Origin of the sequence: Acinetobacter sp. YH12252 (genome assembly GCF_013417365.1) — a bacterium.
Lineage (GTDB): Bacteria > Pseudomonadota > Gammaproteobacteria > Pseudomonadales > Moraxellaceae > Acinetobacter > Acinetobacter towneri.
On the sequence record NZ_VPEA01000004.1, the window covers coordinates 115,343 to 173,013 of the forward strand.

Annotated in this window: 50 protein-coding genes and 4 tRNA genes (2 of these 54 running past the window's edge); 27 read left to right on the top strand and 27 right to left on the bottom strand. The window is 42.9% G+C overall.

Annotation, left to right across the window (positions count from 1 at the left end):
* Nucleotides 1–175 carry the 3' end of a hypothetical protein gene (locus tag FTV28_RS05655; protein WP_104852942.1) on the top strand. Its footprint begins 575 nt before the window's first position, so only the last 175 of its 750 coding nucleotides appear in the window; the start codon falls outside the window, past its left edge; it ends in the stop codon at nucleotides 173–175.
* A gap of 108 nt (nucleotides 176–283) precedes the next feature.
* Entirely contained in the window at nucleotides 284–556 is a 273-nt protein-coding gene (locus FTV28_RS05660) for a hypothetical protein (RefSeq protein ID WP_179989681.1), read from the top strand.
* Between the two features lie 145 nt (nucleotides 557–701).
* On the opposite strand, the gene fadA is transcribed toward FTV28_RS05660, so the two are convergent.
* Both fadA and fadB read right to left on the bottom strand, forming a co-directional pair.
* A complete protein-coding gene (gene fadA, locus FTV28_RS05665) occupies nucleotides 702–1,874 on the bottom strand; it encodes an acetyl-CoA C-acyltransferase FadA (protein ID WP_004975824.1) in 1,173 nt (390 codons plus the stop codon).
* Nucleotides 1,875–1,886: 12 nt separating this feature from the next.
* Nucleotides 1,887–4,040 carry a fatty acid oxidation complex subunit alpha FadB gene (fadB, locus tag FTV28_RS05670; protein WP_179989683.1) on the bottom strand — a complete coding sequence of 718 codons (2,154 nt, stop codon included), beginning with the start codon at nucleotides 4,038–4,040 and terminating at the stop codon, nucleotides 1,887–1,889.
* Between the two features lie 486 nt (nucleotides 4,041–4,526).
* On the opposite strand from fadB, the gene lpxO reads away from it, so the two are divergent.
* Both lpxO and FTV28_RS05680 read left to right on the top strand, forming a co-directional pair.
* Nucleotides 4,527–5,441 (top strand): lipid A hydroxylase LpxO, encoded by a 915-nt coding sequence (gene lpxO / locus FTV28_RS05675; RefSeq protein WP_004975827.1) that lies wholly within the window; start codon nucleotides 4,527–4,529, stop codon nucleotides 5,439–5,441.
* 114 nt (nucleotides 5,442–5,555) lie between these two features.
* On the top strand, nucleotides 5,556–5,972 hold the full coding sequence (locus FTV28_RS05680; protein WP_131260939.1) for a PH domain-containing protein: 417 nt from the start codon (nucleotides 5,556–5,558) through the stop codon (nucleotides 5,970–5,972).
* Nucleotides 5,973–6,063: 91 nt separating this feature from the next.
* Here the strand turns inward: FTV28_RS05680 and FTV28_RS05685 are convergent, their stop codons facing one another.
* Nucleotides 6,064–7,128 (bottom strand): AAA family ATPase, encoded by a 1,065-nt coding sequence (locus tag FTV28_RS05685; RefSeq protein ID WP_179988504.1) that lies wholly within the window; start codon nucleotides 7,126–7,128, stop codon nucleotides 6,064–6,066.
* A gap of 185 nt (nucleotides 7,129–7,313) precedes the next feature.
* On the opposite strand from FTV28_RS05685, the gene uvrC reads away from it, so the two are divergent.
* The 3 genes from uvrC to pgsA all read left to right on the top strand — a co-directional run bounded on the left by uvrC (nucleotide 7,314) and on the right by pgsA (nucleotide 10,825).
* Nucleotides 7,314–9,113, top strand: a complete 1,800-nt coding sequence (uvrC, locus tag FTV28_RS05690; protein WP_179989685.1) for an excinuclease ABC subunit UvrC — start codon at nucleotides 7,314–7,316, stop codon at nucleotides 9,111–9,113.
* Between the two features lie 224 nt (nucleotides 9,114–9,337).
* The gene (locus FTV28_RS05695) at nucleotides 9,338–10,132 is read left to right on the top strand and encodes a thioesterase family protein (RefSeq protein WP_154321121.1); all 795 of its coding nucleotides are present in this window, start codon (nucleotides 9,338–9,340) and stop codon (nucleotides 10,130–10,132) included.
* Between the two features lie 105 nt (nucleotides 10,133–10,237).
* Entirely contained in the window at nucleotides 10,238–10,825 is a 588-nt protein-coding gene (pgsA, locus tag FTV28_RS05700; protein WP_004975835.1) for a CDP-diacylglycerol--glycerol-3-phosphate 3-phosphatidyltransferase, read from the top strand.
* Nucleotides 10,826–10,874: 49 nt separating this feature from the next.
* Here pgsA and FTV28_RS05705 read toward each other — a convergent pair whose 3' ends face one another.
* Entirely contained in the window at nucleotides 10,875–12,677 is a 1,803-nt protein-coding gene (locus FTV28_RS05705; protein ID WP_179989687.1) for an ABC transporter ATP-binding protein, read from the bottom strand.
* Nucleotides 12,678–12,819: 142 nt separating this feature from the next.
* On the opposite strand from FTV28_RS05705, the gene FTV28_RS05710 reads away from it, so the two are divergent.
* On the top strand, nucleotides 12,820–13,437 hold the full coding sequence (locus FTV28_RS05710; RefSeq protein WP_179989689.1) for an alpha-ketoglutarate-dependent dioxygenase AlkB: 618 nt from the start codon (nucleotides 12,820–12,822) through the stop codon (nucleotides 13,435–13,437).
* Between the two features lie 89 nt (nucleotides 13,438–13,526).
* On the opposite strand, the gene FTV28_RS05715 is transcribed toward FTV28_RS05710, so the two are convergent.
* The 3 genes from FTV28_RS05715 to FTV28_RS05725 all read right to left on the bottom strand — a co-directional run bounded on the left by FTV28_RS05715 (nucleotide 13,527) and on the right by FTV28_RS05725 (nucleotide 15,450).
* Nucleotides 13,527–14,309 (bottom strand): IclR family transcriptional regulator, encoded by a 783-nt coding sequence (locus tag FTV28_RS05715; RefSeq protein WP_004975841.1) that lies wholly within the window; start codon nucleotides 14,307–14,309, stop codon nucleotides 13,527–13,529.
* Between the two features lie 150 nt (nucleotides 14,310–14,459).
* Entirely contained in the window at nucleotides 14,460–14,903 is a 444-nt protein-coding gene (gene ruvX / locus FTV28_RS05720) for a Holliday junction resolvase RuvX (protein ID WP_104852952.1), read from the bottom strand.
* Nucleotides 14,896–15,450 carry a YqgE/AlgH family protein gene (locus FTV28_RS05725; RefSeq protein WP_004975844.1) on the bottom strand — a complete coding sequence of 185 codons (555 nt, stop codon included), beginning with the start codon at nucleotides 15,448–15,450 and terminating at the stop codon, nucleotides 14,896–14,898. The genes ruvX and FTV28_RS05725 overlap by 8 nt, the downstream gene beginning before the upstream one ends.
* Nucleotides 15,451–16,071: 621 nt before the next feature.
* On the opposite strand from FTV28_RS05725, the gene FTV28_RS05730 reads away from it, so the two are divergent.
* The 4 genes from FTV28_RS05730 to FTV28_RS05745 are packed head-to-tail and all read left to right on the top strand — an operon-like array spanning nucleotide 16,072 to nucleotide 19,513.
* Entirely contained in the window at nucleotides 16,072–17,436 is a 1,365-nt protein-coding gene (locus FTV28_RS05730; RefSeq protein WP_179988501.1) for a COG3014 family protein, read from the top strand.
* A gap of 16 nt (nucleotides 17,437–17,452) precedes the next feature.
* Nucleotides 17,453–17,854 carry a DUF1425 domain-containing protein gene (locus FTV28_RS05735; protein ID WP_004975847.1) on the top strand — a complete coding sequence of 134 codons (402 nt, stop codon included), beginning with the start codon at nucleotides 17,453–17,455 and terminating at the stop codon, nucleotides 17,852–17,854.
* 13 nt (nucleotides 17,855–17,867) lie between these two features.
* Complete coding sequence (gene lpoB / locus FTV28_RS05740) at nucleotides 17,868–18,470, top strand: penicillin-binding protein activator LpoB (protein ID WP_004975849.1); 603 nt, start codon at nucleotides 17,868–17,870, stop codon at nucleotides 18,468–18,470.
* Between the two features lie 56 nt (nucleotides 18,471–18,526).
* On the top strand, nucleotides 18,527–19,513 hold the full coding sequence (locus tag FTV28_RS05745) for a CsgG/HfaB family protein (protein WP_004975851.1): 987 nt from the start codon (nucleotides 18,527–18,529) through the stop codon (nucleotides 19,511–19,513).
* A gap of 61 nt (nucleotides 19,514–19,574) precedes the next feature.
* On the opposite strand, the gene recN is transcribed toward FTV28_RS05745, so the two are convergent.
* Complete coding sequence (gene recN / locus FTV28_RS05750; RefSeq protein ID WP_179989691.1) at nucleotides 19,575–21,236, bottom strand: DNA repair protein RecN; 1,662 nt, start codon at nucleotides 21,234–21,236, stop codon at nucleotides 19,575–19,577.
* Between the two features lie 492 nt (nucleotides 21,237–21,728).
* Here recN and FTV28_RS05755 point away from each other — a divergent pair, with 492 nt between their 5' ends.
* The 3 genes from FTV28_RS05755 to FTV28_RS05765 all read left to right on the top strand — a co-directional run bounded on the left by FTV28_RS05755 (nucleotide 21,729) and on the right by FTV28_RS05765 (nucleotide 23,963).
* Nucleotides 21,729–22,052: a pyrimidine/purine nucleoside phosphorylase gene (locus FTV28_RS05755; RefSeq protein ID WP_019836086.1), complete on the top strand. Its 324-nt coding sequence runs from the start codon at nucleotides 21,729–21,731 to the stop codon at nucleotides 22,050–22,052.
* A 188-nt stretch (nucleotides 22,053–22,240) separates the two neighbouring features.
* Entirely contained in the window at nucleotides 22,241–22,990 is a 750-nt protein-coding gene (gene rlmB, locus FTV28_RS05760) for a 23S rRNA (guanosine(2251)-2'-O)-methyltransferase RlmB (RefSeq protein ID WP_004975856.1), read from the top strand.
* Nucleotides 22,991–23,033: 43 nt separating this feature from the next.
* Nucleotides 23,034–23,963, top strand: a complete 930-nt coding sequence (locus FTV28_RS05765) for a DMT family transporter (RefSeq protein ID WP_179989693.1) — start codon at nucleotides 23,034–23,036, stop codon at nucleotides 23,961–23,963.
* Between the two features lie 5 nt (nucleotides 23,964–23,968).
* On the opposite strand, the gene coaE is transcribed toward FTV28_RS05765, so the two are convergent.
* From coaE to pilB, 4 genes are read right to left on the bottom strand one after another with little or no spacing between them, the layout of a single operon-like run.
* Nucleotides 23,969–24,568 (bottom strand): dephospho-CoA kinase, encoded by a 600-nt coding sequence (gene coaE / locus FTV28_RS05770; RefSeq protein ID WP_004975860.1) that lies wholly within the window; start codon nucleotides 24,566–24,568, stop codon nucleotides 23,969–23,971.
* A 9-nt stretch (nucleotides 24,569–24,577) separates the two neighbouring features.
* Nucleotides 24,578–25,438, bottom strand: coding sequence for an A24 family peptidase (locus tag FTV28_RS05775; protein ID WP_004975862.1), 861 nt, complete (start codon nucleotides 25,436–25,438; stop codon nucleotides 24,578–24,580).
* A complete protein-coding gene (locus FTV28_RS05780; protein ID WP_004975864.1) occupies nucleotides 25,438–26,664 on the bottom strand; it encodes a type II secretion system F family protein in 1,227 nt (408 codons plus the stop codon). Before FTV28_RS05780 ends, FTV28_RS05775 begins: the two co-directional genes overlap by 1 nt.
* Nucleotides 26,665–26,694: 30 nt before the next feature.
* The gene (pilB, locus tag FTV28_RS05785; RefSeq protein WP_179989695.1) at nucleotides 26,695–28,407 is read right to left on the bottom strand and encodes a type IV-A pilus assembly ATPase PilB; all 1,713 of its coding nucleotides are present in this window, start codon (nucleotides 28,405–28,407) and stop codon (nucleotides 26,695–26,697) included.
* Between the two features lie 277 nt (nucleotides 28,408–28,684).
* On the opposite strand from pilB, the gene tpiA reads away from it, so the two are divergent.
* The 10 genes from tpiA (at nucleotide 28,685) to FTV28_RS05835 (ending at nucleotide 35,956) form a co-directional block, all read left to right on the top strand.
* Nucleotides 28,685–29,476 carry a triose-phosphate isomerase gene (tpiA, locus tag FTV28_RS05790; protein ID WP_179989697.1) on the top strand — a complete coding sequence of 264 codons (792 nt, stop codon included), beginning with the start codon at nucleotides 28,685–28,687 and terminating at the stop codon, nucleotides 29,474–29,476.
* 13 nt (nucleotides 29,477–29,489) lie between these two features.
* Complete coding sequence (gene secG, locus FTV28_RS05795) at nucleotides 29,490–29,819, top strand: preprotein translocase subunit SecG (RefSeq protein WP_004975868.1); 330 nt, start codon at nucleotides 29,490–29,492, stop codon at nucleotides 29,817–29,819.
* A gap of 53 nt (nucleotides 29,820–29,872) precedes the next feature.
* A tRNA-Leu gene (locus FTV28_RS05800) sits at nucleotides 29,873–29,957 on the top strand.
* A 49-nt stretch (nucleotides 29,958–30,006) separates the two neighbouring features.
* Nucleotides 30,007–30,083, top strand: a tRNA-Met gene (locus FTV28_RS05805).
* Between the two features lie 77 nt (nucleotides 30,084–30,160).
* Nucleotides 30,161–30,237: transfer RNA gene (locus FTV28_RS05810), tRNA-Met, on the top strand.
* A 134-nt stretch (nucleotides 30,238–30,371) separates the two neighbouring features.
* Nucleotides 30,372–30,448: transfer RNA gene (locus tag FTV28_RS05815), tRNA-Met, on the top strand.
* A 322-nt stretch (nucleotides 30,449–30,770) separates the two neighbouring features.
* Nucleotides 30,771–31,295, top strand: coding sequence for a ribosome maturation factor RimP (rimP, locus tag FTV28_RS05820; protein WP_004975871.1), 525 nt, complete (start codon nucleotides 30,771–30,773; stop codon nucleotides 31,293–31,295).
* Nucleotides 31,296–31,330: 35 nt separating this feature from the next.
* A complete protein-coding gene (gene nusA, locus FTV28_RS05825) occupies nucleotides 31,331–32,815 on the top strand; it encodes a transcription termination factor NusA (protein WP_154321110.1) in 1,485 nt (494 codons plus the stop codon).
* A gap of 10 nt (nucleotides 32,816–32,825) precedes the next feature.
* Nucleotides 32,826–35,552 carry a translation initiation factor IF-2 gene (infB, locus tag FTV28_RS05830; protein ID WP_004975874.1) on the top strand — a complete coding sequence of 909 codons (2,727 nt, stop codon included), beginning with the start codon at nucleotides 32,826–32,828 and terminating at the stop codon, nucleotides 35,550–35,552.
* On the top strand, nucleotides 35,552–35,956 hold the full coding sequence (locus tag FTV28_RS05835) for a ribosome-binding factor A (RefSeq protein WP_004975876.1): 405 nt from the start codon (nucleotides 35,552–35,554) through the stop codon (nucleotides 35,954–35,956). The genes infB and FTV28_RS05835 overlap by 1 nt, the downstream gene beginning before the upstream one ends.
* A gap of 121 nt (nucleotides 35,957–36,077) precedes the next feature.
* Here the strand turns inward: FTV28_RS05835 and FTV28_RS05840 are convergent, their stop codons facing one another.
* The 14 genes from FTV28_RS05840 to FTV28_RS05905 all read right to left on the bottom strand — a co-directional run bounded on the left by FTV28_RS05840 (nucleotide 36,078) and on the right by FTV28_RS05905 (nucleotide 52,187).
* Entirely contained in the window at nucleotides 36,078–36,476 is a 399-nt protein-coding gene (locus FTV28_RS05840; RefSeq protein ID WP_004975877.1) for a Na+/H+ antiporter subunit G, read from the bottom strand.
* Nucleotides 36,477–36,487: 11 nt separating this feature from the next.
* On the bottom strand, nucleotides 36,488–36,763 hold the full coding sequence (locus FTV28_RS05845; protein ID WP_004975880.1) for a monovalent cation/H+ antiporter subunit F: 276 nt from the start codon (nucleotides 36,761–36,763) through the stop codon (nucleotides 36,488–36,490).
* Nucleotides 36,760–37,293, bottom strand: coding sequence for a Na+/H+ antiporter subunit E (locus tag FTV28_RS05850; RefSeq protein WP_004975882.1), 534 nt, complete (start codon nucleotides 37,291–37,293; stop codon nucleotides 36,760–36,762). The genes FTV28_RS05845 and FTV28_RS05850 overlap by 4 nt, the downstream gene beginning before the upstream one ends.
* A gap of 2 nt (nucleotides 37,294–37,295) precedes the next feature.
* Nucleotides 37,296–39,104 carry a monovalent cation/H+ antiporter subunit D gene (locus FTV28_RS05855; RefSeq protein ID WP_179989699.1) on the bottom strand — a complete coding sequence of 603 codons (1,809 nt, stop codon included), beginning with the start codon at nucleotides 39,102–39,104 and terminating at the stop codon, nucleotides 37,296–37,298.
* A complete protein-coding gene (locus FTV28_RS05860; protein ID WP_179989505.1) occupies nucleotides 39,104–39,469 on the bottom strand; it encodes a Na+/H+ antiporter subunit C in 366 nt (121 codons plus the stop codon). Before FTV28_RS05860 ends, FTV28_RS05855 begins: the two co-directional genes overlap by 1 nt.
* Nucleotides 39,470–39,473: 4 nt before the next feature.
* Nucleotides 39,474–42,311 carry a monovalent cation/H+ antiporter subunit A gene (locus FTV28_RS05865; RefSeq protein ID WP_096901338.1) on the bottom strand — a complete coding sequence of 946 codons (2,838 nt, stop codon included), beginning with the start codon at nucleotides 42,309–42,311 and terminating at the stop codon, nucleotides 39,474–39,476.
* Nucleotides 42,312–42,918: 607 nt separating this feature from the next.
* Complete coding sequence (locus FTV28_RS05870) at nucleotides 42,919–44,292, bottom strand: AAA family ATPase (protein ID WP_131261097.1); 1,374 nt, start codon at nucleotides 44,290–44,292, stop codon at nucleotides 42,919–42,921.
* Between the two features lie 16 nt (nucleotides 44,293–44,308).
* Nucleotides 44,309–45,811, bottom strand: a complete 1,503-nt coding sequence (locus tag FTV28_RS05875) for a UvrD-helicase domain-containing protein (protein ID WP_179989701.1) — start codon at nucleotides 45,809–45,811, stop codon at nucleotides 44,309–44,311.
* A 22-nt stretch (nucleotides 45,812–45,833) separates the two neighbouring features.
* A complete protein-coding gene (hisIE, locus tag FTV28_RS05880) occupies nucleotides 45,834–46,616 on the bottom strand; it encodes a bifunctional phosphoribosyl-AMP cyclohydrolase/phosphoribosyl-ATP diphosphatase HisIE (protein WP_179989703.1) in 783 nt (260 codons plus the stop codon).
* Between the two features lie 126 nt (nucleotides 46,617–46,742).
* Nucleotides 46,743–47,822: a patatin-like phospholipase family protein gene (locus FTV28_RS05885; RefSeq protein WP_179989705.1), complete on the bottom strand. Its 1,080-nt coding sequence runs from the start codon at nucleotides 47,820–47,822 to the stop codon at nucleotides 46,743–46,745.
* A 207-nt stretch (nucleotides 47,823–48,029) separates the two neighbouring features.
* Nucleotides 48,030–49,649, bottom strand: coding sequence for an AarF/ABC1/UbiB kinase family protein (locus FTV28_RS05890; RefSeq protein WP_096901336.1), 1,620 nt, complete (start codon nucleotides 49,647–49,649; stop codon nucleotides 48,030–48,032).
* A gap of 13 nt (nucleotides 49,650–49,662) precedes the next feature.
* Entirely contained in the window at nucleotides 49,663–50,358 is a 696-nt protein-coding gene (locus FTV28_RS05895; RefSeq protein WP_004975904.1) for an SCP2 domain-containing protein, read from the bottom strand.
* A gap of 11 nt (nucleotides 50,359–50,369) precedes the next feature.
* On the bottom strand, nucleotides 50,370–51,314 hold the full coding sequence (gene ubiE, locus FTV28_RS05900; RefSeq protein WP_004975907.1) for a bifunctional demethylmenaquinone methyltransferase/2-methoxy-6-polyprenyl-1,4-benzoquinol methylase UbiE: 945 nt from the start codon (nucleotides 51,312–51,314) through the stop codon (nucleotides 50,370–50,372).
* A gap of 168 nt (nucleotides 51,315–51,482) precedes the next feature.
* Nucleotides 51,483–52,187: a hypothetical protein gene (locus tag FTV28_RS05905; protein ID WP_004975910.1), complete on the bottom strand. Its 705-nt coding sequence runs from the start codon at nucleotides 52,185–52,187 to the stop codon at nucleotides 51,483–51,485.
* Between the two features lie 246 nt (nucleotides 52,188–52,433).
* Here FTV28_RS05905 and FTV28_RS05910 point away from each other — a divergent pair, with 246 nt between their 5' ends.
* Nucleotides 52,434–53,852: a phosphate--AMP phosphotransferase gene (locus FTV28_RS05910; RefSeq protein WP_131261094.1), complete on the top strand. Its 1,419-nt coding sequence runs from the start codon at nucleotides 52,434–52,436 to the stop codon at nucleotides 53,850–53,852.
* A 65-nt stretch (nucleotides 53,853–53,917) separates the two neighbouring features.
* Here the strand turns inward: FTV28_RS05910 and FTV28_RS05915 are convergent, their stop codons facing one another.
* A complete protein-coding gene (locus tag FTV28_RS05915; protein WP_131261105.1) occupies nucleotides 53,918–54,424 on the bottom strand; it encodes a hypothetical protein in 507 nt (168 codons plus the stop codon).
* A 239-nt stretch (nucleotides 54,425–54,663) separates the two neighbouring features.
* Here FTV28_RS05915 and FTV28_RS05920 point away from each other — a divergent pair, with 239 nt between their 5' ends.
* Nucleotides 54,664–57,671 carry the 5' portion of an exodeoxyribonuclease V subunit gamma gene (locus tag FTV28_RS05920; protein ID WP_179989707.1) on the top strand. It continues 733 nt past the right edge of the window, so 3,008 of the gene's 3,741 nt are visible here — the first part of the coding sequence; it begins with the start codon at nucleotides 54,664–54,666; its stop codon lies beyond the right edge, outside the window.

Consider the following 57,671-nt stretch of genomic DNA (forward strand, 5'->3'; position numbering starts at 1 on the left):
GTTGTTTGCAATTTTAAAAAACAATAAATGGGAGCTCAAAAACAATACCTTCATGTTCTATGAAGATGCAGCCTTGAAAGAATTTAATGCGGTATATCAAGAGATGGTGCAGCTCAATACGCAAATGCAAGAGATCACTCAGCAGCATCAGCGGGCACTGGAAAGCAAGTTGTAAGGTCTGGCAAATCCTTACATCAAATTGTCAAAAGAATGTCATCTGCCGTTCAAATCTCTTGCCTAAACTGTGCCTGTTGATTTAATTGCTCAGCTAGGCAGGTCCAATATGAACAGCATTCAAGTCTTTGATGATATTCAACAACTGTATTTACAATTTCTAGAAAATAGAAACTACCCTAAACTCGAAAATTTAAATAATTGGGGCAAGAACCGTTACTTCTTTAATCAGCACTTTCGTTTGGTTGAAGATTGGCATCAGACTGAACAAATTGTGATTGAATTTAATCAACAATATTATTGCTTGGATACAGGCAGCGCCCCAGACTTTATGGATAAAGAACGCTATATGACATGGTTGATGGGGGAGTTGTTGGTTTAAGCCGTGCAGGTAAATCACAACTGATCAGCCATCTAGTCTTCAAGATAACAATGCAAAAGAATAAAATTTAAAAATTAGAACAGCTCAAAACAACAAAATAAAAAATCCCCGCATGATGCGAGGATTTTTTTATTACGAAGACTTTTTACACACGCTCAATAATTGTCGCGATACCTTGACCAAGACCGATACACATGGTCGCAAGACCAATTTGCGTGTCTTGTTGTTCCATCACGTTCAACAACGTGGTGGTGATACGCGCACCTGAACAACCCAATGGGTGACCGAGTGCAATTGCACCACCGTTCAAGTTCACACGATCTTGCTGATCATAAATGCCTAAGCCTTTTAGAACAGATAGACCTTGTGCAGCAAACGCTTCGTTTAATTCAAAGGTTTGAATGTCTGCAATTGACAAGCCCGCACGTTTAAGTGCTTTTTGCGTTGCAGGTACTGGGCCATAACCCATGATTGCTGCATCACAGCCTGCAACGGCCATAGAGCGAATCACCGCACGTGGTTTCAAACCTAATGCTTGTGCACGTTCAGCAGACATAAGCAACATCGCAGAAGCACCATCAGACAATGCTGAAGATGTCGCCGCAGTTACGGTACCGCCTTTCGGATCAAATACAGGACGTAAAGCTTGGAATGCTTCAAGGTTAGCATCTGGACGAATCACTTCGTCGATGTCGCATAGTTGTTTAAAGCCGTTTGCATCATGACCTTCAATGCCAATGATTTCGTTTTTAAAACGGCCTTCTTGCGTTGCAGCCCATGCACGACGGTGTGATTCCACACCAAAGGCATCTTGCTCTTCACGAGAAATACCGTTCATGCGACCCAACATTTCAGCAGTTAAGCCCATCATGTTTGAGGCTTTGGCATAGTGCTTCGATGCAGCAGGGTTGATGTCGATACCGTGCATCATGCCCACATGGCCCATGTGCTCTACACCACCAATGATGAAAATATCACCCTGATTGGTTGCAATTTGTGCCGCAGCGGTGTGGATCGCTTGCATTGAAGAACCACACAGACGGTTCACAGTTTGACCTGCTACTGTTTTTGGAAGATCAGCCAATAAAGCAATATTACGACCAATGTTCATACCTTGTTCTAGGGTTTGGTTAACACAGCCCCAGATCACATCTTCAACTTCGTTGACATCAAACTGGTTACGAGCAACTAAAGCACGAACCAATTCAGCCGATAGACTGTCAGCACGTACATTGCGGAACATACCGTTTTTGGTTTTACCCATTGCAGAACGTACGCCATCAACGATGACAACGTCACGTGGATTTAAAGTAGCCATTCACGTTGCTCCTTAACCGTAGAATTTTTTGTTGTTAGCAGCCATGTCACGCAACATTTGTGGCGCTTCATAAGCTTTTCCTAAGTGTGCATATTTGTCGCAAAGCGCAACGTATTCAGCAACACCTGTTTGGTCGATATAACGGCATGGGCCACCACGGAATGGAGGGAAACCTACACCCATAATCATCGCCATATCTGCTTCAGATGGTGTCGCCACGATGTTGTCTTCTAAGCAACGTACTGTTTCATTACAGAAAGCCAACATCATACGGTCAATGATTTCTTGTGCATCAAATTCGTGCTTTTCAGATGTTGCGACAGATGCTACAAGCTCATACGCAGTTGGGTCGACCACTTTGGCTTTCTTGCCTTTACGATCCAATTCATATTTGTAGAAACCTACGTCATTCTTTTGACCAAGACGTTTGTTTTCGTACATGACTTGGATTGAGCCTTTATAGTCTGGCTTCATGCGGTCTGGGAAACCTTCTGCCATGACTTCTGCACCGTGAACGCCCGTGTCGATACCAACAACATCCATCAGGTAAGCAGGACCCATTGGCCAGCCGAATTTTTCCATGACTTTGTCAACTTGCTGGAAGTCTGCGCCATCTTTAAGTAACAAGTCGAATGCACCAAAGTAAGGGAACAATACGCGGTTCACCAAGAAGCCTGGGCAGTCATTCACTACGATTGGTGTTTTACCCATTTTCTGAGCAAGCACCACAGTAGTCGCAATCGCTTCAGGTGAAGTTTTTTCACCACGAATCACTTCTACCAATGGCATCATGTGCACTGGGTTAAAGAAGTGCATGCCGACAAAGTTTTCTGGACGTTGTAGGTTTTCTGCCAAACGTGTAATCGAAATGGTTGATGTGTTTGACGCGATAATGGTGTTTTCACGTACTGATTTTTCAGTTTCAGCCAACACAATACCTTTGACTTTCGGATTTTCAGTCACGGCTTCAATCACGATATCTACTTCTTTAAACTCGTCATAGCTTAAAGTTGGGCGGATACGTGCCAAAGTTTCACCCATTTTGGCAGGTGTCATTTTTTTACGTTCAACTTGCTTGGTCAGCAATTTGTTTGCTTCAGACATCCCCAATGCCAATTGTGGGTTGCCAATGTCTTTCATGATAATTGGTGTGCCTTTGCTTGCCGCTTGGTAAGCAATACCGCCACCCATGATACCCGCGCCGAGTACAGCCGCTTGGTTAACAGGATGCGCACCTTTTTCATATTTCTTAGAAGTTTTCTTCACCACTTGGTCGTTGATGAACAAGCCAATCAACGCGCCTGCTTGTGGCGTTACCGCAGCTTTAGCAAAGCCTTCCGCTTCCGCTTTAAGTGCGTCATTACGTGGCAAGCTTGCACCTGCTTGTAAAGAATCAAGCATGAGTTTTGGTGCAGGGTATTGTGCAGGATTCGCTTTGGCTAATACCGCACCTTTTGCAGTGTTGAACGCCATCATTTGTTCAAGTGGGTTCAATTTCACTGGGTCTAATTTTTCTTGGCGTTTTGCTTTCCAGTCCAAACGACCTGCAATGGCTTGTTTAACCAAATCAAGCGCAGCCGCTTGTAATTGATCTGCAGCAACTACAGCATCTACAGCACCGTCTTTAAGTGCAGCATCAGGACGTTTAGGGTTGGCCATTGCCATCCATTCAACCGCATTGTCGATACCAATAACGCGGCTTAAACGAACCGTACCACCAAAGCCCGGGAAAATACCGAGTTTGATTTCTGGTAAGCCTACCTGTGCTTGGTCTGACATGACACGGTAGTCACATACCAAACACATTTCAAAGCCACCGCCCAATGCCATACCATTGATTGCAGCAACTTTAGGAATGTCTAAATCTTCAAAAGCATTGAAGATGTCGTGAACAGGCAATGCCCAATCCACAATAGCTTGTTCGCCTTGAGCGAAGTTTGCGCCAAATTCGGTGATGTCTGCACCCACGATAAAGGTTGATTTTGCAGAAGTGACGATTAAACCTTTCACTTCATTGTTTGCTTTAACAGCCTCAATCGCAGCTTTAAAGTCTTCAATCGTTGCACGGTTAAATTTGTTGACCGACTCACCTTGTAAGTCAAAGCGGAATTCTGCAATTCCGTCCGAAAGCATTTGGACGGTAATGGCATTGCCAGCGTGGATCATGCCTGATCTCCTTTATTTTGGAGGACTTCTAAGTTGATGTTATGAAGCGTGTGCGATAGTCCTGCACACATATATGCCTCGCTAATCTTACGATAACTATATCGAAAAAAAATATAGCAAGTTGTATCAAGCCGTGACGCAAGGGTCATGATTTTTCTCATAGCTCGGAATTGCTTTTTGACCCGATTTTAAAATCCTATGTTTAAAGAAAGATGAAAGTGATTGTTTTCTCTTTTATTTTTAATCAGGTTGTATTGCATTTTCGATTTAGAAAAGCTTGATAAATAGATGTTATCAGTGGGTTGTTTTGGACAGAAAAGTAAATCCATCGTTTGGATGGTGATGTTTTAAAGCGTGAAGCTGGATAGGGGGGATAGCGATTTGCAATGCTGTGTTCTATTTTCTGCTATGACCTCATGCGCTGAAATTGAGTAGAATATGCGCCATTTTTGAAATTCAGCTGTTTTCAGCAATTTGGGTTGTTCTATGTTGAAGTGGGTTATTTTGGCGATTTTTATCGCTTCAGCGTTGTATATTCAACAGCGCGGCAAGGTGCGTCATAGTTTTTATCGTCAGTTTTTTGACCATTCTACCATTCTCGCACCGATCAACTATTTAATGTACTTATTTTCTAAAGTGCCGAATCAACCTTATATCGACACCCAGCACTTTCAAGATTTAAAGGTTTTGGATGACAATTGGGAAATGATTCGTGATGAAGCCAAAGCTTTGTATGAACAGGGTGGTATTAAAGCTTCAAGTAGCTACGATGATTTGGGATTTAACTCATTCTTTAAAACAGGCTGGAAGCGTTTTTATTTAAAATGGTATGACTCCGCGCATCCATCTGCCGCAGAATTATGTCCAAAAACCACAGCATTATTAAAAACTTTGCCTAGCATTAAGGCGGCGATGTTTACTGAACTAGCACCCGACAGTCGTTTAGTGCGTCATCGTGACCCGTATGCAGGTTCATTGCGTTACCACTTGGGATTGATGACACCAAATGATGACCGTTGTTTTATTGATGTCGATGGGGAGCGTTATTCATGGCGTGATGGTGAAAGTGTGGTGTTTGATGAAACCTATATTCACTATGCTGAAAATGGCACTTCTCAAAACCGTATTATTTTCTTTGCCGATGTCGAGCGTCCGTTAAAATCACTCTGGATGCAAAAGTTTAATCACTGGTTTGGCAAAAATGTGATGACCGCAGCAAGCTCTCCGAATGAAGCAGGCGATCAGACGGGTGGCTTAAATAAAGTCTTTGGCTATGTCTATCAAGTGCGTTTAAAAGCCAAGGCTTTAAAAGCTAAAAATAGTCGTGTGTACTATTTCTTAAAATGGTTTTTAATGCTCGGGATTTTCTTCTTAATTTTTATTCGCCCTTATGTGTTTTAAAGTATCGCAACGCCTTTCGGGGCGTTTTTTTATGACATTTTTGAGCAATTTCAGCAACGCACTTTAATTCCCGCCTATTTTTATGTATAGAATGAAGCAAATAGGGGAATTTTTATGCAAACGTTTCGTTCTAAAAAAGATTGGTGGGTTTTGGCTTTTGTGATTTGTATGTCTGGTCTATTGATTCAGTTATTGCTGACCATGTACGCCAAAGGCACGATGCCAGCATTTCCTGTGCACACAGGGGTGTATTTCATTACCATTTTTGTGTTGTGGTGGCCTGTGTTCAATACGCGCTATCAGGTCGATGCCGAACGCTTGCAGATCCGTTGCATGTTTTTAAAATGGGATATTCCACGCGACAGTATTCAAAAAATATCTAAAACCAATAATTCGGTAGCGTCACCTGCTTTGTCGCTGAAGCGTTTAAAAATTGATTATCTTCTAGCGGGGCAGCCAAAATTTGTATTGGTTTCACCTAAAGATCAGACCAAATTTAGTCAAGCCTTGGGAATGGAAATTACTGACTAATCCCTAGGCTTTTAAAGCAAAAAATAAGCATCAAAACTTTGAGGATGAGCAGAGCGGCATTCTCAAGATTCACGCAGCATAAGTCGCGGGCTTATTCTATTTTGAGGTGCAATTGATTTGCACTGCAATCTACACATATTTCCGATTTTTCAGGATACTTTAAAAAATATAAAGCTAAAATGGGTTCAAGTTCAGTACGAATTTTACGCCCCAAATGCCGCGCGCCGTAACGAATATCATGCCCCTGATAAAAATAGGCTTTAGCTGCTGCAGTGAGTTCGACTTGGCGCTGTTGATGCTGCAGGCGATGGTTTAACTTTTCCAATTCAATTTCAACCAATTGCGGCAGGGCATCAGCAGATACCGCTTGATAATGCAAACTACGGTCAATCCGATTTAAAAATTCAGGGTCAAATTTACGCTGCATGACTTTTTCAATGATCCGTTGTGTGGGCATGCGTTTTAAGCACAGTTGTTGTACTTTTTGCGGTAACAGATTCAATTTATCTAAGTATTGTTGTGCGGCTTGAGCACCCACATTGCTGGTCATAAAAATCATGCAATTGCGAAAGTCGATGGTTTTGGTGCCTGCAGTCAGGGTCAGTTTGCCTGTATCTAGCACATTCATTAAGCCACGTATCACTTCGCTTGAGGCTTTTTCCAGTTCATCAAACAGCATAATGCCTGGGCGGGTGTGCGAACCTGCAATCGCAGTTTCATCAAATAAACTATGGCCTTCTTTAGAGCCGACATAGCCAGGAGGCGCGCCTGTGAGTGCAGCCGCATAGTGTTCCTGCGCCAAGGTATTCATATCAATGCGGCAGAAGGCATCGGGGCGACCATAAATGGCTTCGGCAATCAGGCGCACCGTTTCGGTCTTGCCAACACCTGTCGGGCCAAGCATTAAAGTCACTGAAAGTGGTCGCTCTGTGCTGGAGAAATCGGCCTTGACCACATACAGCATTTTTTCGATTTCATTCAGCGCTGCATCTTGTCCAATAATCCGTTGACGTAACAATTGCATGACTTGTGTAGGTTCAAAATGAAAGCGCGGCTTGCCAATCAAACGGTCTTTGGCGGATACATACTGATGTGTACTGATCGGCTGGGACGTTGCGGATTGAATGGTCGGTATGCCGTGTGGTGCGGTCGTCATCCTGCACTTTCCTTCTGCTGACAAGATGCCTGAGCATAGCAAATCTTGTGTTGCCGACTGATCGTTTTTAGCACTGAGCTGATCGTTTTAGTGGATAGATCATGCGCTATGCCACAGGATAAAGCTTGAAAAAATCAGATAAAGCAGCACATCATGTAAAGAATGTAGCAAGAATAGGATAACTCGTGAACCCAAACGCAGGTGAGCATATCGAGAAAATTTTGGCAAATATGACCCAATTGCCAGGGGTTTACCGTATGTTGGGTAAAGACGGGGAGTTGTTATATGTCGGCAAAGCCAAAAATTTAAAAAACCGAGTGTCGAGTTATTTTGTCAAAACCATCGAGCATCCTAAAACGCAGGCTTTAGTGGCGCGTATTTATGATATTGAAACTTTGGTGGTGCGTTCCGAAACTGAAGCGTTATTGCTTGAACAAAATCTGATTAAGCTGCATCGTCCACCGTACAATATTATGCTGCGCGATGATAAGTCCTATGTTTATATTTTTGTGTCGGCAGATCAGCCTTATCCGCGTATTGCCAGTGGACGCGGCAAAGGCAAGCATCAGATAGGCAAGTTTTTTGGGCCTTATCCGAGTGCGTACAATGCCCGCGATACTTTGGTGGTGTTACAAAAACTGTTTAATGTGCGGCAGTGTGAAAACAGTTATTTTGCTCAACGGCAGCGTCCGTGTTTGCAATATCAGATCAAACGCTGTTCGGCACCGTGTGTAGGATTGATTTCGCCCGAAGAATATAAAGAAGATGTTAATAATTCGATTCGATTTTTACAGGGCGATAGTAAAGAACTGAATCAGCAATTGATTGCCAAAATGGAAGCTGCAGCCGAAGCGTTGGAATTTGAAAAAGCAGTCTTTTACCGTGACCGTATGGCTTTGTTGCGTGATGTGCAGGCACAGCAAGCCATTTATAAACTCAAAGGCGAAGCCGATATTATCGCAATTGCTTATCAGGCAGGTGTGACCTGTGTGCAAATTATGCATGTGCGCAATGGCAAAATGCTGGGCGGTAAAAGCTATTTTCCTGATATGTTGGGCGATGATTTGGGGCAAATGTTGGCCGATTTTATTGCCAACTTTTACTTTCAGGTGGCCGATGAAATTCCAGCGGAATTGATTGTTAATGTGGAAGTGGCAGATTGCAAAGAGTTGGAACAAGCCTTACAGCAACACTTCGATAAAAAAATTCAAATTAAACATAAAGTGCGTGAAACCCGTGCCGAGTGGCAAGAATTGGCACAAATGAATGTGCAGCATGTCATTAAAGGTAAACTCGCCAATCACTTTGAATTAAATGAGCGTTTTCATCAGTTAGAGCAAGTGGTTGGACGCCCGATTGATCGGATTGAATGTTTTGATATTTCGCACACTATGGGCGAAGACACTGTGGCATCTTGCGTGGTATTTGACAGTGGTGGTATTCGCAAACGTGATTATCGACAATTTTCAATTCAGGATATTCAGGCTGGAGATGACTATGCTGCCATGCGCCAAGCTTTAACGCGCCGTTATAAAAAAGCCATGCTGCCCGATTTATTGCTGATTGATGGCGGTAAAGGGCAGTTGAATATGGCGATGGAGGTCATGCAGGAGTTAGGATTGGATGCCTTTATGATTGGGGTGTCCAAAGGCGAAGGACGCAAACCTGGTCTAGAAACGCTACATTTTACCGATGGCAGCAAAATTCAGCTGCCTGAAGATCATAAGGCGCTGCATTTGATTCAGCAGGTACGTGATGAAGCACACCGATTTGCAATTACCAAGCACCGTGCCAAGCGCGATAAAAAACGTGGCTCATCAATACTTGAAGTGATTCCGGGCTTAGGGCCAAAACGTCGTCGTGATTTACTCACCCATTTTGGTGGCATACAAGGTGTCCTGAAAGCTTCTGAAAAAGAGTTGACTTTAGTACCCGGACTGGGTGAAGTAATGGCGCGTACGATTTATAAAGTGCTGCATGAATGACTAAATTTCCTGCCTCATGCCTTATATTAGCTAAAAATCTTGCGAGATATATCTCTCACGTCGCAAACATAGACGAATTGTCAACAGACCCTATTTACTGCATAAAAAGCAGTATTTTCTACAAAGGTAAATAGCAAAAAAGTGCATTGACTCTGTCGTCATTGAACATTCACATCAGATCGAAACCCTGTAATATCAACCACAACATTGTTTAAGGAAAAGCTATGTCGTTGCTACAGACCTATCAAGCCATTGCCGAGCAAGAATGGATAGACATCCCGCTTGGGTGGTTACAGGGGCGCACTATTTATGGTGGATTGGTGGCAGGTTTGATGATGCAAAAAGCCCAGCTTTGTATTGCCGATCCGAAAAAGCGCTTGCTAAGCAGCAGTGTCACGTTTGTCGGACCTGTGCAACAAGGTCGGGCACGGCTCACGGCGGAAATTCTGCGTGAAGGCAAATCTGTGACCAGTGTCGAAGTTCGTTTATGGCAGGATGATGCAGTACAAAGCATTTTAATTGCTAGTTTTGGTGCGGCACGTGACTCCAGCATTGTGGTGCAACAAGAACGTACTGCGCCCAATTTTCCACCTGCAACGGAATTGCCTGTTACACAGCATCATCCTTTAGCACCTGAATGTTTTCAGCAGATGGATTTGGTTTGGTCTGAAGGACAATATCCGTTTACTGCTAGTCATAAACCTGATTTTGCAGGCTGGATGCGTTTTAACCCAAAACAGCATACGAATCGTGCCATGACCATTGCCGATTTGATGGTGGCTTTTGATATGTGGCCGCCTGGAGTACTGCCGATGTTTGAGCAGCTCGCTCCTGCCAGTTCACTGACTTGGCATGTGACCTATGTCAATCCTTTGCAAAATCAGCTGCAAGATTGGATGAAATATAAAGTTTTTACCGATCATGCTAGCGGTGGTTATGCCACAGAATATGCGCACTTATGGGATGATCAGGATCGGCTAATAGCGATTGCCCGACAGACCATCACCGTGTTTGCCTAGTGACACCTACTAGCATTTCGTATAAAGTGAAGCCTATTCACGATGACAAATCCTCAAAAAACTTGTGAATATGCAGCGTAAAGAGGGGAAACATTGGCGGTGTCTATGACAACAGGTCGTATCCTGAACATTCCAAATATATTAACTTTGGCTCGAATCGCCTTGATTCCTGTTTTTTTGTTGGTGGCGTATTGGCCGCCTGCAATGGGCGTAAATGGTTATGATGGTGGCATGACGCGTCATATTATTTTGACGTCTATTTTTGTGATTGCTGCTGTGACCGACTGGTTTGATGGCTATTTGGCACGTACTTTGAATCAGACCTCTGCATTTGGGCGCTTTTTAGACCCTGTGGCCGATAAACTTATGGTCGCTGCGGCATTGATTGTTTTAGTGCAATGGCAACCGACTATTTCTATGGCTTTTGCCGCGATTGTAATTATTTCCCGTGAAATTACCGTATCTGCCTTACGAGAGTGGATGGCTGAACTCGGCGCACGTACCAGTGTGGCGGTGTCTACAGTGGGGAAATATAAAACAGCATTCCAAATGATTGCGATTTCAGTGTTCTTATTGAACTGGCAACCATTGGAAATGGTGGCTTATTTGTTGCTCTATACTGCTGTAATTCTAACGCTTTGGTCGATGTTTATTTATTTAAAAGCGGCATGGCCATATTTGAAACAACCTTAAATATCGTGATTCTTCATTAAAAAGTGCTTCTGATTGAAGCACTTTTTGATTAACTATGGGTTTCTTCCTCGGCATCATCCTCATAAGTTTTGGCAATTTTTTCAATATTTAAACTTTTTGCCATCGCATCAAAAATTTCTTTATAAACCCCGTTTTGATGATAAAGCGCATCATGTTCGCCATGTTCCGCAATCCTGCCATCTTTCATGACATAGGTGTAATCGGCATCAATAATTTGCGATAAGCTATGTGAAATGATGATGACCGTACGCCCTTGTTTAATTTCATCGAGGCTTTGTTTGATTTGTTCGGTTGCAATGGCATCCAGACTAGCAGTCGGTTCATCTAAAAAAATAATAGGTGGATTTTTCAGGAACATACGTGCAAGGGCAATCCGTTGTTGTTGACCGCCTGAAAGCATGAGGGCATCTGCGTCATAAGCCTGAGGCAATTGCAAAATTTGTTCGTGAATAGAGGCTTTTTGGGCTGCCAGAATCACATCTTCCAAGCTTGCATCAGTTTTGCCATAACGAATATTTTCAAAAATAGAGCCTTGGAAAATATGATTTTTTTGCAAAACCAAGCCGATATGGTCACGCAAATATTGAGTGTCGATGTGGTTAATATCAATCCCATCGAGCTGAATTGTTCCCTGTTGTGGTTCATAGAATTTATCTAATAAACTGATCAGGGTAGATTTTCCTGCTCCCGACAATCCCACCAATGCGGTAATTTTATTGGGCTGAATCTGCATTTGAATGTCTTTGAGTGCATGATGTCCATTCGGATAAAAAAAGTTTACCTGTTGCAGATCAAACTGCCCTCGAATAACTGGTTTAAGCGTACCACTTGGCTCAATTTCATGCTCGGCTTCCAAAATTTGAAAGAAGCTTTCTGAATAGATCATTGCGTCATTGACTTCATCATAAATACGATGCAATGAGCGAATTGGGGCAGAAACATTGCCAAACAGTAACACGTGATACATGATCATGCCGATGCTCATTTGTCCATCTAACACAAAATAAGCAGTTAAAATAATAATCAGCACCACGCCAATTTGTTCAATAAAGCTTTTTAAACCATCAAATAAAAAACTGGTTTGGCGGCTCTGCATTTGATTGTGGGTCAGTTTTTTCTGCAGGGTGAGTTGTTTTTCTGCTTCAATGCTTTCTCTGTTAAATGATTTAATCACGGTAATTGAGTTGATGATGCTGAGAATCCCTTGGCTTTTTTTCTCACGTCCATCACGTAAATTACGTCGCCAGCTTCCTAGTTTTTGTGCCTGCTGATAGGTCAGCCAAAAATAAATAGGCACAATGAGTGTCGCGACCAAGCCCACATAAAAATTGGCATAATACATTAAGCCCAAAGCCACAATTGCACTGGTAAAGAGTGGCAAAATATCAATAAAGAAAATTTGCACTAAGCGGGTGAGCGAACCAATGCCACGATCTATACGTGTTTGTAATTTACCTGCTTGGTTGTTGTCCTGATTAAAAAAGGCCAGTCGATAACGCAAAAATTTCTCAATAATGCCCTGTGCCAAATCTTGTGACACAAAAATGCGTAGTTTTTCACCATAAAACTTCTGTCCAAACTGCACAAAGGCATTGATGATTTCTTTACCCAGCAAAATGGCTGAAATGGTGATTAAAATGTGCCAGCCTGCAGACAGACCTTGTCCTGCCTCAATTAAGGCGTTAATACGGTCAACAGCGTATTGTAAAGTTAGTGCATTGACTTGAGCTGTTAATGAGCCGATGAGCGTTAAAACTAAGGTAGCAATCACCAAGAGCTGATAAGGTCGAACGAAGGGACGCAATTTTTGAAATAAATGCCATAAATTCATAAGCTATTATTGTTATAAGAACGATGATTTTAAGTCTAAGGATGAACTTCACGACTCACAAGCCAAAAAGCTGTGTCATTTTGTGAGCAGTCCTGATCCTTGTTTTAGATTAAACAATAAGCTATTCAGCATAGGAATGACCATGAATCTAGAATTGTTTGCACCTGAGCGTTGTGACAACGTACTGCCTTATGACGGCATTGCGCAGGACTATGGTTTGGTGCTGAGTGCGGAGCATAGTGAGCGTTATTTACGGTATTTTCTGCAACATTTGGCATGGCAGCCTGATGAAGGTCTGCTCTTTGGTCAGTATTATCGGACACAGCGCCAAGTGGCATGGTATGGCGATGAGCAGTATCAATATCGTTATTCGGGAGCAGTTAAGCAGGCACTGCTATGGCAGCCTGCTTTGTGGCGATTGAAACAGCAAATTGAACAATGGGTCGGGCATCCCTTTAATTCATGTTTGGCCAATTTATATCAAGATGGTACGCAGGGCTTGGGTTGGCACAGTGATGATGAGCCGAATTTAGGCAGACACGCTGTCATTGCATCTTTGAGTTTGGGGGCAACCCGTAAATTTTGTTTTCAGCATAAACACCGCGCCAACAAGGTTGAGCTACTGTTGCACAGCGGTCAGTTGTTGGTCATGCGTGGCACGACGCAACACCATTGGAAACATGCCTTAATGAAGTCCAATAAAATTATACAACCCAGAATTAATCTGACCTTTCGCTATTTTCACGCGGCTACTGAATAAGACTTGATTTAGCACTCTAAATCCTTATTCAGAAATAAATTTTAATTGTATTTAAATTCAGTGCTTTAAGGTATCAATAACCTAAATCTTTAAGTGAGTTCTATACTAAAACTGGTATTCAGTACTTCCACCTGTTTTTCAATTTGTTCTGCATTATCCTGCAAAATTTCAATCAGTTTTTGCAAATTGACAAATTCAAAACGGTTTTTAGATGCCAGCAGCGTCAATGCATAAGGTGCATCTTTAGATGAAAAACGAATCGGTACAGATAAGCCTGCAATTTCTGCATCGAGTTCGCCGTTAGAAAAATAATAGCCTTGTTTTTTGATTTTGCGCATTTGCTGCAAAAAGTCATCTTCATCTTGTGCAAAATTGACTTGTGCCAATTCGTTAGAAAAACGTTGGTAATAGTCTAAAATTTTAGCTTTAGGCAGATGTGCCATAATAATTTTTGGCGATGAGCCGACATAAACAGGACGTGGGCAGCCGCGACCATAAGACAGCAAAGGCGTATCTTTAAAGATTTCGTGATGCACATCAATGCAGGAATCTTGATTGAGTTGGGTCAGCAAACAGCAAAATTCAGTACGTTCCGCAATTTTTTTCATAAACGGAATACTGATGGTGACCAATGGATCGGTCGTGCGAGAGATAAAATCCAATACCGCAATTTTTGGCCCAAGGGTGTAATCTCCCGATGTGCCACTCATGCGCTGCAACAACTCTGCTGAAACCAACTCTTTTAAATAGCGGTAACTGGTAGGCTTAGATAAACCAAGTTCCTCACTAATGGTATCTACATTAATGACAGGACGTGCGGTTGAAAATAAGTCTAAGACTGTGAGAATCTTGCCAAAGCTAGACAGTGCCATGCGGATTTACCCATTCACACCAAAAGGATGGTGTCACTTTATATCAAAAAATCGCCAGACCAATAGACTTTTTAAAGATGATCTTAGGCATTCTAACGATCAATATCCCAATTCTTTCGTTTGTCGTTGTTATCTATTCAGAAACAGGATTTAAGGCTGAATGCCGTGAGGCTCACGATACCAGCTTTCAATCAATAGTGCTGCGGCAAGACTGTCGGCTGCGAGCTTTTTGCCACGCCCTTGGGCTTGATAATGATCAAGCTCATCACGTGCTTCACGTGTGGTTAGGCGTTCATCGACCATTAGGGTGTTGATATTGCTTTGATGGCGTAAGCGTCTGGCAAACTTACGTGCACGGGTAGACAGTTCCGACTCGCTATCATCCATATTTAAAGGTAAGCCCACTAGAAATAATTGTGGCTGATGTTGCTTGATAATTTTTAGCAAGTTTTCCCATTGCGGAATGCCATCTTTCATGGGAAAGAGGGCGAGAGGGGTCGCACTTTCAATCAGTGCCTGCCCCACAGCCATGCCCATTTTTTGCGTACCGAAGTCAAATGCCATAATGGTTTGGGCTTGTGTTGTTTCAGGCATGACCAATCTCTGAAGATAACCATGTTGGATCTACGCCCATTTTACGATAAGCGGCATCCCAACGGTCGTCATAAGGTAAATTGAAAATCAAGTCCATGTCCGATTCACAAATGAGCCAATCGCCACGGGCAATTTCTTGTTCCAGTTGCTGTTTGCCCCAACTGGCATAGCCCAAGGCAATTTGGTAACGTCCAACGCCTTCGTTGTGGGCAATTGCATCTAAAATATCTTTAGAGGTGGTGATACAGACATTTTCACCAACAGCGATAGATGAATGCCAAGTTGGCTGCCCTGTGTGTAAAACAAAACCTGCCTCAGGTCGTAATGGACCACCTTGTAGAACTTCGTGAGGATGCACATTATCTGCGTCTATATCTAAATCATTGAGTAATTCTTTGATTTGGATACCCGATGGACGGTTGATAATAATGCCTTGCGCACCGTCTTCATCATGACGTGCCAAATAGATGACGGTGTTTGCAAAAAACTCATCATTCATATCGGGCGGGGCTATGAGACAGCGATGCGTCAGATATTGTTTAGTCACCTAAGCAATTCTCCTTAATCTGAGGTGGTGGCAAACAGAACTGTAAACCGACTTGGAAACGTAAACGAGTTACAGCCAAATCATGCAAATATACATTTCTTAGCTGTACTTATCCCATAAAACCACTCTGATGACAACTTTGCTTTGGTAAAAGTGAGACAAAGAATAAATAAAAGAATAAATCTAAAATTTAGAAAAAATGATGTCATTAAATTTATCTATTTAGTTACAAAGTTGAAGATATAGGAACATAATAATTGATTGCTTTATTATCTTTGTGAGGTGGGTTTGTTAAATGTTTTAGTGTATATTTTTTAATCTACTTTTTTAATTTTAACGAATGTGATTTCTGTTTTTTAATTGCAAAATAGGCGGTTTTACTACATTTAGATTCTCTTTTATTAAATATTAAGTTTGTCTAATGAGTAGTGGTTTTTTAATATAAAAAATCTATAAGTTTGTTTATCTCTTTTGTAAGTTTTGTACTTTAGTGTAAAATTTGTGTTTTTTATAGCTTGATATGTTTCAATAAATATACATAAAATACATATTGAAACAAAAAATGATTGTTTGTAAGATGGTGAAATTTTCATCTTTTATAGCTTTTTTTGATGGTTTAATATGAATTATTTAATAAAGGGAAGTTTGTTTGCTGCTGTTTTTTCAGCTTCAGTTTTTTCTCAAGCAGCAATTTTTGGAACTTATAATGATGAAGGTAATTTATTTCGCAGTCATTTGAATAATCATTTATCTGAAGATTTAGTTGCTAAATTTAAAGATAAAGTAGATTCAAAAGACGGCGTACTATATTTACTGGAGCAGGCACGTCTATTACAAGTCAATCATCAGTATGAAGAAAGTTTGAATCATTATAAGCAGGCTTTTGAATTGCTAGATAAACAAAAAAGTCGTGCAAAAATTAGTCTGAGTCGGGTCGGATTTAAAGCACTTTCTATGGTGAGTAATGATTCGGTGGTGCCTTATTTGGTACCACCTCATGAACAGGTATTGGCACATATTTCTCAAGCCAAAAATTATATTTTTCTAAAAAACCTTGAGGCTGCTGCAGTAGAAATGCGTGTTGCACAGGGTATTCAGCGTGAAATTGAACTGGCACATCAGGCTGAGTTTGAAAAGAAAAAAGAGAAAAATACAAAAGCAAATGCATCTTCAAATGCCGCATTGCATGTTTTAGATGAGGCATTTGTTGGCTTAGATCCAATTGCGGGCAAGATTAAGAATACTTATCAAAATGCCTATGCTTTTTATATGGCAGCTAACTTGTGGGAAACCTTAGGCGAATATAACGATGCTTTGGTGGATTACAAAAAAGCTTATGAGTTACAGCCTGATGAGCAGATTGCTAAGGATGTAAAGCGTTTAGATCAATTGGTTGCAAAACAAAGTAATAGTAGTGTGCCTGTTATTGTATTTATTGAACAAGGTATCGTTCCACAGAAAATTGAAAATAAGTTAGATATTCCGACTCCGGGCGGCATTATCAACATTGCTTTTGCGACTTATGAACCTAGCACTTATGTTGCACCTAAAAGCCTGAAAGTGAAGCTGAATAACCGAGTTTTGCAAGACAGTTATGTGATTAGTGATATTGGTGCATTGGCTGTCAAAGACTTAAAAGAAAAAGTCGTTGGAACTTTAACAACCCAAGTGATTCGTGCCACAGCCAAATATGCTGCTCAAAAAGAGCTTGGTAACCAATTTGGTGTTTTAGGGCAATTGGCAGGTAACGTGCTCAATATGGCAACCGAGCGAGCAGATTTACGAGCTTGGACAACTTTGCCAAGTAATACGCAAATTGCACGTCTGAACTTAACACCAGGGACACACAACTTACAGTTATCGTCAGGTAATTTGTCAAGCTCCTCTGTGAAGTTGGATGTAAAAGCCAATGAAACAGTATTTGTTTATGCACATCATGTAAATGACAAAATTACAGCAAGTGTAAGTAGTATTCCACGCCAATAATATTGAAGAGAACTTTATGAAAAATCAGCTAAAACTCGCATTACTCGGTCTTAGTGCTGCGGCGATGGTTGGATGTACAGCCCCTAATGCTTTGTCTACACAGACAGATGCGAATAACGAAGTAAGTATTCGCACCATTACCAATAACCCAGTCTTAACCACTGAGGTATTTGTTGAGCGTGTGGGAATGTCTATGGCAGGCGACTTAAAAAAGGCATCAATTGCCATTAAAAACCGCCGTTTCAATAACAAAGATTTTAGCTACAAAATCGTATGGGTCGATGCACATGGGGCAGAAGTGAACCCTGAAGGTGCGATTTGGAAACCAATTCAGTTAACGGGTCGAGAGGTGAAGGGCGTGCAATCTTTAGCACCAAATCCATCGGCTGTAGATGTTGTTGTGTATTTAAAGAAATAAGCGAGATAGAGCAATGAATGCAAAGTTAATCATGGCTGTGGTAGCAACTTCTGTTTTGGCAACAGGTTGTGCAACAACGGGTAGTGCAGTGAGTTATGGTGATGCTCAAGCTGTAGAAACTTTAACGAAAGATTTTGGATCGACAGATCTACAAATGATTGCTGCAAAGATGGTGGATGATATGCTGACCTTCCCACCTGTGGTGCAAATGACGCAAACTCGTCGTCCAGTCATTGTGCTTGATCGTATTCATAACAAGACACAAGAACATATCGATACAGAATCTATTACAGATACGATTCAGAACAAATTAATTAATTCAGGGAAGTTTCGTTTTGTAGATATGAAATCTGTCAATGCGATGGCGCAGCAACTTGCCTATCAAAAGCAAAGCGGCATGGTCAATCAAGCGACTGCAGTGCGTACTGGTGGACATATCGGTGCTGAATATATGCTCAATGGCAATCTATCTAGTATTGTAAAAAATGCAGGTGGTAAGAGCGATGTGTATTACAAGTTCACATTTAAATTGCAGAACTTACAAACTGGCATTGTAGAGTGGACAGGCGAAAAAGAAATCCGTAAGGCAGCAAAGCGCTCAACTTTTGGTCTTTAATTTAATCTGAAAGCAACTGCGCTGTGATAAGCGCAGTTGCTGTTGAAGAATAGAACATGAAAAAAATATTATTTGCAGGCTTATTATCTGGATTACTGTGCAGTCCTGCTTTTGCTGCGATTAAAGAAGTGATTAAAGAGGCAACGGGTAGTGGTCCAACACAACACCAAGCTATTTCTGAAGCATTATTGATTGCAGTTCAATCGGTGAATGGTGCTTCGGTATCGTCACAAATGAATTATGAAGAAACAGTTTCTTTATCTGTAAATAATCAGGGCTGGACATATACGGGTAAAGTTTCACCTGTATTTAGTGTAGCCAATCAAGGTTCGGGTTCTGTCACCAAGTTTCAGGTCTTGAGTGTTTCTGGTGCTAAAAATAATTATCGCGCTAAAGTTCGCGCACATGTGGTGAAGTTTGAATCTACTGTACAAGATCAACACATGCGCCGTATTGCAGTCTTGCCATTTCAAATGGCAGAAAAAAATAACCGCTTAGCCAGCGGTGCTTCTGCTTCTGAGTTTAGTCAAGAATTATCAGATACTTTAGGTACTTATTTGGCACAGTCAGGGCAGTTAAGTGTTGTTGATCGTCATTACATAGATGAAATGCAATTTGAAAATGACTTCCTGTATTGGGATGGTGCACCGCATGAGTTAGCGCGTATTGGTCAAAAAGTAGGTGCTGATTATTTACTCGTGGGGCGTATTAACGATTTGTCAGTTGCTAGCGGTCAACAAATGTATGGGTTAAATGCTGGTGCAGAGCAGGTGCGTTTAACGTGGCGAGTGATTGAAGCGAATACCAGTAAGGTAGTTGCGGCAGGGACTTTTAATCGTACCTTATCGAACTTGATGACACAGAATCTTTTAAATAATAGTTTAAATGATAGTACTGCAGATAAGATTGCCCAAAGTTTAAATCCTGAAATTTTACAGGGTCTTAAACTACAACCTGTGCAATCTTCTAGCAGTCAATTTTATGATACCTCTCCAGGTTATGAAATGACACCTGGTTCAAGTGACCAACCTGTGAAATGGTAAATAATGATTAAGCTTGTTTTAGACCTAAATAAATCCCCCTGAAAATCAGGGGATTTATTTTTTAAGCCTGTTGAAACTTCAATTGGCGTAATTGTTTGGCGTGTTGCAAGGTAGTGTCATTAATTTCAACACCGCCTGTCATGCGTGCCAATTCTAAAATACGCGCATCTTCTTCTAATTCAACAATGGTACTGCTGGCAGGATCGGTCTGACGCTTTTTCACCAAAAGGTGCTGATCAGACTGTGCAGCTACTTGTGCTTGGTGGGTAATACATAAAATTTGAACGTGTTGCGCCAAACCTGCGAGCAAACGCCCCACAATTTCAGCAGTACCACCACTAATCCCGACATCAATTTCATCAAAAACCAAAACTTCAGCTTCGGTTTTTTCGGCATTCATGACTTGCATGACCAAGGCAATCCGCGATAATTCGCCACCAGAAGCCACACGTGCTAATGGCTGAGCAGGAATACCTTTGTTGGCAGTAAACAGTAGTTGAATAAAACTTAACCCCTCCGCAGAAACCTGCTCTAAAGGTTCAAACTTAAATTCAAAATGTGCCTCAGGCAGTGCCAATTGTTTAACTTGCTCGGTTAGTTGTTTAGCGAGCGGTGCAGCTGCTTCACGACGGATATCATCTAAATGTTGTGCTTTGGCTAAGAAGTCCTGATGTGCCACTTCGACTTGTTCTGCCAAAGTTTCAGGGTCTTCAAGTTCATGTAAAGCAGTGAGCTCAGTTTGCCAAGTATCAAATTCTTGTTTTAATAATTCAGGTTGTGTGCGGTATTTACGCGCTAAACGATGAAAGACTTCTAATTTTTGATTCAGTTCTTCCATGCGTTCAGGGTCAAAGCTTTGACGATCAATAAACTGACGTAAATTGGCTGTCGCATCATCTAATTCACTTTGCGCATTTAACAATGAGTTATAAATTTCTGATAATTGTTCACTGCGTCCCGCATGCGATTCCAAGCGGCGAATAATCGAAGCAATTTCCTGAGTGATATTTTGCTCGGCTTCGTCTAAGGCATTTAAGCTATAACTGCAGTCCTGCATGATATGTTCATGATGGCTTAGGCGATCAAACTCTTGTTCAATCTCCTTATAATCTATTTGTACCAGTTCTTCGAGTTCTTCGAGTTGTAAGTTTAGGGTTTCGATGCGCTGCTTGCGAGTTGCCTGTGCATCCAGCGCTGCCTGATGCTGTCGGATATTTTTTTGCCAGGTACTATAAGCATCACGTACTGCTTGGGCAGGGGTATAAAAATTATAATAACGATCAAGCCAGTGCTTTGGATAAGGCGGTTCCAACAATTGTTGTTGGCTGTGCTGGCTATATAGCTGTACTAGCAAGCGTCCAATTTCTTTCAGCTCTGACAAACTGCTTGGGCGTCCATTAATCCATGCTTTGCTGCGTCCTGTAGCAAAAATTACCCGGCGTAAATGGATTTCACCAGACTCATCATCTAATTCATGTTCTTTTAGCCATTGTGCTTCAGGGCTATTGTCCTGATAACTGAAACTCGCAGTCACATCGGCTTTATCTGAGCCAAAACGCACATAATTGGTATCGGTACGTTCACCTAAACAGGCAGAGAGTGCATCTAATAGTAAGGATTTACCGGCACCTGTTTCCCCTGTGAGAACGTTAAAACCTGTTTCAATATCCAGTGCTAAGTGGTCGGCAAGGGCAAAGTTAATCAGTGTTAAATGAGTCAGCATAAACGCATCCAAGCTGCGAAAAGTGTCAGTGAAAGAGAGTCAAGTTTTGGAAATGCCATAACAAGGCTGTTATTTTCTTCTATTTAATTCTAGCTTAAATTGCAGCGCAAACAACAAAAAATGTACCCGATAAGCATCATATATAAAACACATGATCATTTGATCATTTCATTGGATGGTCATTAAATTGCAGTATATTCACTTGGGGAGTTTTCGGTGCTGCTTGATATGGTGGAACTTAAACGATATAGATACTATTCGTGATCTGTTTCACATTCAGATTTAGCACTTTAGTGGGGAAGAATCTAGAGCAGAGTACTTTGCATGCCTCTGGCATTGGCTTAGACTGTGCTGTCAGCGTGTTGCATGCTGCGTATTGAAACATTGTTCAATTTACGCAAAGCCCACTGTAAACACAGATTGATTAGTTCTGAGGACAGAATTAAACTACATCAGTCAAAAATATAAAAACGCGTTACCTGGAGAATACGCATGTCAGCTCAGTTTGATCATGTATCAGTTGTGAAAAAGTCGAATGTCTATTTTGGTGGGCAATGCATCAGTCACACGGTGCAATTTGAAGACGGTACCAAAAAAACCTTAGGGGTAATTTTACCGACCGAACAAGCCTTGATTTTCGAAACGCATGTACCTGAACGTATGGAAATTATTTCAGGTGAATGTCGTGTCAAAATTGCCGATAGCGAAGAAAGTGAATTATTCCGCGCGGGTCAATCGTTCTATGTGCCTGGCAATAGCCGTTTCAGCATCGAAACCGATGAAGTGCTCGATTACGTGTGCCACTTAGAAGGCTAATCAGCCGATAATAGGGTATTGAATTAAGATTTCATTTTTCTCCTGCTTGAGCACCCAATCAAGCGGAATTGAATCAAGAAATTTTCACCCGAATCGGTTAAACTAGATCTTATTGAAATCCTGTAAAGTCAGCTTTGCAGGATTTTTCGTTTTCGCTGGTTTATTGGTGCATTAATTAGAGGTCGTTCATGGCAAAACCTGAATATTATTATGGCGTTCACTCGGTGGAGTCATTATTGGAGCTTGAGCCAGAGCGCGTCTTAACTCTTTTTACCTTAAAAGGGCGTGATGATCAGCGTTTACAAAAGATTTTAGAACTTGCCGAACCATTTGGCATTAGTGTGCAAAAAGCCAGCCGTGACAGCTTGGAAAAACTGGCAGGTTTGCCTTTTCACCAAGGAGTGGTGGCTGCAGTACGCCCACATCCAACTCTGAATGAAAAAGACTTGGATGCCTTGTTGCAGGCTGATAGCAAGCCTTTACTTTTGGCGCTCGACCAAGTCACCGACCCGCATAACTTGGGTGCGTGTATCCGTACTGCCGCTGCGATGGGGGTTACTGCCGTGATTGTGCCGCGTGATCGTTCAGCAAGTTTGACCCCAACTGCACGCAAAGTAGCTGCAGGTGGTGCAGAAAAAGTCAAATTTATCCAAGTGACCAATTTGGCACGTACTTTGGCGCATTTGAAACAAGAGTTTAATGTGCGCGTGGTGGGTACGATGCTGGATGAAAAAGCTTTGCCAATTCAGCAATTTGACTTTACAGGCACAGCAGTATGCGTGGTGATGGGCGCAGAAGATACAGGTTTACGCCCAATTACCCAGTCACAATGTGATCAAACCGTATTTATTCCAATGGCAGGAAATCTGCAAAGTCTGAATGTCAGTGTTGCAACAGGTATGGCCTTGTATGAAGCTTGTCGTCAGCGTCAGGCTTAATTGCTGATTTTGTATTTGCTATTTTATTGATGCTTTCAACACCGTGATTCGTCTATCTCCCCAAAAGCAAGGTTATGCTTTGGTGCTTGTTACCATGTGCATTTGGGGTGGTTTTACCCTAACTGCTCGGCTGAATGCACAATGGCAGATCAGTGCTTGGGATATTACCGCCTTACGCTTTGCTTTGGCTTTTTGTATTTTAATGCCGATTCTTATCTGGAAAAAAGATACGGCATTTTTATGGAAAAAAGAGCCTTTTATTTTGGCAATGATTGGTGGAGTGAGCTATTGCCTGACTGCGTATAGTGCTTTTCATTATGTACCTGCTGCGCATGCTGCCATTTTTTTGAATGGCTGTATTCCTGTTTGTACCGCCATTGCTGCTTGGATGTTATTTCGAGTGCCTTTTGACCGCCATACATGGATCAGTATTGTAATTATGCTGACCGCCATTGCGGGTATGAGTGCGCTGATGTATCAAGAAACAGGTGTTGCCTTTGGACTTGGGGATGGACTGTTTTTTATCAGCGCTATTTGGTGGGGTGTGTTTACGGTTTTATTAAGACAATGGAAGCTCTCCGCTTGGCATGCTATGGCAGGTGTCGCAATTTGGTCGGCAATCGTCTATGTCCCGATTTACGTACTGTTTTTCCCGAAACAACTCACCGCACCCGAACCGATTCATTTATTGCTGCAAACTGTTTTTCATGGGGTATTTGTGGTAATCATCGCAACACTTAGCTATGTCGAGGCAATTAAGCGTTTGGGGGCATTCAAAACTGGTAGTATTGTGACCTTGGCGCCGTTTATTGCTGCGATTCTTGCTGTCCCTTTATTGGGCGAGCCGTTGAGTCTGGCAATTTTATGTGGCTTGATGGGTATGGGGATTGGCGCTTTGCAACCTTGGCGTTGGTGGGCACGACCTGACAGCTTAAAAGCCCAACTTGAACAGCAAAAAAAACAGTCAGATTAATTTGCTTACTGCATCGCTCGCTTTAAATACTGCTGATGCAATACTTCAAGTTTGCTATACAAATGATCTAAATGCCCATCATTTAGCACAATGTCATCGGCTAGGCGTTGTTTTTCAGCACGTGGCATTTGTGCTTGAATAATTTTATGAATTTGCTCAACCGTTTGACCATCACGTTGTGAAGCACGGTGAATTTGTAGGGCTTCAGTAGCATCAATCAATAATGTATGTCGGGTCAATTGATGTTGATTGGTTTCAAACAAGAGTGGTGAAACCAAAACCACATAGGGACTGTCGGCAGTATCTAATTGTTGAATAATCGATTCACGAATTGCAGGGTGGGTGATTTTTTCAAGTGCTTGTCGTGCACTTGGTTCTTTGAAAATGTGTTCACGTAATGCGCGACGATCTAGTTCGCCATTTTCAAGTAAAACCCAATCGCCAAAGTGTTGTTGAATTTGCTTTAAGGTAGGCTGTCCTTTTTCAACCACTTCACGTGCAACAACATCCGCATCGACCACAACAATGCCTTGGGTCTCGAACCACGCACTGGCTGCAGACTTGCCACTGCCAATTCCTCCTGTTAGACCCAAAACAAAACGCATGTGCTGTCCTTATTGTCCCAAATATACTTTCATGATTTGCTCGCCCCATAAAAAGGCAATCCAGCCCGCAATGGCGATATACGGACCAAATGCAAAGGGTTGGTTTTCTTTACGCACTTTTAACAGAATAATGCCAATAATAGCCCCAACTAAGGACGATAGCAGCACAATCAGGGGTAACATCATCGGCCCCATCCATGCACCTAAAGCGGCAAGGAGCTTGAAGTCACCATAGCCCATGCCTTCTTTGCCTGTGACGATTTTAAACAGGTAATACACCACCCATAGACATAGGAAGCCAATTACATAACCCCAAATTGCCGATGTCGGTGAGGTATAGATGGCATAGCTGTTGACTGCCAAACCCAGTGCAGCCAAAGGCAGGGTGTAACGGTCTGGCAAGAGTTGTGTATCAAAATCAATGAAGGTGAGTGCAATCAAGGTATAAGTGAGCAGCAAACCAAACAGCATTTGTACAGTTGGGCCAAATACCGCAAGCACAATCAGGGCGCAAACAGCGGTTAATACTTCAATCATTGGATAACGTACGCTGATCAGGTTTTGGCAGTTGCTACATTTACCGCGTAATACCAACCAACTCAGCACAGGAATATTTTGATACCAACGAATTGGGTTGTGACATTTGGGGCAGGTCGATGCAGGTTTGCTCAGGGTGATTTTACTTTCATCAATAATGGCTTGTTCAGGATGTAATAACATTTGGCAGTCATTACGCCACTCCTGTTCCATCATTTTTGGGGTGCGGTAAATCACCACATTCAAAAAACTGCCAATACATAAACTAAAAAGTCCAACTGCGATATAGAGCGCAGTTGGATTTTGGATAAAGTACGCGATTAATTCTTGCATTAAACCACAGAACCCATTTGGAAGATTGGAAGGTACATGGCGACAACTAAACCACCCACTAAAATACCCAAGACAGACATAATCAACGGCTCCATCATTGAGGTTAAGCCATCTACTGCGTTGTCGACTTCGTTTTCATAGTGGGTTGCGACTTTATCTAGCATGGCATCTAGCGCACCTGATTCTTCACCAATGGCGACCATTTGCACTGCCATAGACGGGAATTTATTGGTGACACGCATGGCGAATTGTAGCTGTTGACCTGTCGCAACATCATCACGAATTTTCATCACGGCTTCTTCATAGACCACATTATTGGTTGCCCCAGCGGTAGATTCCAAGGCATCAATTAAGGGTACACCAGCAGCAAAAGTAGTGGCTAAAGTACGGCTATAACGTGCAATAATCGCTTTATAGACCAAGTCACCAAAAATAGGCGCTTTCAGTGCCGCTTTGTCTAAGAAGTCACGGAATTTTTTACTGCGTTTTTTAGTTTCCAAGAAACCTGCAATGATGACCCCAATCACAATAATCAGAATAAACCAGTATTTCTGCATCCATTGTGACATGTTCACCACCATTTTAGTGAAGGCAGGCAAGTCCGCACCAAAAGAGCTAAACAACTCTTCAAACACAGGTACGACTTTCACCATCAAAATAATGGTCACAATCACGGCCACCACAATGACCGTTGCAGGGTATTTCATGGCTTTTTTAATTTTTTGTTTGAGTAACTCACTCTTTTCTTTATAGATCGCGACACGATCTAGCATGGTTTCTAGGGCACCCGATTGTTCACCAGATTCGACCAAAGAACAAAATAGGTTGTCAAAATATTGAGGATATTTACGCAATGCGCCAGCAAAGGTATTCCCGCCTTCCACTTCACCTTTAATGCCTAAAACCACTTCACGCATGGCGGGGTTTTCAAGACCTTCGGCAACAATCTCAAAGCTTTGTACCAAAGGCACACCTGCTTTCATCATAGTGGCAAGCTGACGCGTGAAAATAGTGATGTCTAAGGTCGACACCCGTTTTTTCATTAAGCCTTCAAGAATATTCTTTTTCTTTTGGCGAATCGTCTTGATGGTAATCCCTTGTTTACGCAATGTAACCTTTGCCAAGGCCATATTACGCGCTGGAATTTCCCCTTTTAACTTAGCCCCTTTGCGGTCAATCCCTTCATAAACGAAGGTGGGCATCATCTGTGCTTTTTTGACAGCCATGCGTATTTATCCTTATTTTAAATTTTACAACTATTCACTGGTCACACGATTGACTTCTTGCAATGAAGTCACCCCCTGCATGACCTTAAGTAACCCCGAACGACGCAGATTGTTAAACCCCGATTTTGCTGACGCATCAGCAATTTGGATGGCATTACCATCCTCCATAATAATTCTAGAAATTTCTGGTGTGACTTTCATCACTTCATAAACACCAACACGTCCTTTATAACCTTCACGGCATTCAGAACAGCCTACAGGTTGATAGACCTGAAATTCTGGATTGCTCAAATCGGCTTCAGTAAAGCCCATTTCCAATAAGCTTTGTTTTGGAATATCGGAAGGAGCTTTGCAATGCGGGCATAGGCGTCGTGCCAAACGCTGTGCAATGACGAGGTTTACCGAAGTTGCGATGTTAAAGGAAGGAACGCCCATATTGCGTAAACGCGTTAAAGTTTCTGGCGCACTGTTGGTGTGGAGGGTAGATAAAACCATGTGACCTGTTTGGGCTGCTTTAATTGCAATTTCTGCAGTTTCAAGGTCACGAATCTCACCCACCATGACAATATCAGGGTCTTGACGTAAGAAAGATTTCAGAGCGGCAGCGAAGGTTAAGCCCACTTTATTGTTGACGTTAACCTGGTTGATGCCTTCTAAGTTAATTTCCACAGGGTCTTCGGCAGTGGAAATGTTGGTATCTTCTCTGTTTAAGATATTTAAGCCTGTATATAGCGATACCGTTTTACCCGAACCCGTTGGACCTGTAATCAGTAACATGCCTTGCGGTTTTTCTAAGGCTTCCATGAACAATTCTTTTTGTTCTGGTTCATAGCCCAAAGCGTCAATCCCAAGCATCGCGCTAGATGGGTCAAGAATACGCAGTACGATTTTTTCACCGAACAATGTTGGCAACGAGTTCACACGGAAGTCGATGGATTTATTTTTAGATAGTTTTAATTTAATACGACCATCTTGCGGGACACGCTTTTCAGAAATGTCCATTTGGGACATCACTTTTAAACGTGATGCCAAGCGGTTAGCTAACTGTAAGGGTGGGGTGGCAATTTGACGTAATACACCATCGACACGATAACGCACTCGATAGGTTTTTTCATACGGTTCAAAGTGTAAGTCCGAAGCGCCCATGCGAATTGCATCAATCAGTAATTTGTTGATGTATTTAACAATTGGGGATTCATCACCCTGTGGTTCATCTTCTGCGGCTTGTTCTGGTTCGCTGTTGCCATCTTCAAAGTTGAGATCAAAGTCATCATCTTCAAATTCAAAAGCAGATTCACTTGTAAAGTTCTGTTCAATCAGCTTAGCCAGCTTGTCATGTTCAACTATAATGGCTTCAACATTCATTTTACTGTTGAAGCGAATGGCATCCATGGCTTCGATATTGGTCGGGTTACTGGTTGCAACATAAAGCAGATGATTGCGTTTAAAAATAGGCAATATGCAATATTTGCTGAACAGTTTTTCATCAATGCCTTCACGCACGATGAGCGCAGAGTCATACACGCTTAAATCAAAAATAGGTTCGCCAAACTCATTAGAAATTTTTTCAGCAATGATTAAAGGCGCGATATTTAGGTTTTGAATGAGATAGGGAACAATATCAACATTATCTTTTTGTGCGGCTTTAATGGCGGTTTGCATATTTTCAGCAGAAACGAGCCCATCTTCGACCAAGCGTCGAATAAAACCTGTAAATCTAGGTGTAGCTTGTTGTACTGACATTCCCCAACGTCCTCAAAATCAAGATTGTTTATAATTGGTATCTTAAAATTATACTTTTGTTGCACAAAAATACCATATCTGAAAGTGCTGTCACCACCTAAGTATCGCCTAAAAGCATGAACCAGTTACATTAATCTGCTAAAAAAATTGTAAGTCCTGCCATGAAAAGATACTTCATGCAGCAGTTTGATGCAAAGCTTGTACAAAAAACTCAGCAGAAATGTGATTTGCGTGTAGAATGTGCGCGATTAAATGAATTGTTTTTGCAGGTTATTCTATGTCGGCTACGACGATTAAGCCTTGGGTGGTTGGCAATTGGAAGATGAATCCGATACATGCCGATGCTCAGCAACTTATTTCTGAATTTAAAACATTATTACAAGACAGCCCTGTAGAGGCTGAAAAGTGTCATTTGGGGATTGCACCTGTCACTTTGGCTTTAACTCAAATTCAAGCTGCATTGAGCGAAGCAGTACGTCCTGTCTATACCGTTGCACAAGACCTTTCCCGTATTGCGGGTTTGGGTGCATATACAGGCGAAGTCAGTGCAGAATTGCTAAAAGACAGTCAAATTGATTATGTATTGGTTGGGCATTCAGAACGTCGTGAACTTTTTGCAGACACACCAAGCATTTTGAATGAAAAAGTTAAAAATGCCTTGCAGGCAGGTTTGACAGTTATTTATTGTGTGGGTGAAAGTCTGCAACAACGTGAAAGCGGTCAGGCAGAGCAAGTTGTTTTGCAACAAATTTGTGATATTGCTGCTGTGGTTGACGCTGGGCAATGGCAACAGATAGTGATTGCGTATGAACCTATTTGGGCAATTGGTACAGGCAAGACCGCATCACCTGAAGATGCGCAAACCATGCATGCAAAAATCCGTGAAGGTTTAAGCCAAATCACCGCTTATGCGGTGACTCTACCGATTTTATATGGTGGTAGTGTAAAACCAGAAAATGCCGTAGAGTTAGCAGCCTGCCCAGACATTAATGGTGCTTTGGTCGGTGGTGCATCCTTAAATGCGGCATCGTTCCATCAAATTGCGCAAGCCTTTGCAAATACACAATAATGAGGAGTTCAGCATGCAAACATTTGTGCTGGTAGTACATATTATCTTAGCCATTTTAATGATTGGACTAATTTTGGTTCAGCATGGTAAAGGTGCAGATGCAGGCGCTTCTTTTGGTGGCGGTGGTGCGGCAACCGTATTTGGTGCGTCAGGCTCAGGTAACTTTTTAACCCGTTTAACGGCAATTTTAACAGCATTGTTTTTTGCAACCAGTTTAACTTTAGCGGTGTTTGCCAAGAAACAAACCACAGGTGCATATAGTTTGCAGACTGTACAAACGACTGCACCTGCACAGCCAGTATCGCCTGAAACTTCACCAACTGCGCCTAAAAGCGCTGAATAATTTTATTTAGCACTTTCTTTTTTCGCATGATGCGACTAGAATGCGTCACAGCTGCGGTGGTGGTGGAATTGGTAGACACGCTACCTTGAGGTGGTAGTGCTTTCGGGCGTGGGGGTTCAAGTCCCCCCTTCCGCACCAACTTATAATCCAGAAAACATAAGTTGGTGTTAAGCAGCAAATCTGTTGATGCGGGATGGAGCAGTCTGGTAGCTCGTCGGGCTCATAACCCGAAGGTCGTTGGTTCAAATCCAGCTCCCGCTACCAATCAATCCTAAGCTTATCGTGAATTAAGCGTAGGCAACTTAAATTATTTTAGGTTGAGATAAGTATTTACATGTTGTTGCGGGATGGAGCAGTCTGGTAGCTCGTCGGGCTCATAACCCGAAGGTCGTTGGTTCAAATCCAGCTCCCGCTACCAATATTTTAAAAGTGTGATTATGCTCTAATATGAGTTTTACGCTTTATACTGACTAAGGTGCAACTTAAGTCAGGCAAAAATGCTAAGTTTGATTGAAAACTTATTCATATTTGTATATAATTTTTGCACGTTGATGCGGGATGGAGCAGTCTGGTAGCTCGTCGGGCTCATAACCCGAAGGTCGTTGGTTCAAATCCAGCTCCCGCTACCAAGTTTCTAATGGTGTGGTACGTTAGTTTTAGTTGATTGAATTCAGCATAATAAACTAGCAAAGATGGTTAGATTTAGTCTAATCCCCGCAACCAAGTTTCTAAAGAGGCTCACAACTAGGTGGGCCTTTTTGCACAGTGGATATTGGTTTTACTGTGCAAGAATAGGGGCGATTACGCCCTTTTTTATTGGCTATCGTGTAGTGTCGATACAAGCCGTGCGCGGCCTAAAGTCAAAGTGTCATGTTTCACTACTACTATAGTTTGTATGAATGTGTAGTGGTCAAATAAGACCATTGAACCGCAGCAGAATGACGAGAGTAAATGAAGCTATCAAATAAAACTCAAGCACTTCAGGACTTAATTGCGCCAGCAGTGCAAGCATGTGATGTGGATCTTTGGGGAATCGAGTTTATTCCACAAGGTAAGCGTTCTTTGTTACGTATTTATATCGACAAAGCTGTCGATGAAAATGCAGAACCTGTCTTAAATGAAGATGGCGAATTAGAGCAAGGTCGTGGTATTGGTGTGCAAGATTGTGTACGTGTAACCCAGCAAGTTGGTGCAATGCTTGATGTGCATGATCCAATTTCAGGTGAATATGCACTTGAAGTATCCTCTCCGGGTTGGGATCGTCCATTTTTCCAATTAGAGCAATTGCCTGCATATATTGGGCAAACCATTGCGTTACGTTTAATCAGTGCTGTAGAAAACCGTCGTAAATTTCAAGCGAAATTGGTTGCTGTAGATCTGGAAAATGAAACCATTCAGGTCGAAGTGGAAAAACAGCAGGTATTGGAGATTGACAGTCACAATATTGATAAAGCAAACCTGATTTACCAAGATTAATCAAATTAATAAGAATCTGAACGAATAGGTGACTTATGGCACGTGAAATTCTTACCGTCGTTGAAACGGTTAGTAACGAAAAAGGTGTAAGTCGTGAGGCAATTTTTGAGGCGCTTGAACAGGCTCTTGTTGCTGCGACGAAAAAGAAATTCTACGAAGGCACAAACTCAGAAGAAGCACGTTTACGTGTGGAAATTGATCGTAAAACAGGTGACTACAGCACTTTCCGTCAGTGGGAAGTGGTGGCAGATGAAGATCATGAAATGCCTGCATGCCAAGATGCAATTTCTGATGTAGACCCTGCAAAGTGGTCAATTGGCGATATTCGCGAACTTGAAGTTGAGTCAATTGACTTCGGTCGTATTGCTGCGCAAATTGCCAAGCAAGTGATTGTGCAAAAAATTCGTGAAGCAGAACGCGCATTGGTTGCAGATGCTTATGAAGCCAAAGTAGGCGAGCTGATTTACGGTGAAGTGAAAAAGCAAACCAAAGATGGCTTTATTATTGATTTGGGCGACAATGCAGAAGCATATTTGGCGCGTGAAGAAATGATCGCCAAAGAAATTTTGCGTCCTAAGCAGCGTGTGAATGCAATTTTGTACAGCGTGAACCGTGAAGGTCGTGGTGCACAATTGTTGTTGTCACGTGCCAAGCCTGAAATGCTGATTGCATTGATGAAAAAAGAAATTCCAGAAATTTCTGAAGAAATCATCGAAATTAAAGCAGCAGCGCGTCAGCCAGGTGTACGTGCAAAAATTGCAGTAAAAACCAACGACCATCGTATTGACCCTGTAGGTGCATGTATTGGTATGCGTGGTACACGTATCCAAGCGGTACAGCAAGAGTTAAATGGTGAGCGTATTGATGTTGTGGTGTGGTCTGATGATCCAGCACAATATATCGCCAGTGCTTTAGAGCCAGCCGATGTATCGGGTATTGTGATTGATGAAGAAGAACGTACTGCCGACATTATTTTCGCAACCAGCGATCAGTTGGCACGTGCAATTGGTTCACAAGGTCAAAACGTACGTTTAGCCTCTGAACTCACAGGTTACAAGCTGAACATGATGCTTGAAGAAGAGTATCACGCACGTCAGCAAAATGAAGCGCAACAATACTTGGACTTGTTTGTTTCACGTCTAGACATTGCTGAAGATTTGGCGATGGCATTGGTAGAAATGGGCTTCACTTCATTAGAAGAAATTGCGTATGTTCCTGCGGAAACATTTGACGAAATTGATTTAGATGAAGAACTTGTTGAAATGTTACAAGGCCGTGCCAAAGAAGTGGCTTTGGCAGAAGCATTGCAACAGCAAGAAAATATCCAAGATCCGAGTGAAGAACTTCTAGCAATGGAAGGCATGACACAAGAGATCGCTTATGCGCTTGCCGCTCGTGGTGTCATTACAGTTGATGATTTAGCTGACCAAGCGACTGACGATATCGAAGATATTGAAGGTCTAGGTACAGAAAAAGCGGGTCAATTGATTATGAAAGCGCGCGAATCATGGTTTAACTAGGAGGTAATATATGACGGACAAGTCGATTAAAGAGTTAGCGCTCAGTGTAGGTCGTCCAGTTGAGAAACTCCTGGAACAGGTTCGTGACGCAGGTTTACCACAGCGTAAGGCTGACGATATTATTTCCACTGAACAACAAAGTACCCTAGTGAACCATTTAAAAAAGGTTCACGGTCAAGAGGGTAATGCAGGACAAATCACGTTGAAACGTAAAACCACCAGTACCGCTAAAGTGGCAAGTACTTCGGGCAAAGCGAAAACGATTAATGTAGAAGTTCGTAAGAAGCATACATTTGTAAAGCCTGATCCTGAACAGATTAAAGCGGAAGCACTGGCAAAAGCACAGGCGGAAGCAGCTGAAAAAGCGCAAGCAGAACAGCAAGCACGTGACGTGGCAGAAAAGAGCAAAGCGAAAGCAGACGCGCCTCAAGCAGGTGCCGCAAAAGCGAAACAAGCTTTAGATGCAATGCGTGCAGCAGCCAAGCAAGAAACAGCCAAGCAAGAAGTTGCAAAAGCTGCGGTTGTGGTGAAACGTAAGTCAACCAACAAGCCAATTGTGAAGCAAGCAGTGAAAGTCACTGAAACACCTGAGCAAAAGAAAGCGCGTGAAGCGCAAGCAGCTCAGTTGAAAGCGACTGAAGAAGCAGCACGTCGTAAAGCTGCTGAAGAAGCGCAGCAACGTACGCTTGAGCAAATGCGTCAGATGGCATCTAAATACTCAAATGAAGATGCAACCGCTACCATTCGTGTGGTAGATGATTCTCCATTGGCGGCTGGTCTTGTGGGTCAGGCTTATGAAGATTCATTTGCCAAAGAAGACCGTGAAATCAAGCGTGGTACCAGCACCACCAATACACGTTCACCGAAAAAAGGTGGTCGTCGTGGTCAGGAAGAACAGTCTTTCAGCCAAAACTCACATAAACGCGGTTTGAAAACGAGCCAAGCCAACAAGCACGGCTTTGAAAAACCAGTTAAAAAACAAGTTTATGATGTTGAAATTGGTGCAACGATTGTGGTTGCGGACTTGGCTGCAAAAATGGCAGTTAAAGTACGCGAAGTTATTAAATCACTCATGAAAATGGGTGAGTTAGTTACGCAAAACCAAGCGATTGAGCAAGAAGTTGCAGCACTTGTAGTTGAGGAAATGGGCCACAACCCAGTTCTAGTATCTGATACGCAAGCTGAAGATAACTTACTTGAAGCTGCTGAAGAGGCACGTGGTGTTCAAACGACACGTCCACCAGTGGTGACCATCATGGGTCACGTTGACCATGGTAAGACATCATTACTTGACCGTATTCGTCGTGCCAAAGTGGCTGCAGGCGAAGCGGGTGGTATTACCCAGCACATTGGTGCATACCACGTACAAACCGATAAAGGCATTATCACCTTCTTAGATACACCGGGACACGCAGCGTTTACTGCAATGCGTTCACGTGGTGCGAAAGCGACAGATATCGTGGTATTGGTCGTTGCGGCAGATGATGGTGTGATGCCACAAACTGCAGAAGCCATTGACCATGCGCGTGCAGCGGGTACGCCAATTATTGTTGCCATTAACAAAATGGACAAAGAATCGGCTGATCCAGACCGCGTATTGAATGAATTGACCACCAAAGAAATCGTACCTGAACAATGGGGCGGTGACGTACCTGTTGCAATGGTTTCGGCGCATTCAGGTCAAGGTATTGATGAACTTCTTGACTTAATTTCAATTCAAGCAGAAATGATGGAATTGAAAGCATCTGAAGAAGGTGCAGCGCAAGGTGTGGTGATTGAAGCGCGTGTAGATAAAGGTCGCGGTGCAGTGACGTCAATTCTGGTACAAAACGGTACTTTGAATGTAGGTGACTTGGTACTTGCAGGTTCATCTTATGGTCGCGTACGTGCCATGACTGATGAAAACGGTAAGCGTATTAAATCTGCAGGTCCTTCAATTCCAGTTGAAATTTTAGGTTTACCTGAAGCGCCAATGGCAGGTGACGAAGTTCTTGTTGTAAATGACGAGAAGAAAGCACGTGAAGTTGCCGATGCGCGTATGGATCGTGAGCGTCAAAAACGTCTTGAGCGTCAAAGCGCAATGCGTCTTGAAAACATCATGGCATCAATGGGCAAAAAAGACGTTCCATTTGTCAATGTGGTATTGAAGACCGATGTACGAGGTACTTTGGAAGCCTTGATTGTTGCATTGGGCGAGTTATCTACCGATGAAGTACGTGTACGTGTGATTGGTTCAGGCGTAGGTGCGATCACTGAGTCTGACGTTACGCTTGCAGAATCTTCAGAAGCTGTATTACTGGGCTTTAACGTACGTGCTGACAATACTGCGCGTCAAAAAGCCGATGCCGATGGTATTGACATTCGTTACTACAGCATCATCTATCAATTAATTGATGATGTGAAAGATGCGATGAGCGGTAAGCTTGCACCTGAACACCGTGAAACTATTTTGGGTGTTGCAGAAGTGCGTGAAGTGTTCCACTCAAGTAAGTTCGGTGCAGCTGCAGGTTGTATGGTACTTGAAGGCGTACTTCACCGTAACAAACCAATTCGCGTATTACGTGATGATGTGGTGGTATTCCAAGGTGAGCTTGAGTCACTTCGTCGTTATAAAGACGTGGTGGAAGAAGTTCGCGCAGGTATGGAATGTGGTCTTGCAGTAAAAGGCTATAAAGACATCAAACCACTTGATAAGATTGAAGTGTACGATGTTCAATTGATTAAACGGAGTCTTTAATGGCGGGTAGTCAACGTCTGAAGCGTATGGCGGATACAGTACAGCGTGAGCTGTCAGAACTGATTCGCCAAGAGCTGAAAGATCCACGCTTAGGTGGTCTTGTGACCATCTCTGCAGTGAAGGTGAGCCCAGACTTAGGATATGCGGAAGTGTACGTGACCGTCATGGGACGTGAATTAGGCGATGAGCAAAGCGAAACGGCAAATAAAGAAACCTTGGATGTGTTGAATAAAGCATCAGGCTTCTTGCGCCATGAGTTAAGCCGTCGTATTAAGACACGTATTACCCCGCGTTTGCGTTTTCACTACGATAAAACCAATGCCTATGGTAACTATATGTTTGGTTTGATTGCAGAAGCGGTAAAAGATTTACCTCCTGCAGCACCTAAGCAAGATGAAGAATAAATCAGTGATGATAAAAAATGCCACCTTCGGGTGGCATTTTTTTGTCTATCATGTTTGAGCTTTTGCAATGTAAGCAAGGTTATATCGGATACGATGCTTTTTTTAATGCCTGACTAATATTCTAGACCAAATCATCATGGGACTTTTTTTCATAACGACGTAAATTACGACGTTGGCGTTGCCACGGTAATGGACGGTCTAAGGTTTCAGGCACATTGCCACTCATCGAACGTAAACGTAAATGCAGTGCTGCCTGTGCCATTAAATTGGCAGAAACAGGCGCGGTAATAAACGCAAATAGGGTGATTAATACTTCTGCAAAGCCAAATCGTCCTTCAAATGCCGCATAAATAATGGCTGCAATTAAGAAACTGCCTAGTCCTAAAGTGCTGGATTTTGTAGGGGCATGCAGTCGCATAAATAAGTCGGGTAGGCGAACCATGCCAATGCCGCCCACCAACATGAAAAATGCGCCAATAATTAAAAAGAATGACACTAAAATTTCCATGAGTAATTGCATGTTCATTCTCCTTAATCAATCACATGACCACTGGTGAAGTAACGCGCCAGTGCTGCAGTAGACACAAAGCCTAGCATCGCCACCAATAACGCACCTTCAAATAATGAGGTACTGGTCCAATAGATACCCAGAACCACCACCAAGCAGGTCGCATTTAAAAACAAGGTATCCAAGGCCAACAGGCGGTCTACAATTGAAGGGCCAATAATCAGGCGATATAGGCACATAAACATGGACAGCGTAATCGCAACCATGCAGATTCCAAGTGCATAAGGCAGAATCATCATTGCTTTTCTCCTGACTGTGCACCAAAAATTTCAATCAGCGGTTTTTCATAACGATTTTTGATGTCTTGAATATCTACACTTTCATCTGCAGTGTTTAAGGCATGCACCAAAATATCGCCACGGTCTTGGTCAATACCTGCTGTAACCGTGCCTGGTGTGGTGGTAATGATCATCGCCAAAATACTGTTGACCTGTTCGTGTTGTGTTTCGAGAGGGACACGGAACCATTTTGGCTGCATACGGTCTGTTGGGCCAAGTACCAGTTTTGCGACACGAATATTACAAATCATAATATCCCAGACCACCACGAAGAATAAGCGAATGGCTGCAGTCCAGTTGATGTCTGGTGTACGCGCAATAAAGGGCTGGATCAGTTTGGGAATCAAGAGCGCCAAGACCAGTGCCATCAACAGATTCCCTGCAGAAACACTATGCGCCAACATCAGCCAACTCAGTGCCACCAAGACAGATACAAACGGGTGTGGCAGCAGGTTATCCCAAAACGAAGTTTTTGGTCTCGTTTTTTGCATGTTTAGGGCTCCGCAGGTTTGAGTTGAGTATCGCTAGGTTGCTGTGCTTCCTCACGATTTTGCTGTTGAATCTGACGTTGTTTATAGTCAGAAATATGCTCGCCTTCCAAGGTGTTTGGATCAATCACATAGGGAATTAAATGTGCATTGGTGTCAATTGCTTCGCCACCGTACTTGGTTTGAGGTAAGTACAATGGATCATAAGGTTGTACGCTAATCACATTTGCAGCACGGTCTTTTTTCAGAATCAGTGCTTCATAGGCCGCATTATGTTGAATCTGCTGTGCAGTATTCAGCATATATTGTTGAATTGGATTGGCAAATACCACGTACAGCACTAAACCCGTTAGGAGAAAATAAATGACACGGTCATTACGGGGCGGTGCAATCGCAGGTAGTGCCTGATATTCATAATAGGCTTCAGTTTGCGCATCATCTTCAGGTTTGGTCGCGCGCCAAAATAAAATAAAGCCGACACGGGTGAATGCAATAATACTCAGCAAGCTGACCAAGAGAATAATGCCAATAATCCAGCCTTGATGTGCCATATTGGCGGTGGCTTGCAAAATAAAGACCTTGCCCAAAAAGCCACTAAACGGTGGCAAACCTGCCATCATTAAGGCAATCATGAAGTATGTGATTGCCAGTACTTTGTGTTGCTTCATTTGCGGGGCAATATTGAAGTGATCTTTAAATGCGCCACGTTGTGAGGTAATCCAGCCACACAGCAAATAGAAAGCCGCTGCAATTAAGGTACTGTGTACTAAGTAATACAGTGCGGCTGACCATGCCTGTGTGTTCAGCATCGAAATGGCGATCAGGATCGTACCAATCGAAGACAGCACCATAAAACCGACAAAACGACGTAAGCGCTCTGCACCAATTGCGCCAATGACCCCATACAGTGAGGTAATTAGACCAATCGGCAGCAACCAGTCTTGTAGGATTTTATGGCTCAGTGCATCATCAAATACGGTTCCATTGACCCGCAAAATGGCATACACACCCACTTTGGTCATGATGGTGAATAAGGCTGCCACAGGGGTTGTCGCCACGGCATAGGTTTTAGGAAGCCAGAAACCGACAGGAAGCATAGCGGCTTTAATACCAAATACCACAAATAGCAGTAAGCCACCTGCCACCGCAATTTTATGTGCATCAGCATCGAGTAGCGGAATAAGACGTGCCACATCGGTCATGTTTAAACTGCCGACACTGCCGTAAATCATCCCCAAACCAATTAGGAACAGGGCAGAGGCCAACAGGTTGATGGTGACGTAATGAATCCCGAGTTGAAAACGTGCTTTGCCTTGACCGTGCAATAACAACACATACGAGGCGAGCAACAAGATTTCAAAAAATACGAACAGGTTAAATAAGTCGCCTGTGAGGAATGCACCGCAAAGTCCCATGAGTAGGAAATGCACCATGGTATGAAAATAGCGACCACGTTCATCCCATTTTTTGCTGGAAAACCACAGTAATGGCAAGGCAAGTGAATAAGTCAGTACCAACATGAGGGCAGACAGTTGATCTAGCACTAAAATAATGCCAAACGGGGCGGCCCATTCGCTCAAATTATAAATAATAATTTGCCCACTGCTGACTTGAATTAAATAGCTAATTGCAGTGACTAAACCGAGTGTGGCAGAAAGATAGCTAATGCCACGACGCCATGGCTGACGCCAGTCATGTGAGAGTGAACCAAAGCCCGGATTGCCTAATAGCACTAAAATAAATGCGGTAAAGGTTGGAATCAGGATGCTAAAAATAGGTGAATGCTGTAGCCAAAATTGGAGGAAATCAGTCATTATGGCTCATCCTCACGTGGGTCAAGCAGTGGATGTTCTTCTTTGGCATCGACATGGTCACTACCGGTTTCATAGCGACTGCGCAGTGCCAATTGCACAATAAAGGCAGTGGTAGCAAAACCAATGACAATGGCTGTTAAAACCAAAGCTTGTGGGAGTGGGTCACTGGTTTTACTGGCTTCGGTCAAAATAGCAGGTGCATTTAATTGAATACGCCCCATACTGAATAAGAAGATATTGACCGCATAGCCAATCATGGCCAAGCCCAGTACCACAGGAAAGGTACGGGCACGTAAAATTAAATAGATTCCTGTCGCGACTAACATTCCAATGGCAGACGCAATTAAAAACTCAATACTAATCATTGCATTACTCCTTTGGAAGTGGGCCAGACATGCCTGAGTGACGTGAGTCGCCCAAGACAGAAATCATCAACATTACCGCACCAACCACCGTGACATACACGCCTACATCAAATAAGGCAGCCGAAGCGAGGTGCATTTCACCAATAATCGGAGGATTGACATAAATATGTGCGCTGGTGAGGAATGGACGTCCCCAGAACCATGCGGCAAGTCCTGTCAGACCTGCAATACTTAAACCCACGCCAATCCAGATTTCGTATAAACGTCCAGATTTAGCTTTGAGCATTTGTTCGGTGTGGTCTTGACCAAGCGCAATGTATTGGATGATCAACGCCATTGCGGTAATTAAGCCCGCAATAAAGCCACCGCCTGGTAAGTTATGACCGCGCAAGAAAATATACAGGCTGACCACAAGGGCGATAGGTAAAATCCATGAGGCGGTAATCCGCAGCATCAACGGTGAAGGATTAAAGCGATAGGTTAAACCTTGGGTCATGATAGTGCCGTGCGCACGCATACCATCCATTAAACACAGCGTACCAATCGCAGCAATGCCCAAGACGGTAATTTCACCAAAGGTATCGAAACCACGGAAGTCCACCAAAATGACGTTGACCACGTTGGTTCCGCCACCGAGTGGAATGGATTGCTGATTAAAGAACCATGAAATTGAATTGTGGTCGCGAGTCATAACCAGCCACGCAATCCAGCCGATACCAATGCCGCCACCAATCGCAATGAAGGCATCTCGCCAACGACGTGAACGGCTAGATTCATACGGGGTCAATTGTGGGAGCAGCGATAGACTCATCAGCAATAAAACAGTGGTGACGACATCAACCGTGATTTGAGTTTGTGCCAAGTCGGGAGCAGACAGTCCGACAAACATCATGGTGACGACCAAGCCAACTGCACCGCTGATTAAGACAGCTTTGATGCGCTCATGGTGGAACCACAGCATCATCCAGCAGGCAGAGAACAGCAATAACCATAAAACAATGGCAATCATAGGCGCATGTGTGAGTTCACGTGTGCCAGTTGTTAATCCCTGATTGAATAATGGTAGCGCGACCATGAATACCGTAAAAGCAATGATCCACACCAAATAGCTTTGCAGTGAACCATTTTCGGTTTTACGTTTGATTTTGCGTGAAACTTGTAGCAAATGTTTTAAGAATAATTCAAACAGCAGTTTGCCTTGGAATTGACCTAAATGTGGGTCGAGGTCAATTTCACGGATTTTTCCACCTTTGGCGAGCGAGAAATAGAAAATGATCCCGCCAAGCAGTGCAATAACACTCATCAGCAGGGGAAGATTAAAGCCATGCCAAATTGCCAGATGTGTGCCTTCAAACTGCGACAGTTGGGTACTGGCACGAGTCGTGCTATTGACAATATGCTCGACCAATAAGGCAGGCATCAAGCCGACTAAAATACATAAAACAGCCAATAAAGTTGCGGGTGCACGCATGCCAAACGGAGGTTCGTGAGCTTCTTTGTTTGGGACATCTTTACCAATTGGACCATCAAAGAAAACGCCGTGTACCAAACGTATTGAATAGGCCACTGCAAAAATACCCGCCAGTGTCGCAACAATTGCAGAAACCAACAGTACAGGGCCAGATAAGTTTGCTACCAGTTCAGTGAAGAACATTTCTTTGGACAAAAAGCCGTTGGTCAACGGTACGCCAGCCATAGAGGCCGCGGTAATCATAGTGAGGGTGGCGGTAAAGGGTAATAGTTGCCATAAGCCACTAAGTTTGCGTAAATCACGTGTGCCTGATTCGTGGTCGATAATTCCTGCAATCATAAACAGGGCCGCTTTAAAGGTGGCGTGGTTGATGATGTGGAAAATTGCAGCAGCTACTGCTAACGGTGAACCAATGCCGAGTAAGCACATGATCAGACCTAAATGACTGATGGTGGAATACGCCAATAAGCCTTTTAAATCTTCTTTGAAAATGGCAAAGAATGCTGCCATACACAGGGTAAATAGACCAATAAAGGTGACTAGGTTGTGATATAACGCTGCGCCTGCAAAAATTGGCAATAAGCGCGCCAGCAAGAAAATCCCTGCTTTGACCATCGTTGCCGAATGTAGATAGGCAGAAACAGGCGTGGGTGCAGCCATGGCATTGGGTAGCCAGAAGTGAAACGGAAATTGCGCACTTTTGGTAAATGCACCCAATAAAATCAGCAATAAAGTTGGTACAAATAAATGATGACTTTGAATTTGTTCAGTCATCATTAAGATTTGGTCAATTTGATAGGTGCCTGTGATTTGCGCCAATAACACAAAACCACCGAGCATGGCGAGTCCGCCCATGCCTGTAATGGTCAGTGCCATACGTGAGCCGCGTTGTGCTGCCTCGTAATTGCTCCAATAACCCACCAATAAGAAAGAGGAAATACTGGTCAGTTCCCAAAAAGTCAGCAACAAAATCAGGTTATTGGAGAGCGAAATTCCCAACATGGCAGCCATAAACAGCATGAGGAGAACATAGAGTTTACTGAGCGAGTTTTGTGGACTTAAATAATAATAGGCATAAATAAAAATGAGTGTGCCGATCCCCGTGATCAGCAAGGAGAATAATAAACCAAGCGCATCTAGACGAAAGCTTAAATCAATCCCCAACTGTGGCAGCCAAGACCATGTTTGAATGATCGTTTCGCCATTAAAGACTGCTTTTGCTTGAGTCAGGAGCAGAATAAGACTGCTCAGACTGACGCCAATCGCCCCTAAAGCCGTTACCCCGCGTGAAAATTGTTTCAGCCACGAGACAAGGGTTGTGCCCAGTACTAACGGTAACAATATAATAATCGGTAGCACACTCATATCCATTGTCGTGAATAGGTTGAAAACCTAAAGGATGAATCTTATCTTCCAAGGATTACAGGACAGCAACACACCATCCAAAAGATTCAATCTTGAAAGCCAATCAGTCGTGTCAGTAAACACGTAGTCTATTGTTTTGATGAGCGTATTGTCGCAACTTAAACTCAAAACAAGATCATGCAAAAATAATTTTACATGGCTAGGCGGCTCAAGCAGCAAAAAATATGCTGATCTTTCGCTGACGATGCAGCGAATAAGGTTGTGCTTGGTTTGGTTAAAGCTGTGTTAAAAATATTTAGATGCGTCAATCTACAACCTAGTTGAATTATGGATGAAGTTGATCTGCATCTGCTGCATTTTTACAGCATTCACCGTGTTTGAAAGGTCAATAGACACTATTCAAGGTATAAAAAAAGTTGTATTGCGCAACTTTAAAAACTACAGCAAAATCGGATTTTACTATAAAAGTTCAAAATTAATCTGATTTTATTACATGAATAAAACAACATCAATTTTTTTTGCATACAGCAAAGTCATTATATACCGTCTGTTATATGCGGGATAAAGTATTTCCTTGCTTTTTGGCCAAGTATGCCTTGAAAGACTTCGGCAATTAAGATTCAGGCAATTGATCAGGTGTTGGCTCACTATCCAATTGCTGTAAGCGTTGCAGCAATTCCTGTTTTTGTTCGGCAGTTAAATGGTTTTGAATCTGCTGCAAAATTTCAGCCGTGCCTAATTGTGTTGGGTTTTGTTCTTGTAGGCTGACGTCTTCTGTCGTGTGAGTGGTTTCTAGCACATCAGCATAAATTTCTGCAAACTGCGGTTGTAAGCTTTGCCATGCGATGGGATGCAGCTGTTGATGTTCCAGTTTTAAACATTGAAAGCGTTCCGCTTGTTCCAAAAGTTCGCTGCGGTTGCCTGTGGCAATAATTTGTAAGCGCGGAAAAGCTTGATGTAAACGGGTCAGTATTTGTGCGGCCTGTTGTTGATCGAGCTGATGATCAATCTGGTCAATCAACAAAATACCATCTCCCTCGCGACACGGATACAAACTGTTTGGGTTTAGCAAACAGAGGCGACGTACAATATCGCCTACCAGAGCAATCCAGTTGCGCTGACTGTTCGACAATTGCTGATACAGCATATCTTTGCCCTGACAGCGCACCATGAGTTGTAATTTAGGCAGATGTTGTAGATATAGGTCTTCAATTTCAGGCAGCACGATTTGTAAGGCATCTTTCAGTGCTTGTAAACTCGGTGCATGCATTTGGGTATAGGCATGCAATAAGGACTGATTCAGGGTTTGTGCGAGTTCGCTTTGTTGTTGCTGATATAGCTTGTGTAAAAGCTGCGCACTTTGGGCATTTTCAATATCGGAAATTTCCCGCAACCATTCAAAAAAACGAGTAAATGTCGTGAATGGAATCGCAGCAATTTCGTAGGCATGTCCAGGTTGTAAAATCAGCGGATTATTTTTATTGAGTAAATTAACTTCATTCACGAAGCGTTCTGCAGGGTAGTAGGCAATCAGCGGTAGACCTTGCATCGGGTCATGTTTAATGGCGTGTTGATAGAGCTGCACCATTTTTTCAAGCTTGGCGGTTTCTGCTTTGCTTACTCCTACGCCGCTACTATTCAGGGTTTTATATAATTGCCAGTCACAATGTTGGGTGCTTTCAATTTGCGTGTTGCTTGATTCTGCCAAACTGCCTATTTCTGCTGGAATCTCCACACACACATCAATTTTTGCTTGTAAGCGCGTTTGCATAATATCTTGATCTTGCATGACCAAGCCCGCAGTGCGTAAATCTTTATAACGTGCAGCAAACCAGGTTAGTGCCTGATAACTAAAGCGTAATAGCGAAGTCTTCCCCGCACTTTGGTCTCCTAAAATAAGGGTGATGGGAAGATCGTGATAATTGAGTTCGAGTTTTAGGTCTGCAAAATGGGTGATGTGTCTGAAATGAACCGATGTAATTTTCATAGCGCACCTGCTGCAATTACCCCACCGCTTTGCGTAACGATGTCGGCATTTTTATTTTCAGTTGTTGTACCAAATCGTAAATATGATGAATATTTAAACTGACTTTAGCACGTGTGCATGCCACATACAGTAATCTTAATTCTTCATCGCTAATTTTATGCTCTTTGTCGTTCAGTTTAAATTGGTAGTCGTCTTCAATATGTACCCGATTCCATTCTAAACCTTTGGCTTTATGCGCTGTCGAAATAATATAGTCGGCTTGGTCAATTGGGGTGATTTTTGCCAACGCCCGTTTGAGTGGATCAGTACCATGATCATCCACCAGTTTGACCAAAGGCTTAATGTCGCTGCCATCGTTGGTTTCACAATATTCGTGCACATCATGCCAAGAGTTAAACCATGCCAATTCAGGAACATCGGTCACACGTTTGCCTTGTTTGAGCATTGCGGCAGCATCCACAAAACGGTTTAAGCGCACATGGTCGGCTTGCAGACTGACTTTATCGCCATGCACTAAACCTGCCAGTAGCAGTTCCATGGCACGGGCGTTGGTGCGGCATAAAATGGCGTCGCGCATTTTGGTATGCGGTTTGTTGACCACTTTGGAATGTAATTCTGGATTGCCCAAGAGTGGCACGGTTTCGTTTAGCCCGCCTAAAATGGCATTGGCAGTCAGCGCAATTTCTTCACCAAAACGGAACGATGTGGTCAACCGTGATTCAGGCAAAGGCAATTGCTGCATGGCATTGATTGCACCACGCCAAGCATAGATTTGCTGATGTGCATCGCCCACATAAATCACTTGAGTATTACGTTGCTTGAGTAAAATGCCCAGCATGAGCGGGTCTGCATCTTGAGCTTCGTCAAACAACACATAATCGGCGGGGATGTTCGGTTCAGACAAGGCCCAAAGTTTCAGATAAATATCGTGTCCAATGCCTGCCTGATGATTTGGGTCAATCGATTCCAGCCAGCGTCGTTCTACCGCAGGATAAAGATGCTTTTGTAAGGTGTCGATGTCGTCTGGATGCAACCAACCGGGTGCTTGTAAATGTCGTGGGGCAGGGTATTGCGAACTGGTCGAGCAGAAATGACTCACGGCATTGGCTACCAAGCTGGCTAAACGGCTTGGCATCAACACATATTTTTCATAGCGTCCGCCCATCATGCGTCTAAGGGTAATCGGTTCTAAACGATATTCTTTGGCAATAAAACTTGGACTTAAACGTGGCAGGCGTAATTTGTCGGTGACTCCACGTGGAACGCTGCGATAAGCGAGCGAGTGAAAAGTACGACAATCGACCTGACGATGAAATTTACTTTGTGCTTCTGCGGCAATGGCTTTGTTAAATGCCAAGTACATGCCACGCCGTTCTGGCATGGCATCACTGATCATTTGTAAGGTCGTGGTTTTACCTGTACCTGCATAGGCAATCACTTTAAAAGATTTGCCCAGACGTGCATTATCTATAGCAGTGGCTTGCTCATAGGTCGGGCGAGGCTTGGTGATTACAGACACAGATCAGGGTTGGCTTTTCGCGTTAATGGCTACGGTTGGCTTTTTCAACCAAGCCTGATAAACCTTGACGACGAGCCAATTCATTCAGTACCACTTGCGGTTCAATATCGAAATAACCCAACATGACAATGCTGTGGAACCATAAATCGGCCACTTCATAAATCAGGTCATTTTTGTTGTTGGCATTGGCTTCGGTGTTGAAATCTTTGGCGGCAATAATTGCTTCCACCGTTTCTTCACCGACTTTTTCCAAAATTTTATTCAAGCCTTTATGGCATAGCTTGGCTACATAAGACGAGTCTGGATTAGCGGTTTTGCGCTCGCTCATCATTTGCCCTAAATAAGCCAAAACTTCGACCTGTTCGGCTTGTGCCTTTGATTGGCTCATGGCTAAGGTGTGAGCATTGGCGGTTTGTTCACTATAAATTTGATTCGGGTCTTTCAGTTGTGCATCTACAATTTCCCAACCATTGGCGGTGAGTTTGCGATAGAAACAAGATTCACGCCCTGTGTGGCAAGCAATTCCACCATGTTGTTCAATTTGCAGGATAATCACATCGGCATCGCAGTCCAGACGAATCTCATGCACGGTTTGAAAGTGTCCAGACTCTTCGCCTTTGTGCCACAATTTATTGCGTGAGCGTGAAAAATACACCGCCTGATTTTTTTCGGCAGTCAGTGCTAATGCTTCACGGTTCATCCACGCCACCATCAATACACGTCCTGTTTGATGATGTTGTGCAATGGCAGGCACTAATCCTTGTTCGTTAAATTTTACTTCATCGAGCCATTGCAAGTTATTCATGAGTTGTTCACCAAAATTAATTTAAATTGTATGGACGCCATTTTCTAAGCGCACGATTTTGCATCGTCCCTATAGTGTACGTGATTCAGGACAATTTACCTAAATTATCTTGCTAGATTTATGCTGTCAAAGCGTTTGCATAAACTGTGGGAAGTTTTGTTTTTCCACCATTTCCAAGAATTCATCGCCCAAACGTTGGCTTTCTGCTACGGACTGTTTCCATAAGCGAATTCGCTGCGCTTGATCTAGACCTTTTAAAGTGAAGTCTTTACGATCTGGCAAACGGCCTAAAGGCAGGCTGCTTAAATATTCTGCCGAAGGTGATAGCAAAAGTGTACGTGCCTGATTTTCAGGATTGGCCTTGCGGTTTTTCAACATTTTATCGAACCAGCCCGGAGTAATGCTGTCAGTAAAGTGTGGATACAGCACAATACCTTGACTTTGGTAAGGTAAGTCTAAATGGTAGTCAATTAAGCCACCATCCCGATAACTGCCTACAGGCGCATCAGGAATGTCACGAATGGCAGACATGACCCCTGGAATAGATGCTGAGGCGAGCAGCCACGGTGCGACATTTTGTTCATTCAGGGCTTGGTAATGGGTGACAAAATCATCTTCTACCATAAACTGCTGCCCCTGTGCAGGTTGACTGATGACGCGTTGCATAAATAAGCGGTTATGTTTGCGCGCAATGGCATTGCTACCAATAATTCCAGCCACAGATGCTAGCAAAGGCAAGGCTTGGTCACTTTGGAAAATATGTTGAGCTTTGACGGAAATGACCGTGAGGTGATAGTCAGGATGCTGAATCAGTTGTTGTTGCTGTCCCTGAATCAGTTCAAACAGCATATTTTGACAAATCTCAGCGACTTCTTGGCGCGACATTTTTTTATGAAAATACAAGTTGGTATATAAATCGGACAGGCGTTCAGTGCCTTGTTTTGCGCCCCACGCCAAAATACTGGCAAAGCGCCAACTGCCAATTGAAGAACCGACCACAGTACGACGCTTTGGGGCTTGGGCAAAAAACTCGCCAAAAATAGCTTGGTCTAAGCCTTGAATGCCAATACCTTTGGGGCCGCCTGCTGCACCTGGAATAATATCGACGTGTTGGGCATGTAAGCCTTCTTGTTCAATCAGTTGGCGTGCCAGATGTCCTGCGCGAATACTGAGTGCAGGGGCACGTTTATGCAAAAGCTGAGTCATGCTTGATCTATAACGCTACAAATGTGCATTAATTGTAGGCGTGGTGATTTTTGCAACAATGGCGAGAGGCATCATTTGGTGACTGATGAGTCATGCGGTAGTTTTTAGGATGAGTTAGAGAAAATCAGCGTGATAAAAAAGCCTGCTTTAAAACAGGCTTTCTAATTTTTTTATCGTCTAATCAGTTTGTTATCAAGCAATGTGGCTTTATTTAGCTATACGCCAAATCGCCAAGAAACTTGCCAACGCGATTAAAACAATAGAGACATACCACGGTGCAATAATCGCAATGGAGAGGAAAATGGCCATAATGCTGCCAAAAATCCAGCTGCGTTTTTGCTGATGTTCCATTTGTAGACGCATGCTTTGTAATTCATGCAATTGTTTGGAATGCCAAGCCGATTGGTTTTTTAAACCATTTAAACTGTCAATCATTAAACTTGGTAAGTCTTGCGCACCCAGTAACAGGTCGGGAATTTGCTGCCCAATTTCTTTGACATTTTTGACTGGATTCATATTGGCTTTAATCCAATCCGTTAAAATTGGTTTTGCCAGTTTCCAGATATCCAGTTCTGGATATAAGTCTGTGCCCAAGCCTTCAACATGCACCAATGTTTTCAGGAGTAGCATCAATTGCGGTGGAATTTCCAAATGGAAACGACGTGCAATATCCATGACCTGAATCAGAATGCCTGCAAAGTCCAATTCGTGCATCGGTTTAGACACCATTGGCCCGACAGTACGGCGCATTTCACGGGCGAGAGCATCTTGATCTGTGCCCGGTGGAATCCAGCCAGCTTGGTGTACCACTTGAATCAGCTGCATAAAGTTGCTGTTCATCACCGCCAGCAACATACGTGCTACGGTCATTTGGTCATGCTTGGACAGCTCGCCCATAATCGCACAATCTAGCGCAATAAAACGCGGATTATTCGGATTGATGGTTTCCACAAAGACGTTGCCAGGATGCATATCGGCATGGAAAAAGTTGTCACGGAACACTTGGGTAAAGAAAATCGTGAGGCCTTTTTCTGCCAAATCGGCACGATTCATCCCCAAACGATCAAAGGTTGCCGTGTCGGAAATTGGCACACCTGTAATGCGCTCTGCCACCATCACATCTTTACTGTCCATATAGACTTCAGGCACGTACATCATGCTTGAGCCTGTAAAGTAGTGACGCATGCGGCGGGTGTTATCCGCTTCTAAGGTCAAATCCAGTTCGTTGAGAATAATTTGACGATAGTCCTGAATAATTTCAGATAAATGTAGAGCGCGTGCCGCTTCCAGACGTTTTTCCAGTGCTGCACCGAGCCATTCCAGAATTTCAAAATCTTGTAGAATTTGCTGGCGAATATCGGGACGGGTGACTTTAACGACGACTTCACGACCATCATGCAAGGCAGCGGTATGGACTTGCGCAATGGAGGCTGCTGCTAAAGGTTGCTCATCAAAACGGGCAAACAGGGTGTTGATGTCTGCCTTGAGCGATTGCTGAATTCGCATTTGTGCCACGTCAGAACCGAATGGTTTGACACGGTCTTGTAGCAACACCAATTGCTGTAAAACTTCAGGCGGAATCAGGTCACGACGCGTAGACAGCAATTGCCCAAGTTTAATTGCCAATGGTCCCATTTCTTCTAAAGCTTCTTTGAGCTTCAGCGGGTTTTTACGTTCTTTACTTGACCAAGCCGCAGGGTGCATGCGAATAAAACTGAGCGCATGACGTGCCTTTTCTGGTAGTTCTTCCGCAGGAAACAACGTGTCGAGTCTATAGTGCGCGGCAATGCGCCAAAGTTCGAGTAAACGTGAAACGTGCGGAATCATAAAGACTTATTCCCTAGGGTTGAGTGGAGTTTAAGGTGTCAGAAGCGGTATCTGGCTGTGCATCAAGCTGCGCTTGTAGCTGTTGAATTTTGGCTTCGGCGCGGTCTAAATTTTGTTGAAAAATGCGCGTGTCTTGTTGTAAGTCATCCATTTGCCAGCGTGGGGCAAATAGACCACTGTCTTCTTTTAGGGCATCTTCAGCAAAGAACAAATGGCTGTGTAGACTGCGTTTTAAATGCTTGGGTGCAAGCTGAATTTTGCCAACTTCATGAGCCAAAGCAGGACCAATCCAAGGGCTTAAATGTGCGGCCAAGTCTAGTTCAGCCTGCTGCATAATGCGCTGAATATCTTGTAAAAGATGATAGTCACCTTGTAGGGGAATATTGCCCACTTCATCGGATAGCAACAGTTTGAGCAATTGCACCACATTTTTAACATGCAAAGTGGTCGTTGCGGGGCTGATATTTTGCGCTTGATCAAACGGGCGTTGCTCAAAAATAGAAGGCTGCTCGCTGTGACCTGTTGCAGTAGGTTCTAAACGAACTTTGTTGTCATCAAAAAAGACATCTACAGAAAGCTGTGGCGAATCGAGCACCACACGCAACATTTTGCCGTGTAGTTGGTTGAGCTGGATGCGAGTAATCGCATCCAAATCAATAACATGATGAATCAGTTTCTCAACTGCACCAAGGGCGAGAATTGACCACATTGCGGTACGCCTTAGAGTTTAAAACCACGGTGAACGGCAACAATACCACCAGTCAGGTTGTGGTAATCACAGTTTTGGAAGCCTGCCTGTTCCATCATGCCTTTTAAAGTGCGTTGATCTGGGTGCATACGAATAGATTCAGCCAAGTATTTGTAGCTTTCTGAGTCGTTTGCGACAATTTTACCCATCAATGGCAATGCTGTGAATGAATATAAATCGTAGAGTTTTGAGAACGGTTCAAATACTGGTTTTGAAAATTCTAAAATCAATAAACGACCACCCGGCTTGAGTACGCGGTACATCGCTGCCAAAGCTGCATCTTTATCGGTCACGTTACGTAAACCAAATGAAATAGTCAGTAAGTCAAAGCTGTTGTCTTCAAATGGTTCTAAAGTTTCGGCATTCGCCAGCACGAAATCGACATTGGTACAGCCTGCATCAATTAGACGGTCACGGCCAACATTCAGCATAGATTCGTTAATATCTGACAGTACCACATGACCTGTAGGGCCAACTTCACGGCTAAAGACTTTGGCTAAGTCACCCGTACCGCCTGCAATGTCCAGTACGCGCTGACCACGACGTACACCTGACATATTAATCGCAAAGCGTTTCCATAAGCGGTGAATACCAAATGACATTAAGTCGTTCATAATGTCGTATTTGCTTGCAACCGAGTGGAAGACTTCTGCGACTTTCTGGGCTTTATCTTCACTGCTGACGGTTTGGTAGCCGAAGTGTGTGGTTGCACCGACATTGCCTGTGTTGGCACCGCGCGGCAAATTATATTTTGGCACTGAACCCGTAACAGGTGTATCCGTTAATTTTTGTTCTAAAGATTGTTGCTGACCTTGTGGAGCGCCTTGCGGTAGAGGTTCGGTTAAGAATGGACTCACTTTGTCTGTTGGTTGTGCCGACTCGGGAGTAGCGGTAGGCGTTTGATTTTCATTCGACATTGGAGTCACTCCTCAGGATAAAAAGGCTTAAGGCTGCAGTGTATGCATGATGACAGATTCTAAGCACTTGTACAGTAATCATCATGCAATTGTTATGAATAATATACAGAAAAAACCAAAGATAGCGTAAGTGTGCTGAATAAGTGTTGGTTATTTCACACATTGGGATTATGAAAATGGATGTAAATCACCTGCATGTACTTTGGCAATAATTTCCCGTTCTGTGGTAGTAAATTGCTTCACAAATTTCTCTGCAGACTTTAATGGTTTCATGGCTAAAAAGCCATCTTGCATAAACTCATACATAATTTGAAAACTGTATTTTTGCGCCGCGCCTTTACACATTTTAAAAGCGGTATAGACCACAAAAGAGCGCATATATTTATCTAGGTTTTTACCCAGTTCATCCAACATATTTAATTGTTTTAAGCGTGCTTCGCCCTGATCGAGCTTTAAATAAGTCAGACGCATCATCTCATCATTTAAAGGCATATTTTCAGGATAGTCCTGTAGCAATTGTATCGCGACTTGTTCATCTAACTGCACTGCCAAAATCGCCAGACTTACCCCAGAAGTCCCTGTTTTTATTGCATTTTCAGGGATGATTTTTTCAGCTTTGTGTGCATATTTCAGTAGGCGAGCAATTTGACCTGCCAAAGCGTCAAAATCTGGACCGCCATATAAGCGGTTTAAAAAATATTCAGCCATCAAGACATTGTGCTTTTCGGCAAACTGTGTGGCATGGGTGCGTTGCATACGCTGTTTTTGCCATGCTTGAACATCTTGTAAGCGTTGAAAAAGCATAGGATTTTTATGATATTTAAATTGATAATACAGTTCTAACAGCTCATCTAAAGCAGCAAGTTTAGACATAGGGTGTCTCATTATTGAGTTGAATGGGCAAATCTTAATGTGAGTTTGATCTCGTCGCTATGACAAATTACACAGAATTCCAAACGGCAAAGGTCAGTGTGTGAGATTAATCTACAAAAATACGCGAAAAGTTGTTAAAAAATGGGTCGATATTCGTATACTGATCAAAGTCTGTCGCTCATTCTAATATCGTAAATATAGACGAATGATCAGCAGAGCTTAAATAACACAACAATAGGGTAGATGATGTCACAAGCACATACTGAATTTAAACTCATGGAAGAAGAACAACTTTCAGTCGAGCTAATTGAAGCCCAATATGCTTTAAAAAATACCAAAGGTGAAAAAAATGCCAAAAGTTTGCTGATTTTAGTGAGCGGCATTGAATTGGCGGGGAAAGGAGAGTCGGTCAAACAACTTAGGGAATGGGTCGATCCGCGTTATTTAAGGGTAAAAGCCGATGCGCCACACCCGTTTAATCCCAAACAGACACTTTGGCAGCCTTATGCACGTTTTATTCCTGCCGAAGGTCAAATTATGGTGATGTTTGGCAATTGGTATAGTGACTTATTAAGCACAGCCATGCATGTGTCTAAAAAAATTGATGACACCATGTTTGATAACTATGTCGAAAAAATGCGTGCCTATGAAGAAGACTTAAAAAATAACCATGTGGATGTCATTAAAATCTGGTTCGATTTATCGTGGAAATCACTACAAAAACGACTAGATGATATGGAACCGAGCGAAGTGCATTGGCATAAATTGCACGGCTTGGATTGGCGCAATAAAAAGCAATATGACAGCTTGCAAAAGCTGCGCCAACGCTTTACCGATGACTGGATTATGATTGATTGCGAAGATGAAACCATCCGCGATCAACAATTTGCACAGCATATTTTACGTGCTTTAGAGCATTGTCCTGTGCATCCGACCAGTTCGGGCATCACTTGGCAAGCTGCAGAAATTCCAGAAGTTTTGCTTAATCCTGTATCTGAATCGGTCAATGAGGATGACTATAAAGCAGAGTTAAAGAAACTCACGAAAAAAGTGGCAGATGCACTGCGTTTAGATAACCGTAATGTCAGCATTGTTTTTGAAGGAATGGACGCAGCAGGCAAAGGCGGCGCGATTAAACGGATTGTAAAAAAACTGGATCCGCGTGAATACGAAATTTACACCATTAGTGCACCTGAAGCCTTTGAAATCAGTCGTCCTTATTTGTGGCGTTTTTGGACGAAAATTCTGCCTGAAGAAAAAATCAATATTTTTGACCGTTCTTGGTATGGGCGGGTATTGGTAGAACGTGTAGAAGGTTTGATTAGCCCACTGGAATGGCAGCGTTCTTATGACGAAATCAACCGTTTTGAAAAAGACTTAAATGATCATCAAACTGTCGTCATCAAATTTTGGTTAGCCATTAGTAAAGATGAGCAGGAGCTGCGTTTTAAAGCACGTCAGGAAACCGCACATAAGCGTTTTAAAATTACAGATGAAGACTGGCGCAACCGTAGCCGTTGGGATGATTATTTGGTGGCAGCGGCAGATATGCTGCAACGTACCAGTACCGAATATGCACCGTGGCACATCATTCCGAGTAATGACAAAAATGCAGCACGTTTGGAAATTTTAAGAACCATCTTGAAACAACTCAAGGCAGAATAATCTGCCTCGAGGATGCAAAGACTGCGTGTTAAGTTAGCTGAATTTGAGCCTGTTTAGTTTAAAAATTAAGCATTCACAACTTTGGCTTGTTTAAGCTGAATGCTTTTTGCCAGTTTATAGCTTTCTTCAACATGCGTTTCGGCAATTTTTTTCATAATAAAATAACCCAAACCTGCTGCCACCATTTGTCCACCCAATGGAATAAACTTGGTGACTTGTTTGGTGATGTACTTGGCTGCGACATTATTCAGGGATTTTTTTACTGCAGTGCGCGCCACGACTAAGCCTGAAAATTCCACACCGCGTTTACGCAATTCGCTCCAGTGGACTTTTCGGGTTTCAGGATCATACACGCTGACTTGCTCAGGAGATAAGCCAAAACGTGCATTAATTTCTGGAATCAGTTGCGACAAGATGCCCACATCAATGACAACGTCTAAGAACGGCACAGGAATGATGGCTGCACCTGCAGAAAAATAGGCACGTTTTTTGACCAGTTCTAGGCATTCTGCACGAATCATTTCCAAGTCTAGGCTTGGATCAATACTGTCTGGAATTGTCTCTCTTTTTATCATAAGTACAACCTTAAAATGGCGGATAATCGTATGCTGTTTGGTAAATTAAACCACTTTATTCAAAGCACTTTTTGAATAAAGTAGGCAATAAAAGTATGCTTGTAAAGTGGCATACACCGTTGTAAGTGTATAGCCAATAATCTTTATTCTTTTGTTGTGCTTGAGGCAAATGATAGATCAACGGCCTTCTAGTACATTTAATACATTCTTATTCAAAATAAATTAAAGGATACCTTATGGCGATTCATGTCATACAAAGCCAACGTATAGAAGTTTTAGTCAATGAAATGCTGAAAACCATACGTCAACCGACATCGAATCCGCTTCAGGTGCTACAAACCCAGCATTTTATTGTGCCTTCAGTGGCAGTAGAAAAGTGGCTGACGGAAAAAATAGCCGAGCAAAAAGGCATTAGTGCCAATACTGAATTTTATCATCGTATTCGTGCCTTTCAATGGGCCGCTTATCAGGCAGTTTTAGACGATAAAGATCGGGTGCGTCAGGCAAATATTCCGCGTATTGTGATGCAATGGCGTGTGTTTTATGACTTACACCCGTGGATACAACACGAACAAAACCCACTTCCTGCCGAGCATGCTTTACATCGTTTGATTCAGCGAATTTATGACAGCGCAGAGCAATTGTCACAGGGTTTAGAAAAGCAGCTCAAAAAGCAAAACATGCTGTATTGGGTGGCAGATAAAGTTTCACGTTTATTTAGCAATTACATGGTTTATCGTGGTTTTTGCCAAAAAGGCTGCGAGGGTGTCTGCCAATGTCAAAGCAATTGGTTAGCGGTTTGGGGACAGCAGAAACGCCTGAACTTAAAGCAGCAAATTTATATCCCTAAAAACTTTGAGAGCGAAGAAGAAAAACAAGCGGCATTGGAAATAGCCGCATTTACTCAAGAGCAAGCCGAAGAATTAGAGCAATGGCAAAGTTGGTTGTGGTTGCATATTTTTCATGCAGATTTTGAAAAAATGCAGGAGATTGATCTGCAATTTTGGCAAGCTTTGGGCGAGCCTGAAAATCCAAATTCGTGTATTAACAAATTACCCAAACAGTTGGTGATTTTTACCTTATTGGATTTGCCGCCAAGTCAGTTGCTGTTTATCCGCCGTTTGGCGCAGTATATGGATATTTTTATTCTGCATTACAACCCATCGCAAGAATATTGGGCAGACATGGTCGATCCTAAGTGGAAATTAAACATGGATGCGCGAATCAAAAGTCGTTTTATTCGTGAGATGGAAAGTCAAAATAAAACCGTAAGTGATGATGATATTGCTGCATATATCAAAAAATATAATGGCGAATTTAATGCCGATATGCGCGAGTCACATCATCCTTTGCTGACACGCTTTGGTAAACAGGCACGTGATCACTTTTCTTTATTGGCGGCGTTGTCAAGTGGTGATGAAGGCGAGTGGTATGATCTTTTCCCTGAAGAAGAGCCGCAGCATTTACTGGGTAAAATTCAATCGGATGTATTGAATTTGGTTGAGCCAGTCGCGCAGGCGTATGACTTAGATCCTGCCGATGAGTCATTGCAAATTCATGTGTGTCATTCAAGTTTACGTCAGCTTGAGGTACTCAAAGATCGTTTAATTGCATGGCTAGGACAAGATGACAGCCGCCAAGCCAGTGATATTTTGGTATTGAGTCCGAAACTCAAAGAACAAGAGTCTTTAATTCGCAGCGTATTTGCTGCACCGCCAAGTGAGCGTGATCTCTATCAGAAAGGACAACAAAAAGCACAGCAGAATCAAGCTACTTTAGGGCATCAACTCAGTCAAGATAGTGTGTATTTGCCTATTCAAATTGCAGGCATCAGCTCTTTAGACATTCATAATGCTTGGCGTGCGGTGGTTGGGCGTATAGCGCTAGTACAAGGACGTTTTAGCTTTGAGGAGTTTGGTGACTGGTTGAGTTTAGCTGCCACACAACAGCGTTATGCCTTGAATTTAAACAATATTGAGCGCATGAATGAGTTGTTGGCCAATGCAGGTTTTAAACGTGGTTTAGATGCCGAGCATTTAAAACGCAGCCTGAGTGCAGATGATCAAGATTATCGGTTCAGCTTAAAGTTTGCTTTAGATCGTTTGGCTTTGGGCGTTGCAGTGCCAGAGCATTGCGTGGTTCAGCACACTTTAAGTTATGCCGATGTGCAAAGTAGCGATTTTGAATTGATTTTTAAACTGGTTCAAATTTATCAGGATTTTGCACAGCGCCGTGATTGGCTAATTCAGCATGAATTGGGGCAAGCCAAAACGGTGGAATATTGGCTTAAACAACTGATGCAAGACCTGAGTGAGTTTCAGGATGCAGGGGTAGATGTGTTGGCATCGGTGTTTAGTTTGGTGCAAAAACATGACCGTATGCTGACCTTAGCCAGTTATTTTGATGTGCAGTCGGGTCAAGATTTGCGTCATTTAAGCTTACCGCTGGATTATATTCTGCAAGAAATTTCAGCCCAGCTCGAAACCCAACTCGAACAAGCCAGTCCATCGGGCGCCATTACCTTTAGCCAAATTGGTGCAATTCGTCCACTGCCGTATAAGCTGATTGTGATGCTGAATTTGGACAATGGCGTGTTCCCAAGTCGTGACCAGCAATTGGCTTTTGATTTGATGCAATTATTAAAACCACAACTGGGAGATCGTTCACGCATTGAGGATGATCTAGGGGCATTTTTAGACAGTTTATTGTTGGCGCAAGACAGTGTTTGGTTATTTTATAACGGTTTTGATGTCAGCGATGGTGAGGTACGTGATCCATCCGTGCTGGTGCAGGAATTTGTGCAGCATTTGGAATTGATTGTGAAACATCCCGATAGGGCTAGCGATTCACGCTTAAACTTGAACGGTGTCGAGATTCCTGCGCAATTGAAATCTCTTTATCACTTACATAGTTTGCAACCTTTTGATCAACTGCGTTTTGCCGAAAGCCGTGAAGTTCGCTTTAAAGATCAATGGTATCGGGTTGCCAAACAAATGCAGCAAGAAACCACACCACGCGAAGCATGGTTTGGTGAATATCCATTATTGCCACAAGACGTGGTGGTACTCGACAGTATGCAATGGATTCGAGATGTATGTTTCCCTGCACGTGCCTATTTAAAAGCGATTGGAGTCGAAAATTTACAATCCGACACTGCTGCAATGAACCATGAGCCACTGATTTTAAATGGCTTGGAAAAATATAGTGTGCGTGATTTTTTACTGCAACATGGCACGCAAGATGC

Bases quoted from the DNA above. Each gene is read 5' to 3' on its own strand.
- FTV28_RS05870 (WP_131261097.1), bottom strand. From the start codon at position 44,292: ATGAAAATTACATCGGTTCATTTCAGACACATCACCCATTTTGCAGAC.
- FTV28_RS05905 (WP_004975910.1), bottom strand. From the start codon at position 52,187: ATGTCTAAACTTGCTGCTTTAGATGAGCTGTTAGAACTGTATTATCAA.
- FTV28_RS05705 (WP_179989687.1), bottom strand. From the start codon at position 12,677: ATGAATTTATGGCATTTATTTCAAAAATTGCGTCCCTTCGTTCGACCT.
- rimP (WP_004975871.1), top strand. From the start codon at position 30,771: ATGAAGCTATCAAATAAAACTCAAGCACTTCAGGACTTAATTGCGCCA.
- FTV28_RS05745 (WP_004975851.1), top strand. From the start codon at position 18,527: ATGAAAAAAATATTATTTGCAGGCTTATTATCTGGATTACTGTGCAGT.
- FTV28_RS05865 (WP_096901338.1), bottom strand. From the start codon at position 42,311: ATGGATATGAGTGTGCTACCGATTATTATATTGTTACCGTTAGTACTG.
- fadB (WP_179989683.1), bottom strand. From the start codon at position 4,040: ATGATCCACGCTGGCAATGCCATTACCGTCCAAATGCTTTCGGACGGA.
- lpoB (WP_004975849.1), top strand. From the start codon at position 17,868: ATGAATGCAAAGTTAATCATGGCTGTGGTAGCAACTTCTGTTTTGGCA.
- lpxO (WP_004975827.1), top strand. From the start codon at position 4,527: ATGTTGAAGTGGGTTATTTTGGCGATTTTTATCGCTTCAGCGTTGTAT.
- FTV28_RS05890 (WP_096901336.1), bottom strand. From the start codon at position 49,649: ATGATTCCGCACGTTTCACGTTTACTCGAACTTTGGCGCATTGCCGCG.
- FTV28_RS05910 (WP_131261094.1), top strand. From the start codon at position 52,434: ATGTCACAAGCACATACTGAATTTAAACTCATGGAAGAAGAACAACTT.
- FTV28_RS05730 (WP_179988501.1), top strand. From the start codon at position 16,072: ATGAATTATTTAATAAAGGGAAGTTTGTTTGCTGCTGTTTTTTCAGCT.
- FTV28_RS05775 (WP_004975862.1), bottom strand. From the start codon at position 25,438: ATGCAAGAATTAATCGCGTACTTTATCCAAAATCCAACTGCGCTCTAT.
- tpiA (WP_179989697.1), top strand. From the start codon at position 28,685: ATGTCGGCTACGACGATTAAGCCTTGGGTGGTTGGCAATTGGAAGATG.
- FTV28_RS05685 (WP_179988504.1), bottom strand. From the start codon at position 7,128: ATGACGACCGCACCACACGGCATACCGACCATTCAATCCGCAACGTCC.
- ruvX (WP_104852952.1), bottom strand. From the start codon at position 14,903: ATGCCTGAAACAACACAAGCCCAAACCATTATGGCATTTGACTTCGGT.
- FTV28_RS05850 (WP_004975882.1), bottom strand. From the start codon at position 37,293: ATGCAAAAAACGAGACCAAAAACTTCGTTTTGGGATAACCTGCTGCCA.
- coaE (WP_004975860.1), bottom strand. From the start codon at position 24,568: ATGCGTTTTGTTTTGGGTCTAACAGGAGGAATTGGCAGTGGCAAGTCT.
- hisIE (WP_179989703.1), bottom strand. From the start codon at position 46,616: ATGAATAACTTGCAATGGCTCGATGAAGTAAAATTTAACGAACAAGGA.
- FTV28_RS05860 (WP_179989505.1), bottom strand. From the start codon at position 39,469: ATGATTAGTATTGAGTTTTTAATTGCGTCTGCCATTGGAATGTTAGTC.
- infB (WP_004975874.1), top strand. From the start codon at position 32,826: ATGACGGACAAGTCGATTAAAGAGTTAGCGCTCAGTGTAGGTCGTCCA.
- secG (WP_004975868.1), top strand. From the start codon at position 29,490: ATGCAAACATTTGTGCTGGTAGTACATATTATCTTAGCCATTTTAATG.
- FTV28_RS05840 (WP_004975877.1), bottom strand. From the start codon at position 36,476: ATGCAATTACTCATGGAAATTTTAGTGTCATTCTTTTTAATTATTGGC.
- FTV28_RS05885 (WP_179989705.1), bottom strand. From the start codon at position 47,822: ATGACTCAGCTTTTGCATAAACGTGCCCCTGCACTCAGTATTCGCGCA.
- FTV28_RS05715 (WP_004975841.1), bottom strand. From the start codon at position 14,309: ATGGCACTGTCTAGCTTTGGCAAGATTCTCACAGTCTTAGACTTATTT.
- FTV28_RS05845 (WP_004975880.1), bottom strand. From the start codon at position 36,763: ATGATGATTCTGCCTTATGCACTTGGAATCTGCATGGTTGCGATTACG.
- rlmB (WP_004975856.1), top strand. From the start codon at position 22,241: ATGGCAAAACCTGAATATTATTATGGCGTTCACTCGGTGGAGTCATTA.
- pilB (WP_179989695.1), bottom strand. From the start codon at position 28,407: ATGTCAGTACAACAAGCTACACCTAGATTTACAGGTTTTATTCGACGC.
- FTV28_RS05895 (WP_004975904.1), bottom strand. From the start codon at position 50,358: ATGTGGTCAATTCTCGCCCTTGGTGCAGTTGAGAAACTGATTCATCAT.
- recN (WP_179989691.1), bottom strand. From the start codon at position 21,236: ATGCTGACTCATTTAACACTGATTAACTTTGCCCTTGCCGACCACTTA.
- ubiE (WP_004975907.1), bottom strand. From the start codon at position 51,314: ATGTCGAATGAAAATCAAACGCCTACCGCTACTCCCGAGTCGGCACAA.
- FTV28_RS05855 (WP_179989699.1), bottom strand. From the start codon at position 39,104: ATGACTGATTTCCTCCAATTTTGGCTACAGCATTCACCTATTTTTAGC.
- FTV28_RS05755 (WP_019836086.1), top strand. From the start codon at position 21,729: ATGTCAGCTCAGTTTGATCATGTATCAGTTGTGAAAAAGTCGAATGTC.
- FTV28_RS05835 (WP_004975876.1), top strand. From the start codon at position 35,552: ATGGCGGGTAGTCAACGTCTGAAGCGTATGGCGGATACAGTACAGCGT.
- fadA (WP_004975824.1), bottom strand. From the start codon at position 1,874: ATGGCTACTTTAAATCCACGTGACGTTGTCATCGTTGATGGCGTACGT.
- pgsA (WP_004975835.1), top strand. From the start codon at position 10,238: ATGACAACAGGTCGTATCCTGAACATTCCAAATATATTAACTTTGGCT.
- FTV28_RS05710 (WP_179989689.1), top strand. From the start codon at position 12,820: ATGAATCTAGAATTGTTTGCACCTGAGCGTTGTGACAACGTACTGCCT.
- FTV28_RS05660 (WP_179989681.1), top strand. From the start codon at position 284: ATGAACAGCATTCAAGTCTTTGATGATATTCAACAACTGTATTTACAA.
- FTV28_RS05780 (WP_004975864.1), bottom strand. From the start codon at position 26,664: ATGGCTGTCAAAAAAGCACAGATGATGCCCACCTTCGTTTATGAAGGG.
- FTV28_RS05680 (WP_131260939.1), top strand. From the start codon at position 5,556: ATGCAAACGTTTCGTTCTAAAAAAGATTGGTGGGTTTTGGCTTTTGTG.
- FTV28_RS05735 (WP_004975847.1), top strand. From the start codon at position 17,453: ATGAAAAATCAGCTAAAACTCGCATTACTCGGTCTTAGTGCTGCGGCG.
- nusA (WP_154321110.1), top strand. From the start codon at position 31,331: ATGGCACGTGAAATTCTTACCGTCGTTGAAACGGTTAGTAACGAAAAA.
- FTV28_RS05695 (WP_154321121.1), top strand. From the start codon at position 9,338: ATGTCGTTGCTACAGACCTATCAAGCCATTGCCGAGCAAGAATGGATA.